Source organism: Corallococcus sp. CA053C, assembly GCF_003611675.1.
GTDB lineage: Bacteria > Myxococcota > Myxococcia > Myxococcales > Myxococcaceae > Corallococcus.
This window is the reverse complement of sequence record NZ_RAWA01000022.1, coordinates 1-52140: the sequence shown is the minus strand read 5'-3', so window position 1 is coordinate 52140 and position 52140 is coordinate 1. Positions and strand designations below refer to the sequence as shown.

The following is a 52140-nucleotide window of genomic DNA, read 5'->3' as shown; positions in this document are numbered from 1 at the left end:
CACCCCTCCCCGCCGCCACCCGCACTAGACACCGCGACGACCCGCGTCGCGTGAGTCCGCGCGTGGCCGGGGTGCGTCAATCCCTTCTGATTGGGCTGTTTCAGCTTCAGCGTGTTTCACGCTGCTCTCTGTCTTGACGGGGCCGTCTGGAATTACACAGGATGCGCCGCCAACCCACGAGGTCGGGGCGCGAGCCCCGGCACGGGACGTGGGTGGTTCTCACCGTGCAATCCAGGGAGTCAGCCAGGGCCCGACACCGGGCCTGGGGCGCACGGGCGGCGTTCACGCAGGGCGGGCCCGGGCCCGCGAATCGGAGCGGAACATGCGTTGGAAGAAGTTGGCCCCCGTCGTCCTGTCGTTGTGCTGCGTCACCGCCTCCGCGCAGGAAGCGCGCGAGCGCGAGGTCTACATCACCATCGGTTCGGAGGCGCTGGACTCGGTGCGCACGTCGTTCCGCGCGGCGGGCGGCACCGCGCCCACGCTGGTTCGCGAGGCGAACGGCGTGAGCGTGCTCAAGATGAATGAAGGGCAGCTGGGCACGGTGTCGCAGCTGATGCACGACAAGTACCACCGCTGCGCGGGCTTCATGACGCACGACACGCAGGAGGCGGCGCTGGCGGCGCTGGCCCCCGCGCAGCCGTCGCTGACGCAGACGCTGGTGAGCTACACGCTGGACAACGCGTCGGTGGTCAATTCGCTGTTCGCCGGCCTCCAGGAGCCCAGCCTGCGCAGCACCATCACGCAGCTGTCCAGCTACACGAACCGCTACTACAACGGCTCCACCAGCTCCGTGCAGGCGTCCAACTGGCTCCGGGACACGTGGCTGTCCTACGCGGCGGGCCGTCCCGACGTGACGGTGGCGCTCTACGCGCACAGCAGCTGGAGCCAGCCCTCCGTCATCGCCACCATCCAGGGCACGGTCAGCCCCAACGAGGTGGTGGTGATTGGCGGCCACCTGGACTCCATCAACCTCGACGTGCCCTCGTCGAGCCGTCCCTCGGCGACGGCGCCCGGCGCGGATGACGACGCCTCCGGCGTGGCCACGCTCTCCGAGGTGTTCCGCGTCGCGATGGCCCAGGGCTACAAGCCGGCGCGCACGGTGAAGTTCATGGCGTACGCGGCGGAGGAGGTGGGCCTCCTGGGCTCGCAGGCCATCGCGCAGGCGCACAAGGCGGATCCCGCGACGCTCGGCACCGTGGTGGGCGTGCTCCAACTGGACATGACCAACTACCGCGGCTCCACGGTGGAGGTGACGCTCGTCACCGACAACACCAACGCGGCGCAGAACGCGTTCCTGGGCTCCCTCATCGACACGTACACGGGCTACACGCGCTCCAACATCACCTGCGGCTACGGCTGCTCGGACCACGCGTCGTGGAACGCCCAGGGCTACCCGGCGTCCATCCCGTTCGAAGCCCTGCTGAGCCAGGACAACCCCAACATCCACACGGCCAACGACACGCTGGCCAACAGCACCGGCGGCAACGCGGCCAACGCGCTGAAGTTCGCGCGCATCGCGGCGGCGTACCTGGCGGAGCTGGGCAAGGGCACCCTGCCGGGCCTGCCCTCCGACACCACGGACCCCACCGTGTCGCTCACCTCGCCCGCCAGCGGCGCGACTGTGACGGGCACCGTGTCCATCGCCGCGACGGCCACCGACAACGTGGGCGTCAACAAGGTGGAGTTCCTGGTGGACGGCGCGGTGAAGGGCACGTCCTTCACCTCGCCCTACAGCTTCGCGTGGGACAGCCGCACGGTGGCCAACGGCAGCCACACCGTGGCGGCGAAGGCGTCCGACAGCGCGGGCAACTCCGCCACGACGACGGCCCGGACGGTGACGGTGACGAACGTGTCCACGGCCGGCACCTATGACAGCACGCTCAAGACGCTGCGCTGCAGCGCGGTGAACGCCACGTGCGACAGCGGCACGGCCTTCAATGGCCGCGGCACGCGCGGGCCGGAGCTGAACTACCCCAACACGCTGCGCGGCCTCTGCGCCGACGGCAGCGGCGGCACCTACCACAACGACGAGTCCCTGGACGGCGTCAAGGTGTCCACCGTGGACGGCACGCCCTTCGCTCCGGGCAAGCAGGTGAAGGTGGAGGCCACGGTGTGGGCCTACGCCAGCCCGTCGTCGGACCGGCTGGAGTTCTTCTACACGGCCAACGCCACCGCGACGACGCCCGTCTGGACGCAGATTGGCACCAGCATCACCCCGACGGCCGCGGGCACCGTGACGCTGTCGGCCACGTACACGCTGCCCGCTGGCGCCACCCAGGCCGTGCGCGCGCAGTTCCGCTACGGCAGCAGCAGCACCACCAGCGCGTGCGTCTCCAACGAGTACAACGACCGCGACGACCTGGTGTTCGCCGTCGGGCCGTGATGCACCCTCGTTGAGCTGAAGCACAGGCAGCACCTGAGGGGGTCCCGGGCCGCACGCCCCGGGGCCCCTTCTTCGTTCTGCGTCAGGCGGCCTTGAGCCCCTCCAGGGGCAGTTCCACCACGAAGGTCGCGCCCGCGCCCGGCGCGCTGTCCACGGAGATGCGGCCGCCGTGCGCCTCCACCACCTGCCGGGCGATCCACAGCCCCAGGCCCAGGCCTCCGTAGTTGCGGCCGGGCACCGCGCGCTCGAAGCGCTCGAAGATGCGCGCCCGGTCCTCCGGACTGATGCCAATGCCCTCGTCGCGCACGGTGACGCGCGCGGTGCCGTCTCCGGCGGCCACGCGCACCTCGATGGGGCGGCCCTGGCCGTACTTCGCCGCGTTCGCCAGCAGGTTCGTCACCACCTGGTCGATGCGCAGCCGGTCATACCGGCCGACGAGCGGCGCGGTCGCCTCCAGCGTCACCTTCACGCCCAGCCGCTCCACCTCGTCGCGCAGCCGCGCCACGGCGTCCCCCACCACGGAGGTGAGGTCCACGTCGTTGAGGTCCAACGCCAGCCGGCCCGTGGTGAGCTGCGACACGTCCAGCAGCGTCTCCATCAGCGCGTGCAGCCGCTGCACCTGCCGGCCCGCGGACGCGAGCGGGCTCTGCACGCGGTTGCGGGCCTCGTCGCCCAGGCCGCGCTCCAGCCGCTCCAGGTGGAGGCGGAAGGCGGCCAGCGGCGTCTTGAGCTCGTGGCTCGCCACCGCGAGGAAGTCGTCGCGGGCCTGGAGGCTCTCGCGCAGGGAGGCTGCGACCAGCTCCTGTCGCAGCGAGTCGCGCCGCATCCGCGCCAGCTCCAGCATGGAGCGCACGCGCGCCACCAGCTCCCGGGCGCTGAAGGGCTTCACCAGGTAGTCGTCCGCGCCCGCCTCCAGCCCCTCCACCGCGGCCTCTTCACCCGCGCGCGCGGACAACATCACCACCGGGATGGCGCGCGTGGCGGGCGTCTCGCGCAGCGCGCGCAGCAGGCCGAAGCCGCCCAGCCGGGGCATCATCACGTCGGTCAGCACCAGGTCCGGCGGGTTCGCGCGCGCGGCGTCCAGCGCGGACTGTCCGTCCGCCGCCAGCACCACGTCGAACGAGGGGGCCAGCACGCGCGCCATGTACTCGCGCATGTCCACGTTGTCGTCCGCGACGAGCACGCGCTGCCGGGGCGCCTCCACGCTCGGCGCCGCGCCCATGCCGGAGAGCGACACCGTCGTCACCGGGGCCTCCGGTACCACGTCCGCCCAGCGCTCGGCCTCCTGGACGAAGGGGCGCGCGCCCTGCGACAGGGATTCCTCTTCGCGCGGCGCGAGGATGCGCTCGGACGGCAGGTGCGCCATGCCCCGGGGGAGGCGGACCGTGAAGGTCGTGCCCTGTCCCTCCCGGCTCTCCACCCGCACGTCGCCGCCGTGCAGCGCCACCAGCTCACGCACCAACGCCAGCCCGATGCCGGTGCCCTCGTGGGTGCGGCTGCGCGCGTTGCGCACGCGGTGGAAACGCTCGAAGAGGTGCGGCAGCTCCGCGGCCGGGATGCCCGTGCCCGTGTCGGAGACGGTGAGGACGACGTCGCCGTCGCCGGCCGTCAGCCGCACGGCGATGAGGCCCGTGAAGGTGAACTTGAGCGCGTTGGAGAGCAGGTTGAAGACAACCTTCTCCCACATGCGCGGATCCACGTAGACGGGCTCCGGCAGCGGCGCGCAGTCCACCGTGAAGGCCAGCCCCGTGCGCTCCACCGCGGAGCGGAAGTTGCTCGCGAGATCCAGCGTGAGCGCGGCCAGGTCGATGGGCTCGAAGCGCGAATCGCTCCGGCCCGCCTCCAGCCGGCTGAAGTCCAGCAGCGTGTTCACCAGCCGCAGCAGGCGGCCCGCGTTGCGGTGGACGACCTCCAGGTCTCGCCGCGCCGCTTCCGTCACCTGGGCCTGCGCGAGCACGTCCTCCAGCGGGCCCATCATCAGCGTGAGCGGCGTGCGGAACTCGTGGGAGATGTTGTGGAAGAAGGCCGTCTTCGCCCGGTCCAGCTCCGCCAGCTGTTCAGCGCGCTGGCGCTCCTCCTCGTAGGCCCGCGCGTTGCGCAGCGCCACCGCCACCTGCGCGCCCAACAGCTCGAAGAAGGACGCGGAGCCCTCGTCGAAGGCCCGGTTCGGGGACAGGCCGGTGACGAGCACGCCCAGCGGCGCGGACGTGCCCGCGCCCGCGAGCGGCTGGAGCAGGAGCGAACCCACCGCGTCTCCGAAGGGGCCCCCGCGCAGTGACAGCAGGGCCTCCAGGCCGTCCCGTCGCACCGGCCCGCCTTCGAGCGCGCGCAGGAACGGCGCCGCCCCTGGCAGCGTGGAATCCAGCGCGACGGACTCCGGGCTCAGCGGCCCTCCGGGCGCCACGCCCACGGAGCCGCTCAACGTCAGCGTCCGGCCATCCGCCGAGCGCAGGTAGAGCAGCGCGAAGGGCACGTCCAGCGGGTGCTCGGCCACGGCGGACATCAGGTCGCGGCACGTCTTCGTCACGCTGCGCGTGTCCGACGCCCGGGCGGACAGGTCGCGCAACAGCCGCATGCGCCGACTGCTCAGCACCTGCTGCGTCACCTCGGCGCACACCGCGAGCATGCCGCCGATGGCGCCCGTGTCGTCGTAGGCGGGCGCGTGGCTGACGTCGAAGTAGGACTCCTCGCGGTAGCCGCTGCGCTCCAGGAGCAGCATCAGCGCGGGCACCCAGCTGGCGGCGCCCGTCGTCATGGCCTCCATCACGAGCGGCCCCAGCGCGTCCCACGCCTCCGCCAGCGTGCCCCGGATGTCCGTGCCCAGCGCGCCCGGGTGCTTGTCGCCAATCACCGCCGAATAGGCGTCGTTGTAGAACTGGCTCAGCTGCGGCCCCCACGTGAGGATCATGGGGTAGCGCGACCCGAGCAGCGTCTTCACCAGCACCTTGAGGCTCGTGGGCCAGGAGGCCACCGGGCCCACCGGAGTGGAGGCCCAGTCATGCGCTCGCACGAGCGCGTGCATCTGGCTGCCCCCCGTGAAGAGGGCTTCGGGTGCCAGCGGGGGCTCCTGACTCATCTCAGCGTGGCTCCTGGGTCACGGAAACAATTCCCTATGTCGCGGCGGGTCGGGTTCCCACTGGAAAAATGCCCGTGTGTCCGCGGAGGACCACACCACCCTCCGCCCCCATGCTCCCTCCCTTCGAGGGCTCGGCCGGCCGGCTGCTGGCGTGAGGTCGCCGGGCTGTCCATCCCTCCCCGCGCGCCTTACCTAGCAAAGGGATGATGCCCTCCACCCAGCCCGAAACGCGGGTGCTGCGCGAAAAGCACCCCTCCGAGGGAGCGGACGGCCGGGGCCGGCTGTCGCCCCGCCGTGAGGCCCTGCTCCAGGCGCGCATCAAGGACCTGTCCCTGCGCCTCTCAGGCACGCCGCTGGAGCGCTACATCGCGCAGCTCCACGCGGAGCTGGAGGCCAAGGGGCTGTCGTTCAAACCCCAGTGCTACCTGTCCGACGAGTGGGGCTGTCCGTCCGGGGTGCCCGTCATCGGCCTGCCCTTCTACCTGGCGGATCCGGACCTGCTGTCCATCGAGGCGGAGCTGGGGGGGAGCGCGGAGACCGAGGCGGAAATCCTGATGTACCTGCGCCACGAGGCCGGCCACGCCTTCAACTACGCGTGGCGCCTGTACGACACCGACGAGTGGCGCCGCGTGTTCGGCGACTACGGGCGGCCGTACCAGGACGACTACAAGCCCCGGCCCTTCTCGCGCCGGTACGTGTTCCACATCTCCGGCTGGTACGCGCAGAAGCACCCGGACGAGGACTTCGCGGAGACGTTCGCCGTGTGGCTCACGCCGGGCAGCGACTGGGAGAAGCGCTACCAGGGCTGGGGCGCGCTCAAGAAGCTCCAGTACGTGGAGGCGACGGCGAAGCGCGTGGGCCGCTCACCTCCTCTCGTGCAGCTGGCGCAGCCGGACCTCACCACCGAGGAGATGGAGGGCACCGTCCAGGAGCACTACCGCCAGCGCGAGCTGGACGAGAAGGTGGACCTGGAGCTGCGCAATTCCTTCGACCACGCGCTGGAGGACATCTTCTGGGGGCCCGGCGAGGCCCCGGTGAGCGCGGCGACGCTGGTGCAGGCGGAGCGCCAGCGCCTGCTGTCCACCGTGGGCCACTACTCCGGCGTGGGCCGGGGCGTGGTGCGCGCGCTCGTGGATCACCTGGCGGAGCGCACCGCCGCGCTGAACCTCACGCTGTACCCGGACGACAGCCGCGAGGCCGCGATGCAGTTGGCGTCGCTCGTCACGGTGCTGGCGATGAACTACCTCCACACCGACCGCTTCTTCGAGGACTGACATGCCCCAGAAGTCCCTTCGCATCGCCGTCCTTCACTACCAGCCCAAGGACGAACCGCCCGACGCCGTGGTGGCGCAGGTGAGCGCGGCCCTGCGCGCGGCCGGCCACGAGCCGGTGGACGTGCGCGTGGACGAGAGCGTCTCCGACCTGGTGCGGCTGGTGACGCGCGCCCGCGCGGACCTGGTCTTCAACCTCTGCGAGACGTTCGCCGAGGACTACCGCCTGGAGGTCAACGTCGCCGCCGTCCTGGAGCTGGCGCGCCTGCCCTTCACCGGCTCCGGCACGGCGGGGCTGCTGCTCGCGCAGGACAAGGTGCTGACGAAGCAGCTGCTCCAGTTCCACGGCGTGCTCACCCCGCGCTTCGCGACCTTCGACGGCACGTCGTTCCAGACGAATGGAGATTTGTCCTTCCCGCTGGTGGTGAAGCCCGCGCGCTCGGACGCGTCCATGGGCCTGGGCGTCGAGAAGGACATGGAGGGGCTGGCGCGGCGGGTGAAGAAGATCCGCGAGGAGTACGACGACGAGGCGCTGGCGGAGGAGTTCATCGAGGGCCGCGAGCTGTACGTGGGTGTCGTCGGGGACGCGGCGGATCCGGAGGTCCTCCCGGTGGTGGAGCTGGACTTCGGCTCGCGGTGGAACCGCAAGCGGATGAAGATCGCCAACCGCGAGGTGAAGTTCGCGCCGGAGTCGCCGGGCAGTCCCCATCTCGTCTTGCCCACGGACCTGTCGGATGAACTCCAGGGCCGCATTGGCCGCGCCGCGGTGACGGCGTTCCGCGCGCTCAAGCTGCGGGACTACGCGCGCATCGACTTCCGCGTCTCCAGCCGCACCAACGAGCCCTACCTGCTGGAGGTGAACCCCAACCCCTACCTGGAGACGCAGTGCGAGGTGGCCATGGGGGCGAAGGAGCGCGGCATGGGCTACGACGCGCTCGTGCAGCGCATCGTGGACACGGCCGCCCGACGGCACGGCCTGGGCGTGAGGCCCCGGGCCACGGCCGGTGCGCCCGTGCGGGACGCGACTCCCGCCGCGCACTGAACGTCCCCCGCGCCCCTGGCCCGGATTCCGGTGGCCCGACTGGTGCCGGTGCTCTATGGGAGACGGGTGATTCACCGTCAGCTCCTGGAGCATGCCAAGGCCGTGGCCCGCTTCGCGCCCGTGCGGCCCGCGGTGAAGGCGGGCCTGCGCGCCGCGCTCGCCACCTTCGTGCCCATGGCCGTGGGCACCGCGCTGCACCTGCCCGGAGGCCTGTGGCTCGCCGTGGGTGGCTTCAACACGTCCTTCGTCGACAAGGGCGGCTCCTACCACGCGCGGGCGCGGGCCATGGGCGGCACGGCGCTGGCGGCGGCGGTGGCCGCGGTGATGGGCGGGCTCGTGGGGATGCACCCCGCGCTGTCCATCCCGCTCACGCTCGTGTGGGTGACGGCGTGGAGCTTCGCGGGCGTGTACGGCGCCGCGGCGAACATCATGGGCAACATCGCCGCCACCACCTTCGTCATCGCCGTGGCGCTGCCCGTGGAGGGGCCCGGGGCCGCGCTGCTGTCGGGCGCGACGCTGCTGGCCGGCGCGGCGTGGGCGATGGTGCTGTCGCTCGTGCTCTGGCCCATCCGGCCCTACCGGCCCGCGCGCAAGGCGGTGGCGGAGTGCTTCGACGCGGTGGCCGACTACGCGGAGGCGCTGTCGCGCATGTGCCAGGGCGCGCGCGAGGACGCGTGGCAGGCGCTCATCCAGGAGCAGCACGGGCGCATCCGCGAGACGCTGGAGGTGGCGCGCACCACGCTCACCGCCACGCGCCAGGGCCGTGTGGAGCGCGGGCGCGGTGAGCGACTGCTGGTGTTGCTGGAGGCCGCGGACGCGATGTTCATGGGGCTCATCGCCCTGGCGGAAGACCTGGAGAGCCTGGGCCCCCCGGTAAGCGGACCCGCGGGAGATCCGCGCGCGGCGGCGGCGGTGGCCCTCCTGGACTGCGCGCACACGGCGCGCGACCTGGTGCGGCTCACGCAGCAGGAAGGCCGCAGCCGCAGGCCCCAGCCGGAGTGGGACGGCCGGGCGCTGAGCGACGCGCTCACGGACCTGGACGCGCGGGGCCTGCTGACGCGGCTGGAGCGGGCGCGCCTGCGGGACGTGGCGCGGCTGGTGACGGAGCTGCGCGAGCGCGCGGACGTGGCGCTGGACACCGCGTGCCGCCTGCCCGGCCCCGTGGAGCCGGGCATGCTGCCGCCCACCCGCGAGCTGGCGGAGGAGCCGAACCCGTCCCTCTGGGAGCCCGTGCGCGCGCACCTCACGCTGGAGTCGGAGGTGCTGCGGCACGCCCTGCGCGTGGGCCTCACCACCACGGCGGCGGTGTGGATCTCCAGCATCTTCCGGCCGAACCACAGCTACTGGGTCACCATCACCGTGCTGACCGTGATGCAGCCCTACACCGGGCCCACCGTCCTCAAGGCGCTGCAGCGCGTGCTGGGCACCGTGGTGGGCGGCATCCTCGCCATCGCCGTGGCGTCGTGGCTCCAGGATCCGCGCGCGATGATGGGGCTCCTGTTCTGCTCCGCGGCCCTGTGCGTGAGCCTCATCCCGCTCAACTACGGGCTGTTCACCGTCTTCGCCACGCTCACCTTCGTGCTGCTCGCGGAGGTGGGCAGCGGGGACTGGACGCTCGCGCCGGTGCGCATCGTCAACACGCTCATCGGCGGGGCGCTCGCGCTCGCGGGCACGTTCTTCCTGTGGCAGCGCTCGGAGGAGGAGCGCTTTCCGTCGCAGATGGCGGAGGCCCTGCGCGCGGACCGGGAGTTCTTCGACGTGCTGGCGTCCGCGTGGCAGCGGGGTGAGGCGCCCGCGCCGGTGGCGCTCGCGGAGGCGCGCCGCAAGCTGGGGCTCGCCACCATCAACGCGGAGACGTCCTTCCAGCGCCTGCTCAACGAGCCGCGCTGGAGCACCAAGGCCCTGGAGCCGCTGATGACGCTGCTCGCGTTCACGCGCCGCTTCGCCGCCGTCTGCACCCTGCTCGCGTCGCGGCGCTCCGTGCCCTCCACGCCCGCGGTGCAGGAGGCCCTGGCCCGCTTCAGCCGCGCCATGGACGGCGCGATGGAGGACCTGGCGGAGGCCGTCCTCCATGGCCGCCGCCCACGCCCCCTGCCCACCTTCGACGCGCTGATCGGCTGGAACGTACCGACGCCGGACACGGCCGGGCTCGCCCTGGGCACCGAGGCCCCCCTGCTCCAGTCCCAGCTGGAGCGGCTCGCGCGCCAGGCCTCCGTTCTCCACGGCGCCGCCACCCGCCGGCTGGAGGCCGCGGCACCCGCTCCGGCCGCATCCCAGTCTTCCACGACAAGCGAGACATAGCAGAACAGCTTGAATAGGTTGCGCGGCCTCCCCTCGTCGTTGGAGTCCCGCATGTCCTTCGTGTCGCTCCGTTCGTTCCGGTCCCGAGTCCCCACCCACCTGACGGGCCTGTTGCTGGCGGCCTCCGCGCTCGCGCCCCCCGCCGCGCTCGCGGCGAACGAGTCCGTGCGGGTGTGGCTGACGACGACGTCGGGCAGCACGCTCGCGAAGAAGCTCAATGCCGAAGCGAACAAGGCGTTCGGCCCGGAGAGCGGCTCGGCGACGGCCATCGACGTGAACGACGGCGTGACGTACCAGACGCTGGACGGGTTCGGCGGCGCGATGACGGATGCGTCCGCGTGGCTCATCTACAACTCGCCCCAGCGCACGGCCATCCTCAACGACTTGTTCAGCGTGGGCGCGGGCGCGGGCTACAGCGTCATCCGCCTGCCCATGGGCGCGTCGGACTTCTCGCGCAACAGCTACACCTACGACGACACCTGCTGCGACCTGAACGACTTCTCCGTGGGCCACGACACGGCGTACATCCTGCCGGTGCTCCAGCAGGCGCGCGCCATCAACCCGGAGGTGAAGGTGTTCGCGGTGCCGTGGAGCGCGCCCGCGTGGATGAAGTTCAACAACTCGCTCTCCGGCGGCGGCTACCTGCGCAATGACCTGTACGGCACCTACGCGAACTACTTCGTGCGCTTCGTGCAGGCGTACAACGCGAACGGCGTGCCCATCCACGCGCTGAGCATGCAGAACGAGCCGCACAACGCCAACGGCAGCTACCCGACGATGCAGATGGAGTCCAACGACCAGTCCGTCTTCGCGGCGCAGCACCTGCGCCCCGCGCTCAACGCCGCGGGCTTCGCCAGCGTGAAGTTGCACGCGTGGGACCACAACTGGCACGACGGCACGGGCCCCGCGGGCTTCCCGCATGAGGTGATGGCCTACAACGGCGGCCAGGCGCAGTCGGCGGTCGCGGGCGCGTCCTACCACTGCTACGAGAGCCCCGAGGGCAGCTACACCGTGCAGTCCGCCTTCCGGAACGCGTACCCCAACAAGGAGGTGCACTTCACCGAGTGCACCGGCGGGTTCTGGGCGACGAACGCCGCCGCGAATCTGGAGTGGGCGCTCCAGAACAACCTCTTCGGGCCGCTGCGCCACTGGGCGCGCACGTCGCTGTACTGGAACATCGCGTTGGATCCGAACCACGGGCCGCGCGTGGGCGGCTGCGCGGACTGCCGGGGCATGCTCACCGTGGACAACGGCAACGGCAGCTACACGCGCAACGAGGAGTACTACGCGTGGGCGCACCTGGCGAAGGTGGTGCGGCCGGGCGCGGTGCGCGTGGACGCCACGTCGCTGGGCAACAACAACATCGAGACGCTCGCCTTCCGCAACCCGGACGGCTCGCACGCGCTCGTCGCGCTCAACTCCAATGACGGCGCCACCCTCAGCTTCAAGGTCCGCTGGGCCGGGCAGGCGTTCGAGTACAGCCTGCCGCCGCGCTCGGTGGCGTCCTTCCAGTGGGGCGGGACGGGCGGCACGCAGGGCCCGTGGTACCGGCTGGTGAACAAGGCCACCGGCAAGTGCCTGGACCTCGTCGGCCCGTCCGCGGCGGACGGCACCGGGCTGCACCAGTGGACGTGCCACACGGGCGCAAGCCAGCAGTGGTCGCTCGTCGCCACCGACAGTGGCTACTCGCGGCTGGTGTCGCGCTACAGCGGCAAGGTGATGGACGTGACGGACGTGAGCGCGGCGGACGGCGCGCGCGTGCAGGAGTGGTCCTGGTCGGGCGGTGCCAACCAGCAGTTCAAGCCGGTGGCGACGTCCGCGGGCTACTCCCGCTTCGAGGCCCGCCACAGCGGCAAGGTGCTGGACGTGGCCAACTGCTGGAACACCGGCGACGGCGCCGTCGTCCAGCAGTGGGTCTGGGCCAACAACGACTGCCAGCAGTTCCGCCTGGAAGCCATGCCCTGAAGCCGGGCAGCGGACAGGCGCTCCGTCCAGAGCCCAACACCCCCCGGGCGGCCGTGCACACGGGTTGCGGACTTTTTGAAGGTGGATGGTTCCATCCGCCGCGCGGGCACCCACTTTGTCCCGGGCACCCAGGCACGTGAAAACCTCCGACCTCCCGTCAGATGCGAACACCCGTTCGAGGACCACGGTCCTCAACGTCAACGACGACCCGGCGACGCTGTACCTGCTCAGCCTCACGCTGCGGCAGGGCGGCTACCACGTCATCGAGGCCACCTGCGGCCAGGAGGCGCTGACGCTCGCGCAGGGGATGCCGGACCTGGTGCTGCTGGACGTGCACATGCCGGACGTGGACGGCTACGAGGTCTGCCGCCGCCTGCGCGCCGACGAGGCCACGCGCGACCTGCTCATCGCGCACCTGTCATCCGTGTCCGTGAGGCGCGAGGACCGCGTGAAGGGGCTCGCGCAGGGCGCGGATGCGTACTGGACCCGGCCCCTGGCGGAGGACGAGCTGCTGGCCAACATCGAAGCGCTCTTGCGCCTGCAGACCCGCGCCCGGGACGCGGTGCGCGCGCGCGACCGCTTCCTCAGCATCGCGGCGCATGAGCTCAAGACGCCCATGACGGTGCTGCGGCTCAACCTGGAGCGCGCCGTGCAGCTCGTCGTGAACGACGCGGACGGCCCCGTGTCCACCGGCCCCGTGGAGAAGCGGCTCACCCCCGCGGTGCGCCAGCTCACGCGCCTGCAGAACCTGGTGGACAGCCTGCTGGACGTGTCGCGCCTGTCCACCCGGGGCATGGAGTTGACCATGGAGACCGTGGACCTGTCCCGGCTCGTGCTCGAACAGGTGGAGCGGCTCCAGTCCCAGGCCCGCAGCGCGCGGGTGGACCTGGAGGCCACGGTGCCCCCGGAGCCCGTGCTCCTCTTCGGAGACCCGCTGCGGCTGGAGCAGGCCGTGGGGCACCTGCTGACGAACGCCATCAAGTTCGGCGAGGGCCGTCCCGCGCACGCGCGCCTGGAGACGCACGGCGACCAGGCGGTGCTGACGGTGCGGGACGAGGGCGTGGGCATCGCGCCGGAGGACCAGGCGCGCGTCTTCCGCCGCTTCGAGCGGGTGACGACCGGCGACCGCTTCGACGGGCTGGGCCTGGGCCTCTTCCTGGCCCTGGAGATCGCCACCGCGCACGAAGGCGCCCTCACCGTGAAGAGCGCCCTGGGCGAGGGCGCGACCTTCGAACTGCGGCTGCCCCTGCACCTCACCCGACGTTATTGAACATCCAAGGAGAGCAATTCGTGTCGAACACAGGAGACGGTGACGGCAGTGCCACAGCCGCGGAGGGCCGGAGGCCCACGAAGCGGCTCGTCACCAATGTGCCCCGGCTGGACTTCATCACCAAGGGCGGCCTCATCCAGGGCTCGTCCTACGCCATCATCGGGCCGCCGGGATCCGGCAAGACGGTCTTCGCCAACCAGATCGCCTTCGAGCACGTGCGCACCGGGGGCAAGGCCCTCTACGTGACGCTGCTGACCGAGTCGCACGGGCGCATGCTGGAGAACCTGTCGCAGATGACGTTCTTCGACGCCAGCGTCATCCCGGAGCGGCTGCAATACCTCAGCGCGTACCGCGAGCTGGAGAAGGAGGGCCTCCGGGGACTGCTGGATCTGGTGCGCAAGAACGCCCAGCAGCACGGCACCACGCTGCTCATCATCGACGGCATGGATGCGGCGAAGGAGTTCGCCCGCTCGGACCTGACCTTCAAGCGCTTCCTCCAGGACCTGCAGACCTTCTGCAGCATCCTGGGCTGCACCTCGCTGCTGCTGGCGCCGCACCACGCGGGGGAGATCCACCCGGAGAACACCGCGGTGGACGGCATCTTCGAACTGTCCCTGTGGCTGCACGGGCCGCGCGCGGTGCGCGAGCTCATCGCCGTGAAGTTCCGGGGCGGGCCGTCGCTGCTGGGTCGCCACGAGGTGGAGATCTCCGACCAGGGCATCGTCATCCACCCGCGCACGGAGGTGCAGTTCGCGCACCCCGCCGCGGCGGGACGCGAGGACCGCATCCGCATGCCCTTTGGCATCCCCCGCCTGGATGACGCGATGAAGGGGGGCCTGCTGTCCGGCTCCACCACGCTGCTGTTGGGCGCGCCCGGCACCGGCAAGACGCTGCTGGGCCTGCGCTTCCTCCTGGAAGGCGCGCGCGCGGGCCAGCCGGGGGTCTACTTCGGCTTCTACGAAACGCCCCCCCGCCTCATCGAGAAGGCCCTGGGCACGGGCATGAAGGACTTCAAGAAGTACGTGGACGAGGGGCTGATTGAAATCCAGTGGCAGCCGCCCCTGGAGCACAACCTGGACTCGCTCGCCGAGCGGCTCCTGGAGCGCATCGCGGAGCGCAAGGTGTCCCGGCTGCGGCTGTTCATCGACGGCGTGGCGGGCTTCCGCTCCGCGGCCGTGTACCCGGACCGCATGGGCCGCTTCTTCTCCGCGCTCACCCATCAGCTCCGGATGATGGACGTCACCACGCTGTATTCGGACGAGACGCCCCTGTTCAGCCCCGGCGTGGAGATGCCCCAGCCGGAGGCCGCGGCCACCGTGGAGAACGTCATCCTCGTGCGCTACGTGGAGCTGCGCTCGCAGCTCTACCGGCTGCTCTCCATCATGAAGATGCGCGAGAGCGCCTACGACAGCGGCATCCGCGAGTTCTCCATCTCCGAGGACGGCATCACCGTCGCGGACACCTTCGAGAGCGCGGAGAGCATCCTCACCGGTCACGCGCGCATGACGTCGGTGCCTCCGGCGAGGAGCCCGCGCAAGAGCGCCGTCAAGGCGCCGCTGGGCACGCGGGGAGGCGCGAAGAAGAAGGCCGCCAAGGGGGTGAAGAAGTCCCCGGCAGGCACCTCCCGCCGGAGTCGCGCATGAAGACCGTGCTCGTCGTGGACGACGAACTCGACATCGCGGAGGCCGTCCAGGCCATCCTGGAAGAGGAGCAGTTCCGGGTCGTCATCTGTGGCAACGGCCGCGAGGCCCTGGAGAAGCTGAAGGAGGTGGAGCCCTCCCTGGCCATCATCGACGTGATGATGCCGGTGATGAATGGCTACGAGACCATCGACGCCATCCACAAGGACGGGAAGCACTCCTTCCCCATCCTCGTGATGAGCGCCATCCAGCCGCCCAGGGCGAAGGCCGAGGAGCAGGGCTGGGCCGGCTTCCTCAAGAAGCCCTTCTCCCTGCGGGACCTGGTGAGCTCCGTCAACCGGCTCACCTCCTCGTAGACGCAGCCGGGTGTTTGCACCTCCAACCGGGCGCCGGAGTGCACCTTCCGGCGCCTGCCCGGCTGGTTGAAAACAGGGGGGCGCTCGCGCACAGTGGGCCCCGCCTCCATGAACACTGAAGTCGTCGCGAACTCCCGTCAGGAGCCCGGCCTGTTCCGGCTCACCTGGCCCATCTTCTTCGAGATCTTCCTCTTCATGCTGATGGGCACGGCGGACACGCTGATGCTCAGCGGTGTGTCCGACGCCGCCGTGTCCGCGGTGGGCGTCGTCAACCAGTACGTCTTCATCTGCATCCTCATCATGGAGGTGGTGAGCCACGGCGCGTCCATCGTCGTGTCCCAGTACCTGGGCGCGAAGCGGGGCGCGGAGGCGTCGCGCATCGCGGCGCAGGCCATCACGATGAACTTCCTGCTGGGGCTGACGGTGAGCGCCGGGCTGCTCTTGTCGGGCGACACCATCCTCGGGCGGATGAACCTGGAGGCGCAGACGCTGTCGTACGCGCGCACCTACTGGCACATCGCGGGCGGGTTCCTCTTCCTGCAGGCGCTCATCAACGTCTTCTCCAGCCTCATCCGCACGTACGGCTTCACGCGGCAGTCCATGTTCGTGGCCATGGGCATGAACGTGGTGCACGTGCTGGGCAATTGGGTGCTCATCTTCGGGCACCTCGGCGTGCCGGGACAGGGTGTGGCGGGCGCGGCGATGTCCACGGTGCTGAGCCGCGCGCTCGCGCTGGGCGTCTTCGGGTGGCTGCTCTACCGCGTGATGGACGTGCGCATGGCCCGCCGCGACTTCGTGGCGCTGACGCGCGAGTACGTGCGGAAGATATTGCGAGTGGGCGTGCCGTCGGCGGTGGAGCAGCTGACGTACCACGGGTGCCAGACCGTGTTCCTGTACTACGTGACGTTCCTGGGCCCGGCGGCGCTCGCGTCGCGGCAGTACGCCAACGCGATGTCGCAGTACGTGTTCCTGTGCAGCCTCGCCATCGGGATGGGCACGTCCATCATCGTCGGGCGGCTGGTGGGCGCGAACCGCTCCGCGGACGCGTACGCGCGCGTGCTGACGAGCCTCAAGTGGAGCGTGGCCATCACCGTGGGCGTGGACCTGACGGCCATCCTCTTCCGCGAGCCGCTCATCCACCTCTTCACGCACGACGGGGACATCCTGCGAATGACGTCGCAAGTGCTGGTGCTGAGCCTCGTCCTGGAGACGGGGCGCTCGTTCAACCTGGTGCTGGTGAACGCGCTGCGCGCCGCGGGCGACGCCACCTTCCCCGTCTACATGGGGGTGCTCTCCATGGTCTGCATGAGCGTGCCCCTGGGCTACTTCCTCGTCTTCCACCTGCAATTGGGGCTGGCCGGCGTGTGGCTCGCGGTGGCCGCGGACGAGTGGACGCGCGGCCTGGCCATGTGGCTGCGCTGGCGCAGCCGGGCGTGGGAGCGCCAGTCGCTGGTGACGCCGCTGGAGGCGCCGCCGGTGCTGGCACACTAGCGCCGGAGTGTCTGCCAGCCTCCTCTCCTGCCCACCCGTCGGGCCCCCGGCGTGCACCCGGGGGGCCCGGAGGTATAAGGTTCAGCGGTGGACGCCCTGGACCATCGGTCGACGTTGCTCGTCGTGGAAGGCTACGACGACCTGCGTGAGGCGCTGGTGGCCCTCCTGGTGTTGGAGGGCTACACGGTGCTGTCGGTGGCCACCGCCATGCAGGCCCTGGACGTGCTGACGCGGCTGCCCCGGCGTCCCGCACTCGTGCTGCTGAGCCTGATGCTGCGCAACCCGGAGGACCAGGCCTTCCTGTCGCGCCTGAAGGGGCTGGAGTCCGGGCCCCGGCTGCCGGTGCTGGCGCTGACGGCGGACCCGGACCTCCAGGCGCCCCTGCCCGGGACGGTGGGGCTCCTGGGCAAGCCGGTGCGCACGGAGGTGCTCCTGGCCGCCGTGGACCGCTACCGCGCCCGGCATTGAGCGGGCGGGACGTCCGGTTCCACGCAACTCGGGGCGCAACCGGGCGATAATCCTCCAACGGCCACCACCGTCACGACGGTGGTTCGAGGGGGAAGTCTTCATGTCCAGAATCGGCGAAGCGAGTGGCAGTGCATCCGCGCGTGTGCAGCAGGCCCGGACCCAGGAGGTCCGCCCTCCTCCGCCGCCCCCTGCCCCTCCTGGCACGAGCCGCACCTCCGACACCTTCGAGTCCGCCACGGCCGGACGCCGGGGCACGCCCGCGCTGGGCTCGCCCACGCCCGCGACCACGCCGCTGCCCGTGGGGACGGCCGGCACGCAGGTGGTGACGACCGACACGGTGGCCACCTACCAGGCAGGCCCGCCGCAGCGGCCGGACATCCACCACGACAACGGCTTCCTGCAGAACCCGAACGACCCCAACGACCGGACCCCCATCGCCACCCAGAGCCCGGGCGTGGGCGACTACGCGGCGCGGGCCGAGTGGGAGGGCCGGCTGGCCGCGGGGCGCGCCATCCAGGGCGTGCCGGGCGTGCCGCACAACAACATCCCGGACGGCCTGGACACGTACGACCACTTCCTGCACGGCAACGGCGCGGACCGGCACTTCAGCTACGAGCGCTTCGTGTCCACGGACCCCGCGGGCCAGGCGGTGCTCACCAACTCCACCCGCGACACGCAGCAGGGCGCGGAGGCCTACTACAACCAGCTCGTCGCGAATGATCCGTCGCTCGCCAACCGGCCGGTGACGTTCCAGATCACCGGCTCGCAGATTCCGGTGGGCTCCAGCGAGCAGTTCCCGTACCCGGAGACGGAGAACTGGCAGAAGGCCATTGGCGGCCACAACGTGTGGAACAGCGCCACCGTCACCGTCTACCCGCCGGAGCAGCCGGGTGGGCAGCCGCGCTTCTCCATGGACATGACGTTGCACGCGGAGGACCGCTACAACTTCAACCCGGGCCAGCACGACATCGCCACGGGCGCGCCGGACGCGGCCAACGGGCGGCTGGAGCGGACCGGCCTGGGGCACCAGTACACCAACTACGGCACGCTCCAGCGTCAGGTGACCTGGACCCAGGGGAGCCCTGAGAATGCGGTCTCGCGTCCCATCGGCGGCCGCTAGGCGCGCGCTCGCTTCCACCCTGCTGCTGGGGTGTGTTTCGCTGGCCTGTGACGACAAGCCTGCTGCCGGGAGTGCATCCATGACGACAGAGACGGCCGCTCCGGCCGCGAAGACGGGGACGGACCTGGAGACGCTGCAGAAGCTCGTGACGCTGCCGCGCCGCCCCCAGGCGGTGCAGTGGCGCAGCTCCGCGCGGGGCATCCCGGGCGGCCTGGGCCCCACGGACACGCAGCTGCTCGCCGTGCTGGAGTACCCGGCCGCGGACGTCCAGGCGCTGCTGTCCACGCTGAAGCCCACGCGGCTGACGGCGAAGGTGGATGACGGCGGCTGGCTGCCGGAGGCCACCCGCGAGGCGCTGAAGCAGGCCACCGCCTACGAGGCGGCGCCCTTCTTCAAGTCCCCCCTGAACCAGGGCACCGTGTTCCACCTGCCGAAGTCGAACACCTTCGTGCTGGTGCTCTTCACCACGTAGTCCGGGAAGGCACGCTCAGGGGGACGCCGCGCCCAGCGCCTGCAACACGAGGCGCGCGAGGGCGGCGTAGTCCCCGTCGAAGTGGTGCCCGCCCTTGAGCAGCGTGGCGCTCGCGCCGGGCACGTCGGAGAGGGAAGGACAGAGGCTGTCGGACCGCTCCTCGTCGCCGTAGAGGCAGAGCACGGGGAGGCCCTTCAGCCCCTGCACGTCCGGGAGCACGGGGTGCGTGGGGCGCCCCTTGCCTCCGAAGATGTCGGTGACGTGCACCTCGAGCTCCGCCTCCTTGCCGGGCGCGATCAGCACGAGGAGCCGCAGCCGGCTTCGCAGGTCCTCGGGCAGCCGCGAGGCGATGAGCGGTACCACGTCCGCGCCGCGCGAGTAGCCCAACAACACCACGCGCTGCTTGCCCCAGGCGGGAAGGAAGTGCCGCAGCACGCGGGCCACGTCCTCGGCCGTCTCCTCTGGCGTGCGGCGCTTCCAGAAGTAGCGCAGCGAGTTCAGGCCCACGACGGGGAGGCCCTGCGCGGCCAGCGCTTCGGCCACCGAATGATCCAGGCTGGCCCAGCCGCCGTCCCCGGTGACGACGAGTGCCAGGGTGTCCCCTTCCCCCTTCGACGGCACCTCGATCAGGGGCAGCCCGTCCACGGACGCATTCCCCACGAGGGCGCCCGGGCCCGCGTCCGGAGGGAGCGGCGTCGCGACGGGAGGCAGGTGTTCGGAGTCGAGCGGCACGGCGGCGGCGGCGTACGCGGCCCACAGGGCGTCCTGCCATGCGGACACGGGCATGCGGCGCAGGCCAGGGCCGGGCACCGTCAGCACGCGGCCGGGCTTCAGGGCACGGATGAAATCATGCGCGGCCTTCACGCGGTGGCCCGCGTCGTGTTCCGCGACGAGCAACACCCAGGGCTCTTGCAGCGTGCGCGCCGGGGCGAGCCGTTCGTGGGTGCCCTTCTCCGCGCGGGATCGCACGAGGCCCGCGCCCGGACAGAAGGCCGCGGACGTCATCAGGTCCGGCGTGAAGTCCACGCTCACCGCGCCCCGGAATGTCCCCGGCGGAGCCTGGGCGAGCGCCGCGGAGGCCAGCGCCGCGCCTACGCCGTCCCCCACGACGACGGGGTGCAGGTATTCGGGCAGCTTCGCGTGCTGCTGGTAGCCCTGGCTGAGCACCTCCAGGTCGCCGGCCGGATACGCGCACCGCGAGCCCTTCTCCAGCGCGCGCAGGTAGGCGTTCGCGTCCACCGCGAGCACCAGCGCGCCGCGCGATGCCAGGGACCGTGCCAGCTCCAGGCCCCGCCCCTGATCCGCGGGGCCGTCCGCCAGCAGGAGCGCCACCGTCGTGGGCGCCCGCGCGGGCGTCACCACCGTGACGTGGCCGAAGCGGCCTCCGGGGTGCAGCGTCTCGACGCGCGGCGCCGCGGGTTCCGGAACGGGGGCAGGCCGCGGAGCCGTCGGGGCCACCGGGGCGGTCGGCGCCGCGCAGGTCTGGGCTCCGGGGAGCAGGGCCACGGACAGCGCCACCACCGCCCCCACCACGAACCAGCCCGCGCGGGTCTTCATCGCGACACCACTCCTCCCAGCCCGCGCGACACCAGCGAGGCCACGCCCGCGAGCACTCCCGGCAGCGCGAGCCCGCCCGGCGACGCCAGGTAGCGCGGCGCCCACTCCGGACGGAACTTCTCCTTGTACTGGCGCAGCCCCTGGAAGTTGTAGAAGTGCTCGCCGTGCCGGAACACGAGCGCGCCCAGCCGGTTCCACGCGGGCGCGAGCGTGCGCTCCCCGAAGCCGCTGAAGGGCGCCATGCCCAGGTTGAAGCGGCGGAAGCCCTGCTGATGGCCCCACAGCATCAGCGACGTGAAGAGGTAGTCCATGGCGCCGTGCGGGCTGCCGGGCAGGTAGCGCATGAGGTCCACGCTCAGCTCCTCCTTCGTGTCCGGAGCCCACACGTTGGCGAAGCCCGTGAGGACGCCGTCCTTGCACACCACGGCCACCGGCCCCTGCTCCAGGTAGCGCGGGGAGAACCAGCCCAGGCTGAAGCCCTTCTCCCGCGTGTGCTTCTCCGCGAGCCACGCGTCGGAGATGGCCTGGAGCCGGGGCAGCAGCTCGGGCACGGACTCGCGCGGCTTCACCTCGAAGGTCCAGCCTTCGCGCTCCAGGCGGCGCAGGCCCTGGCGCAGCCCCCGGCGCTCCGGCCCTTCGAGGCAGAAGTCCGTGAGCGGCACCGTGGCCTCTTCGCCCAGCTTGAGCAGCGTCAGCCCCAGGTCCAGGTAGCGCGGCAGCGCGCCGGGGCCGACCTGGTAGAAGCACGCCCAGCCGTGGTGCCGGTCCGCCAGTTCGCGGAAGCGCCACGCCAGCTCCGTCGCCGCATCCGCGGGCCCCACGGGGTCCCCCATGGACACCCAGGCGCGGCCGGACACGCCATACATGAGGAACGCGGAGCCCGCGTCGTCGAGCAGGAGCGACTTGTCCCCCACCAGCGCCAGCGACGCCATGGACTCCGACGCGTTCGCCACCAGGGGCCGCACCCGCCGCAGCTCCTCCGTCGTGGGAGGGTGCGTGCGCGGGCTGGCCGGACGCAGGAGCGCGGCCACACCCGCCACCGCCGTGACGCCCAGCACGCCCACGCTCGCGCGCAGGAAGCGCGGCGCGTCGCCGGAGAAGGTGAACTGCCACCAGAGATCATGGCTGTAGCCGACGTGCCGGTACGAGAAGAACCCCAGCCACACCGACGCGCCCACCACCGCCACCGCCGCCAGGAGCCACCCCGGGCTGAAGGCCTCCGCGAAGAGCGACGTGTGCCGGTAGAACTGTTGATGGAACGGCGCCAGCGCCGCGGCCAGGAGGAGCAGCAGCGACGCCTCCTCGTAGTCCACGCCCTTCACCACCGAGAACACCGCCCCGGCCACCAGCAGCACCTGCGTCAGCACGTAGGCCGCGTCCAGCCGCCGCTGGAGCCCACGCGCGAGCAGCAGCAGCGACAGCCCCACCAGACTGCCCAGCAGGTGCGACACCTCCAGGAGCGGAAGCGGCACCCACCGACGCAGCACCGCCAGCCGCTCCGTCTCCGCCGGGGTGGCGCCGGAGAACAGCAGCACCGCGCCGGCCACGAACGCGACCGCCGACGCGGCCCAGGGCACCACCGGCGCGAACGAGCTGTGCACCACCTGCGCCAGCCGCGAGAGGTGGTGACGGCGCTGCCACACCTCATGGCCCGCGAGCAGGAGCGCCGCCACGGTGAAGGGCACCAGGTAGTAGACGAGCCGGTAGACGAGCAGCACGCCCACGACCTGTGGCGCGGGGACATGCGGCGTGAGCGCCGACAGCATCACCGTCTCGAAGACACCCAGGCCCGCGGGCACCTGGCTGACGATGCCGGCCAACTGCGCCAGCGCGAACAGCGCGGTGAGCGACGGCAGGGACACGCCACTGTCCGCGGGCAGGAGCACCCACAGCACGGACGCCGCCAGCAGCCAGTCGCCGCACGACACCACCAACTGCGCCAGCGCCCGCGCGGGCGTCGGAAGCGTCCACTCCAGCCCGCGCACGCGCAGCGGCTTGCGCACGACGGCGCAGGCCACGAAGTAGCCCGCGAGCACCCACCACAGCACCCCGCCCAGACCGCGCGCCAGGAGCGGAGGGAAGGACAGCACCCCGCCGCCGCCTTCCACGAGCAACGACGTGCCGGTGACGGCCGCGAGCCCCAGCCAGAACGTGAGCGCGTTGAAGGCGGACACCCGCGCGACGTCCAGCGCGGTGAGCCCCCAGGCGGAATACAGGCGGTAGCGCACCGAGCCGCCGCTCAGGAACGACGCGCCCAGGTTGTGGCCGAAGGCATAGCCCACGAAGGACGTGAACCCCACCCGGGGGTAGGGCAACCGGTGCCCCGCGTGGCCCAGTGCCAGCACGTCGTACAGCGTGAGGGCCACGTAGTTCACGGCCGTGACGAGCAGCGCCAGGAGGATGCGCGCCGTGGGAACTGCCGCGAGCCCCGCGGTCACATCCTCGCGCCGGAAATGGGACAGCTCGCGGTGCAGCACGTACGCCGCCACGCCCAGCAGCAGCAGCGGCAGCACGGTGATGAAGAAGCGTTGCACCTTCGGCATGCCCGGGTCTCCCGACGGGAGCCACAGCACTCCGCGTGCCACGCGCCATGGAGTGGAACACAGGGGCAAGGCCGTGCCCGAAATGCCCCACCCGGGGCATTCCGCCCCACCCTTCCGGGCAGGAATTGGCTCCGGGCGCCTGCGATTGAAGACGGACAGGGTTTCCGATGCAATCAGTTGCACCAGGGAGCCACATCGTTCCATGCGAACCCGATGTGACACATCCCTTCCCTGCACGTTGGCCGAGGGGCGCTTCCAACCTGGGACGACGGGCATTCACGCGCATCTGGCCAGCGGCGAGAACGATCCGGTAACATCCCGGATGCTTCCCAATCGCCGGCAATCCAGCAAGGGCATGGAACCCCCTCCACCCAGGCTTTCCGGCATCACATCGTGAGAGACAGCCCCCGTGTCATCTCCAGACAAACCTGTCTTCCCGGCTGAACCGGGAGCGGGTCATGCCGCCCGTTCCTCTCCCATGGAAGCCTCCTGGCTCACGGCCCTGGTCGAAGCCCGGGCCACGCGGACGCCCGACGCGCTGGCGGTGGTCACCGATGACCAGCGACTGACCTACGGGGCGCTGGATGCACGCGCGGAGGTGCTCGCGCTTCAGCTCCAGGCCCTGGGCGTGGGGCCCGAGGACCGGGTCGCCGTGTGTGCCCCCCGAGGGCCGGCGCTGATCATCGCGCTGCTGGGCACGCTCAAGGCCGGGGCGGTGTACGTGCCGCTGGACTCCGCCTGGCCGGCGGAGCGGCTCGCGACCGTGCTGGAGGACTCGGATGCCCGGGTGCTCGTCACCGACGGGCAGCCGCTGCCCGGGCAGGAGGGGCGGAGCACCGTCGTCGTCGACCCTTCGGCGCCACTGCCCTCGGGTCCCCGGATCCGGGTGACGCCCGGGGTCGCCCTCACGTCGGAGCGCCTCGCCTACGTCATCTACACGTCGGGGACCACGGGGCGCCCCAAGGGCGTGGCCGTCACCCACGGGGCCGTGCGGCACTTCACGGAGGCCTTCGTCCGCGAGTTCGCGCTCGCGCCCGGTGATCGCGTGTCGTTCCTCGCGTCGCCCGCGTTCGATGCCTCCGTGCTGGAGGTGTGGCCCGCGCTCGCCGCGGGGGCGAGTCTCCACGTGCCGGACGACACCGCGCGACTGGTGCCGGAGCGGCTCCAGCAGTGGCTGGTGCAGCGGGCCATCCACGTCTGCTTCCTGACCACCGCGCTGGGCGAACAGCTCGCCTCGCTGTCCTGGCCCGCGGCCCCGACCCTGCGCGCGGTGCTCACCGGCGGCGAGGCGCTGCGCGTCCGTCCGCACGCCTCCGCGCCGTTCGCCTTCGTCAACTGCTACGGCCCTACGGAGACGACCGTCTTCGTCACGCGGCAGCGCATCCTCGCGGAAGGCAGCGCACCGCTGGCCATCGGCAGGCCCTTCGACGGCGTGTCCGTCCACCTGCTCGATGCAGCGCTGCGACCCGTGGCCCCTGGCACGCCCGGAGCCCTCTTCATCGGAGGCGAGACGCTGGCGCGCGGCTACCAGGACGACCCCGCGCTCACGGCGCGCCAGTTCCTCCCGGATCCGTTCAGCCCGACCCCGGGCGCGCGGATGTATCGCACCGGAGACCTGGCACGCACGGGCGAGGAGGGCGCGCTGGAGTTCCTGGGCCGCGCGGATCAGCAGGTGAAGCTGCGCGGGCACCGGGTGGAGTTGGGAGAGATCGACGCCGCCCTGGCCCTGCTCCCGGAGGTTCGCGCGAGCGTGACCGTGCTGCGCGAGGACACCGGCACCGAGCGCCGGCTGGTCTCCTATGTGGTGCCGCGCGGAGCCGCCACGCCCGCGACGCTGCGCCAGGCCCTGCGCGCGAAGCTCCCCGAGCCCCTGATCCCCGCGACGTTCGTGCTCCTGGAGTCCCTGCCGCTCACCGTGGCAGGCAAGGTGGACCGGGCCGCCCTGCCCGTGCCGGAGGCCGAGCCGCGAGCGCCCACCCAGGACGTCGCCCTCACGCCCACCGAAGCGCTCCTGCTTCCCGTGTGGCGGCAGGTGCTGCGGTTGGAGTCCGTGCAAAAGGATGAGCACTTCATGGACCTGGGCGGGCACTCCCTGCTCGCCGCGAGGCTGGTGACGGAGCTGCGCCGGCACCTGGGACGCGACGTGTCCCCGCGCGTCGTCCTGGAGACCGGGACGCTGGCCGGGCTTGCGCGCTGGCTGGACGCCGCGCCCAGCTCCACGCTGCCGCCCGTCACCCGCGCGCCGGACACGGACGGTCCGCTGTCCTTCGCGCAGGAGCGGCTGTGGATCATCGACCAGCTCGTTGACGACGCCGCGCTCTACAACACGTCCGTGCGGCTCCAGTTCCAGGGGGCGCTCGACGTCGCCGTGCTGACGCAGGCGCTCACGGAGGTGCTGCGCCGCCACGAGGTGCTGCGGACGGGCTTCATCGCCCGTGACGGCCAGCCCCGCCTCCACGTCGTTCCTCCCGGGCCCTTCCCGTTGGAGGTCGTCGACTTGAAGGACCTCTCGGATCCGGGCGCGGAGGCCCACGCCCGCGAGCAGGCCCAGGCGCGCAAGCCCTTCGACCTGCGACAGCCGCTGCTCCTGCGCGGGCTGTTGCTGCGGTGGAATGACCAGCGCTCCCACCTGCTGCTGACCGCGCACCACGCCATCTTCGACGGCGCTTCGGTGGACCTGCTGCTGCGGGAGCTGGAAGCGCTCTACCCCGCCTTCGCGGAAGGCAGGCCCTCGCCGCTGGCGGACCTCCCCGTCCAGGCGCGCGACGTCGCCGCGTGGGAGCGCGCGCAGCTCCAGGGCCCCGAGCGCGAGCGGCTGTTGTCCTGGTGGACGGAGCACCTGGGCGGAGAGCTGCCGGTGCTGGCGCTCACGCCGGATCATCCCCGGCCGCCGGTCCAGACGTTCCACGGCGCCACGCTGACGCGCGCCGTGCCCCGAGGGCTGCTCGCGGACCTGGAGGCCCTGGGCCGACGGGAGCAGGCCACGCCGTTCATGGCGCTGCTCGCGGCGTACACCGCGTGGCTGTCGCGCTACTCGGGACAGCGGGACGTGGTGGTGGGCACGCCGTTCGCGGCGCGCGCGCCACCCGAAGCGAAGGGGCTGATGGGCTTCTTCGTCAACACGCTCGCGCTGCGGATCGATCTCCAGGGAACGCCCACGTTCCGCGAACTGCTCACGCGCGTGCGGAGGGTCGCGCTCGCCGGCTACGAGCACGGCGCGCTGCCCTTCAACGACGTGCTGGGCGCGTTCGGTGCGCGGCGCGAGCTGTCCCACTCACCGCTGTTCCAGGTGATGCTCGTGGTGCAGGACAGCCCCGCGCCGGCCCGACTCCAGCCAGGGTTGACGGTCGCCTCCGCGGGAGAGATCCACACCGACAAGGCCCGCTTCGACCTCACGCTCGTGGTCGACTTCCCGCCGGAGGGGCCCACCTTCTCGCTCGAATACAACATCGACCTGTTCGAGCCCGGCACCGCCGCGCGGATGTTCGACCACTTCGTGGCGCTCCTGGGCGCGGCCGTCGCCCGGCCTGATCAACCCTTCGACACCCTGCCCCTGCTCTCCGCCGGGGAGCGGCAGCGGATGCTGGAGTCCTGGAACGACACCGGCACCCAGGCACCCGTGGGGTGCAGCCACGTCCTCTTTGAAGCGCAGGCTCGCCGCGAGCCCCAGAAGATCGCGGTGCAGTCCGGCGACGTGCGCTGGACGTACGGCGAGCTGGAGGCCCGCGCCAACAAGGTCGCCTCGCACTTGCGCGGCCTGGGCGTGGGACCGGAGGTGCGCGTCGGGCTCTTGATGGAGCGGAGCCCGGAGCTGGTCTGCGCGGTGCTCGGCATCGTGAAGGCGGGCGGTGTGTACGTGCCGCTGGATCCCGCGCATCCGGACGACCGGCTCACGTTCATGATGACCGACTCGCGCATGCGCGCGGTGGTGTCCGGTTCGGGCCTGGGCGCACGGGCGAAGACGCTGGTCGCGAGCATCGCGGCCCAGGGTGCTCCGGCGCCAACGGTGGTGGACTGGACGGGCGACGCGGATGCCCTGGCGCGCGCGCCCTCCACTCCGGTGGACAGCGGCGTGGGACCGGAGCACCTGGCCTACGTCATCTACACCTCCGGCTCCACGGGCCGCCCCAAGGGCGTCGAGGTGGAGCACCGGGCCTTCTACAACCTGGTGCTCGCGAAGATTGAGGGCTTCGGCATCTTCCCGGACAGCACCGTGCTGCAGTTCGTGTCGTTCGGCTTCGACGTCTCCGTGTCGGACGTCTTCATGACGCTCGCGGTGGGCGCGAAGCTGCTGCTGCGTCCGCCGGACGTGGTGGGCGGTCCGGAGCTCGCGGACCTGCTGCGCAAGGAGGCCGTCACCGTCATCGTGCTGCCCGCGTCCGTGCTGGCCACCCTGCCCGCCACGGAGCTGCCCGCGCTGCGCTCCGTCATCGCGGGCGGCGAGGCGTGCTCCGCCGAGTTGGTGGACCGCTGGGCCAGGGACCGCCGGTTCATCAACGCCTACGGGCCCACGGAGACGACCATCTGCACCACGATGGCCCGCTGCCAGCCCGGCGGCGGCGCGCCTCCCATCGGCCGTCCCATCCCGCACGCGCGCGTGTACGTGCTCGATGCGCGCCACGAGCCCGTGCCTCCGGGCGTGACGGGCGAGCTGTACATCGCGGGCGCGGGGCTGGCGCGCGGCTACCTGGGCCGGCCGGACCTCACCGCGGACCGGTTCCTCCCGGATCCGTTCGCGCACACGCCGGGCGCGCGGCTGTACCGCACGGGCGACCTCGCGCGCTTCCTGCCGGACGGTTCGCTGATGTTCGTGGTCCGCGTGGATGATCAGGTGAAGATCCGCGGCTTCCGCATCGAGCTGGGCGAAATCGAAGCCACGCTGCGCCAGCATCCCGGCGTGCACGAGGCCCTGGTCGCCGTCCACGAACGGGGCCCGGGCGGCAAGCAGCTCATCGCCTACGTCCTCGGCACTCCAGGCACGACGCCCGCCCTGGACGTGCTCCCGCGCTTCCTGCGCGAACGGCTGCCTGAACACATGGTGCCCTCGGCCTTCATCGCGCTGGAGGCGTTCCCCCGCACGCCCAACGGCAAGGTGGATCGCCGCGCGCTGCCCGTCCCCGCGCACGACGCGCTCCAGCGGACCGCGCCGCCCGTCGCCCCGCGCACGCTCACCGAGGAGATCCTCGTGGAGATCTGGTGCGAGGTGCTGCGCCTGCCCACGGTGGGCGTGGAGGATGACTTCTTCGCGCTCGGGGGCCAGTCCATCCTCGCCACCCAGGTCATGGCCCGGGTGCGCGAGCGCTTCGAGCTGTCCCTCTCCGTGCGGGTGCTCTTCGAGGCCCCCGTCCTCGCCGCGCTCGCCGAACGCATCGAGCAGGCCCTCATCGACGACATCGGCGCCCTCAGCGACGCCGAGGTCGCCCAGGCACTCGACACCGCTCCGACCGCGCGCCCCCGCGCCTCCTGAGTTCCGCCGTCCCCCTCCGTCTTCCCCCAGAAGAGCCATCCCGATGAGCGACCCGAACCCGAGTGTGGAGGCCCGTAGGGCCTTGCTGGAGAAGCGCCTGCAGAAGGCCCGCGCGAAGGGAGGCGGTGCCCCCGCCATCCCCCGCCGACCGACGAACGAGGAGCCCCCCGTCTCCTCCGTGCAGCGGCGCCTGTGGTTCCTGGGCCAGTGGGAGGCGGACAGCCCCGCGTACAACATCCCGCTCGCCCTGCGCCTCACCGGGACGCTGCACGTCGATGCGCTGGAGGCCGCGCTCCAGGAGATCGCGCGCCGGCACGAGGTGCTGCGCACCACCTACGCCACCCGAGATGACGCCCCCGCGCTGGTGACGCACCCCGCGTCCCGGGTGACGCTCACGCGCCACGCGCTGGACGCATCGGGCCGCGAGCAGGTCCGGGCCGCCTTCGATGCCCAGGCCCGCCGTCCCTTCGCGCTGGAGCACGACCTTCCCCTGCGCGCGGACTTGTGGCGCGTCACCGACACCGAGCACGTCCTGCTGCTCACGCTGCACCACATCGCCGCGGACGGCTGGTCCATGGGCGTGTTGATGAAGGAGCTGGGCGCGCTCTACGCGGCGTTCGTGGCGGGCCAGCCCTCGCCGCTGCCGGAGCCCGTGCTCCAGTACGCGGACTTCGCGCACTGGCAGAACGCGCGCATGTCCGGTGAAGGCCTCGCGTCCCACCTGGAGGCGTACCGCGCGCGGCTCCAGGGAGCCCCCGCGCTGCTGGAGCTGCCCACGGACCGTCCCCGTCCGACGGTGCGCACGTCGAACGGCGCCATCGAGCCCTTCGACCTGACGCCCGCGGTGTCCCAGGCGGTGCGGGCCCTGGCGCAGCGCGAGCGCGTCACCCCGTTCGTGGTGCTGCTCTCCGGGTTGAGCGCCCTCTACCACCGCTACACCGGCCAGGAGGACCTCGTGCTGGGCACGACCGTGGCCGGCCGTGACGCCTCCGAGCTGGAGGCCCTGGTGGGCTGCTTCGTCAACACCCTGGCCCTGCGCACGCGGCCCGTGAGCACGAGCAGCACGCGCGAGCTGCTCCAGCGCGTGCGCGAGGAGTTCCTCGCCGTCGCGGATCATCAGGCGCTGCCGTTCGAGAAGCTGGTGGAGGCCACGGTCTCCGAGCGCAACCTGGCCCACGGGCCGATCTTCCAGGTGATGCTCTCCGTCAACAACATCCCGCGGAGCGCACTGACGATCGCGGACCTCGCGGTGGAGGATTTGCCGCTCGACACGCGCACGTCCAAGTTCGACTTGAGCTGGTCCGTGGATGACGTGGGCGAGAGCCTCACCGGCTCCGTCACGTACAACTCCGACCTCTTCGAGCGCGACACCATCGTGCGCATGGTGGGCCACCTGCGCGAGGTGCTCGCGGGCATGGCGGCCCGGCCGGAAGCGCCGCTGGCCACGCTCCCGCTGATGCCCCGGGACGAGTCCACGCGCATCGTCCAGGAGTGGAACGCGACGCGCACGGAGTACCCGCCCGCGCTGGACGTGGTGCAGCGCTTCGAGTCCCACGCGGACCGCACGCCGGACGCTCCGGCCGTGGCCTTCGAGGGCCGCCGCTACACCTACCGCGAGCTGGACGAGCGCACCTCCCGCCTGGCGCACCACCTGCGAAGCCTGGGTGCGGGGCCGGAGGTCCGCGTCGGGCTCTACCTGGAGCGCTCGCTGGACACCGTGGTGGGCGTGCTGGGCATTCTCAAATCAGGCGCGGCCTACGTGCCCATTGATCCGTCGTATCCGGCGGACCGCGTGCGCTTCATGTTGGAGGACGCGGGGGCCTTCCTCGTCGTCACCGAGGCGCACCTCGCGGATCCGCTCCAGGGCTCGCCGTCGCTGCGCCCCGTGTGCCTGGATCGCGACGCGGAAGTGCTCGCGCGCCACCCGGCCACGCGGCCCGAGCGGATCCATGGCCTGGAGCACCTGATGTACGTGCTCTTCACCTCCGGCTCCACGGGCAAGCCCAAGGGCGTGGCCGTGGAGCACCGCACCTACGGAAACTACCTGGAGGGCATCCTGCGCAGGCTGGACGCGCCCCCGGCCAGCCACTTCGCCATCGTCTCCACCTTCGCGGCGGACCTGGGCACCACCATGGTCTACGGCGCGTTGACCACGGGCGGCTGCCTGCACGTCCTCTCGCACGACCGCGCGGCGGACCCCACGGCCTTCGCGGACTACCTGCGGAAGAACCCCATCGACGTGCTGAAGCTGGTCCCCAGCCACTTCGAGACGCTGCGCTCGCTCTGCGCGCTCCCGGACCTCCTCCCCCGCGCGAGGCTCGTCTTCGCCGGCGAGGCCTGCCCCTGGGACACGGTCGCCGCCATCCGGGCCGTCGCCCCGGACCTCGTCATCCAGAACCACTACGGCCCCACCGAGACGTCGGTGGCGACGCTGACGTATGTGCCACCCAAGGCCCTGCCCCAGCACCGGGGACCGTCCCTGCCCCTGGGCCGACCGCTGGGCAACACGCGCGTGTACGTGCTGGACGCGCGAGGCCAACCGGTCCCCATCGGCGTCGCGGGCGAGCTGCACGTCGGTGGCGCGGGCGTCACCCGGGGCTACCTGGGACGCCCAGCCCTCACCGCCGAGCGCTTCATCCCGGATCCCTTCAGCGACACGCCGGGAGGCCGCCTTTACCGCACGGGCGACCTGGCGCGCCTCGCGGCGGACGGCACGGTGACGTTCCTGGGCCGCATCGACCACCAGGTGAAGATCCGCGGCTACCGCATCGAGACCGGCGAGATTGAAGCGCTGATCCAATCCCACGCCGGGGTGCGCGACGCGGTGGTGCTGCTGCGCGAGGACACGCCGGGTGACAAGCGGCTCGTCGCGTACCTGGTGCTCGCGGAAGGCGAAGCGACAACGCCAGACACGGTCATCGCGGGAGTGCGCGCGGGCTTGAGGGCCGCGCTGCCGGACTACATGGTGCCGGGCGCCTTCGTGGTCATCCCCACGTTGCCGCTCAACCCCAACGGCAAGCTGGATCGCTTCGCCCTGCCCGCGCCGAGCGCCGAGCGCGCGACCTCCTCCGAACCCCGTGTGGCCCCGCGCAACGACCTGGAGGCCAGCATCGCGGCCGTGTGGGCGAGCGTGCTCGGCGTCACGGAGGTCGGCATCGACGAGAACTTCTTCGAGCTGGGCGGCGAGTCCTTCAAGGCAGTGCGCGCGGTGCGAGGCATTGGCCGTGACGTGAGCGTGATGGACCTGTTCCGCTTCCCCACCGTGCGCAAGCTCGCGGAGCACCTGTCGCGCGGCAGCACGGAGAAACAGGGCCTGCTCCACCGGCTGACCCGGGCGGACGCGAAGGCGGACGGCGTCACCTGGGTGTGCGTGCCCTTCGGCGGCGGCAGCGCCATCTCCTACCTCAACCTCGCGGAGCAGATGCCGGCGGGAGACGCGCTCTACGCGGTGGAGCTGCCCGGGCACGACTACGCCCGCCGCGACGACGCGCTCCAGAAGTTCGACGTCGTCGCGCGAATGGTGGCGGAGGAGGCCGTCCAGCGCGTGAAGGGCCCCATCCTGCTCTACGGCCACTGCCTGGGCGCGGCGATGGCCGTGGCGGTGGCGCGACACCTGGAGGAGAAGGGCGCGCCGCTCCTGGGCATCATGGTGGGCGGCTCGTTCCCCATGCCCCGGCTGCCGGGCGCGTTGTTCGACATCATCAGCAAGGTGCTGCCCACGGACGGGCTGGTGTCCACGCGTTCCATCGTGGACGGCCTGCTGGTGACGGGCGGCGCCTCCGGCAACGAGGACCCGGTGGAGCTGGAGTTCCTCGCGCGCAACATGCGGCACGACGGCCGCGAGGCGGAGGACTTCTACACCCGCGCCTACCGGGGCGAGACGGGCCCACCGCTGCGCACGCCGCTGGTCTGCGTGGTGGGCGAGCGCGACCGCGCCACGGAGTTCTACCGGGAGGAGTTCCTCGAGTGGGGCCGCTTCAGCCAGTCCATCTCGCTGGAGGTCATCCCCCACGCCGGCCACTTCTTCCAGAAGCACCAGGCGAAGGAGCTGTCCTCCCTGGGCCACCGGCAGGCGCTGCGTTGGAAGCAGGGCGCCGCCGGTGAAGCGCCCCCGGTGACAGAGCGAACCGCCGCTCCGGAGGCCCCACCCGCGCGGACCGTCGCTCCCAGCCTGAGCACGTTCCTCACCGTGACGGTGGGCCAGCTCGTGTCAATGATTGGCACCGGCCTGTCCACGTTCGCGTTGGGTGTCTGGGCGTATCAGCAGACCGGCGCGGTGTCTGGCTTCGCGCTGATGTCCACGCTGGGCCTGTTGCCGGGCATCCTGGTGCTGCCCATCGCGGGCGCGCTCGCGGACCGCTGGGACCGGCGGAAGATCATGATCGCCTGCGACGCGCTGACCATGAGCGTGGCCGCGATCGCCGCCATGTTGTCGTGGTCGGGTTCGCTCCAGATGGGGCACCTGTACGTGCTGTCCGTGGTGAGCGCGATGACGGGTGCCTTCCGGCAGCCGGCGTACACGGCGGCCGTGGCCCAGCTCGCGCCCAAGCGCTACATCGGTCACGCGAACGGGCTCGCGCAGCTGGGCGGCGCGACGGGCGTGATGCTGTCGCAGATGCTGGGCGGGGCGCTGATGCTGGCGCTGGGGCTGCACCGCATCCTGCTGTTGGACGTGGTGACGTTCGGCATCGCGCTGGCGACGCTGCTCGCGGTGCGCTTCCCCTCCGCGCTGTTCCGCAAGCAGGAGGAGCCCTTCCTCCAGGAAGTGACGCAGGGCTGGCGCTACCTCCAGAAGCGCAAGGGGCTGCTGGCGCTGGCCGTGTTCTTCGCGCTGGGCAACTGCCTGGCGAGCGTCGCCAACGTGCTGGTGACGCCGCTGGTGCTGTCGTTCTCCACGGCGGCGGAGCTGGGCTCGGTGATGGCGATGAATGGCGTTGGCATGCTCCTGGGCAGCCTCGCGATGAGCCTCTGGGGCGGCACGCGGCGGCGCATGGACGGCATGATTGGCTTCATCGCGCTGTTCGGCGTCTCCGCGGTGGGCATGGGTTTGCGGCCGGCGCTCGGCTTCCCGATGGCGGGAATGCTGGGCATCGGCGTGTGCACGGCCTTCATCAACGCGCACTGGCTGTCATTGGTGCAGGTGAAGGTCGGGCTGGAGTTGCAGGGCCGGGTGCTGGCGGCGAACCAGATGCTGGCGCGCTCGCTGATGCCGCTGGGCGCGCTGCTCGCGGGACGGCTGGTGGACCGAGTCTTCACGCCGCTGCTCGCGGACGCGGGCGTGGCCACGAGCCTCGCGCCGGTGCTGGGCGAGGGGCCGGGGCGGGGCATCGCGCTCCTGGTGGTGCTGACGGGCGTGCTGTCCCTGGTACTCACCGTCCTGGGCTTCCTCTACGCGCCCCTGCGGCGGGTGGAGGACGCGCTCCCGGACGCCATTCCCGATCCCGTCATCCTGGACAAGGACGCGTTGCAACAGCAGGCCGACCTCCAGCTGTCGAAGGCCGCCTAGGCGCCGCCCTGCTTCGAGGACTCTCTCCATGCGCGTACATCCTGAAGACCCCTCTTCCTGGCTGTTCGACCTGTCCGACCTCACCGGCGCCGACGACGCGGCGCCCGGCACCGATCTGCACGTGGCCCGTCAGGCCGTGCACTGGGCAAGGACCTATCTCTCCGCGCCGCACCCGGAGCTGGGGCGGCCGGGGCTGGTATGCCCCTTCGTCCCCCGCTCCCTGGACACGTCGCTGTTCTTCCCCACCGTCCGCCGGGGCGCGGACCTGACGCCCGCGGACATCGAGGCGGCGGTGCTCCGGTACCGCGAGTGGTTCCTGAGGCTGGAGCCCCGGGAGGGTCGGGATGCCCAGTACAAATCCATCCTCATCCTCTTCCCGGACCTGCGCCCGGAGGACTACGCGCGCCTCATCGACGCGCCGCAGGATCGGCTCAAGCCCGTCTTCGTCGCGGAGGGATTGATGGTGGGCCAGTTCCACGGCCTGCCCCCCGCGAACCCCGGCCTGTGGAACCCGGACTTCCGGCCGCTGAAGAGCCCCGTGCCCATGCTGGTCATCCGGCACATGGTGCCCAGCGACCTGCCCTTCCTCACCGACGCGAGGCCCCTGGTGGAGTCCTACCTGTCGCGCTTCGGAGAAAAGCTGTCGGTGAAACAACAGGAGCTGATCACCCGGCTGCACCCGGGCCTGCTCGAACAACGCTGACGGCGGGCACGGCTGCCTTTCATTCTGGATCCAGGGCCCAGGTGCCGTCCGCCCAGCGCTTCAGGGCTTCCTGGGCCTCGAAGGGGATGAGCCCCTTTCCCTTCGCAGCCTCTTCAAGCACCGCCTTGGCCTCCTTCGTCTTGTAGCGAAGGAGGACCGCGGCAGCCGTTGTCCGGACATCCATTCTTGGATGACTCAGGAGCGTGGCGAGAGCATCGCGCCCGGCGTCCCCATGGGCGCGGAGCTTCTTGAGCGCAGCGATATACCGGTCCGCGTGCTTGTTGCCGGTCTTGGCGTCCCCCCGCCATATCGCCTCCGTCTGAGCCTCCACGTTCTGAGCGAACGCTTCAACAAGCTTCTCCATTTTCGTCACCAAATCCCATTCCTCGCATTTTCGATTGCCCACAGACCGAACTCGCGCTGAGCGGCATAGGGCTGCGTACCAAGCCATTGGCGCACAGTGAGCTGATAAGAGCCGGTGACCTGGAGCTTCTTCGCCGAGTATGCCGCGCTGATACGTGCATGAAGCTCCTTGTCGAGCGGAATGACGTTCTCGGTGTTGTGGATCGCCCTCGGTCCGAAGCGCGCCACATTGCCGTCGGTCTGCTCCACGATGTGATGCCACTCCTTGCCCTCTCCCGCCGGTCCCATCGCCCGTCTGAAGGACTTGTAGGACGAATAGGCCTTGGCTCCGCTCGATGTCGAAGCCTCCAGCGAGCCGTCACCCTGCGCGGCTTCCGAGCTCGCCGCATCATCCACCCGCTGGAGGATGATGGCTGCGCCCGGCCCACTGCTCAATATCGCCGCCGCCTGGCCCACCGGCACCGCGACGCTTTGCACCACCAGCACGCCCTCGGAGGACAGTGACAGCAGTGGCACCGTGGCCTCCGTGCTCGCCAGCGCCCTGGTCAGCGTGCGCGTCGTGGCGGACGCCGTGCCCCAGAGCGCGATGACGTTCGTCGTCAGCCGGGCCGTCTCGCGGATCTGCTCGCCTCGCGTCATCTGCTGGAAGCGCCCCCAATACTCGGGGGACGACCCGATGAGGGCCACCACGCCCGCCGGAAGGTTGCGCAGCCCCGCGAGGCTGTCCGTCGGACGGGAGAGGACCTGCCCCAGCGCGTGGTACAGCTCCGTGAAAGCATCCTCCGCGCCGTCCAGGGAACGATTGATGACATCCGCGTCGTCGTACACCTCGGCCAGGGGCGGCCCATCCACCGACCGGAGTTGCGCATCCGCATGGCGGAAGACACCGCTCCGTCCGCTGTAGAACCGGCCCAACTCGAAGCGGGATGCGCGAAACGCCCCATTCTTCCACTCCACGGGCGCCACCTTCTGCTGCGTCGTCCCATCGAGCGCCCACGCGAGGTACCCGTCCGGCCGCAGCACCGCCACCTGCTCCCGCGCGAACCGTGCCACCCGTCGCACCAATTCCTCGCGGGAGACTTCGCCGTGTTCCAGCACCTCTCGCAGCAGGAAGCCCGCCGCCATGCGAGGTGGGAAGGTGCCCAGCGTCACCGGCTTTTCCATCAGCCGCTCCAGCACCTCGCTCGCGTCCTCGGGCGTGAAGGGATTGCGGCGAACGGGCAATGCGTCCAGGTCCTCCAGTCCCGCACGCACCAGCAACTCCTCGAAGGTGTCCTCCTTCGAGAGGTCCAACTCCTCGGAATGCGCAACTTCCGCCCTACCGCGGTGTTGCCTGTCGCTTGAAACACCTGACGAGGAGGTCGCGCGCTGCCGGAGCGTTCGCGAGCCGCCGCCACGTCCTCCAGTCGTCTCAACCCCGGCGCAGCCCGCGATGAGGAGCGCCAGGCACACCACCACGACACTCTCGCGAGTCATCTACCCATCAAAGCATCTTCTCCCTTCGGAGGGCGGAAGACCCCAGGGGCGCGCTCCCGGGACAGGAACCCTGGCCATTGGCGTCCTCTGCATCCCCCACCTGTCCGCCCGCCCCCTGGGCTCCTCCTGATGTTCCTCCCGTGGGAACACCATGGACCCTGACGTTGCACCTGTTTGTCTCCTCAGGGGCCCTGCCTTCTCCTCGCGCCTGTCCCATCACATGCACGCGGAGTGCACCACGCCCAGGTACATCTTGGGGGTGTGTATGTCTTTGAAGTGGGCGGCGGGGGGCCTGGGTCTGCTGGAGCTGTACTCGCCCTACGGCGGGCCGGATGCCGTGTGGCCCAGGCTGGTGCTGTACTTCGACCGGCCCTGCCCTCCCTGATTGCAGGGCATGCCGCCAGCCGAGCACGGACTGTCCATTGTCCCCGGGACGGAGAGGCATGCAGCGGATCCGTCTCCACCTTCTGGCTGTGCACTGTCAGCCCGGACGTGGAGCCGTTGCGTGAAGGTAGACCTGTTCCAGCTCTTCGCGGTGTCGGCCGTGGTGATGGGCATGGCCCAGACCCTCACGCGAGAGCGCATCTTCGCCGGGCTGCGCGAGCGGCTGGGCGGAAAGGACACCTGGTGGGGCTACCTGGTGTCCTGCCCGTACTGCGCGTCGCACTACTTCGCGTTCGTGCTCGTCCCGCTCACGGGGACCTACGCCATCGACGTGAAGGTGGGCGGCTGGGTGGGCGGCGTGCTGCGCTGGTTCCTGTCGTCCCTGCTGATCACCGTCATCGCGGCCTTCTTCCGGGTCGTCTTCTGGTTCGTGGACGAGACCCAGGGCCTGGTGCGCCGGCGTCAGCGGACCGAAGAGGAGGAGACCGCCACCAGGCGCCTGATGCGCAAGAAGGTGGAGCAGACCCTGCCTCCCCCGCAGCGCAGCGAGCCTCCTGCGTCCCCGCACTGAGGCGAGGGTCGGGAGGCATGCGCCGCGTGCTACCGCTCGCCCGCCTGTGCGGCGGTGGCCGCCTGCCCTGAGGCCTCCGCGCTGTCGAGGTGCTCTCGCAGGAGCGCGTTGACCTGCTCCGCGAAGCGCAACGTGACGCCATGAGAGGCATTGGGAAGCTCCACGTAGCGGGCGCCCGGAATGCCAGCCGCCAGCGCCTGCCCGGCCGACGGCGGCGCGATGGGATCATGCGTGGCGCTCACGACCAGGGTGGGCACGCCCGCGAGCTCCCGGAGGTAGGGGGTCGAGTCCGCGCGCCGCATGGCCCCGAACTGTTTCATCGCCACCGGGGGCTGCTCCGCGAGGTCATGGCCAAACAGCTCCGCGAGCTGCTCCGCCAGCGCATCCCGGTCCGCGTGGGCCAGCTCGTCGGGCGCCAGCACCATCCGCAGGAAGGCATGGCGCCGCATGCGCCGCGTGCCCAGCTGCGTCCGGAGCCCCAGCGCGAGCATGCGCGGCGTGAGCCGGGTCGGCACCGCGCCCGACGCGAACGTGCACAACAGCGCGAGGCTTCGCACCCGCTCCCGCGCCTTGTGCGCGAGCGCCAGCGCCACGAGCCCTCCCAGCGAGTGCCCCATCACATGCGCGCTCGACCAGCCCTGCGCGTCCATCAGCGCGAGCACGTCATCGGCCATCAGCTCCACCGTCAGCGCTCCACCGAGCGGCTGACTGGAACCAAAGCCCCGGTTGTCGAGGCAGAGGCAGCGGAAGTGGGACGCCAATCCCTCCACCTGGGGACGCCACCCCGCCGCGCCAATGCCCACCCCGTGGATCATCACCACCGGAGGACCGTCTCCCTCCACGAACCAGCTCAGCGTGCAGCCCCGGTGCGGTGTGCTCTGGCGGAGGTACGAGAGGGTCAAGGGAGGCTCCTGGAGCCAGCGCGTGGGATGACGCATCCGGCGAAGCGCCACGCTACTCCACGAGCCGCCCCCCTGGCGGACTGAACACGGATTGGGCGAGGCTCCACGCCATGTCCATCCATTCCTTGCAACGTTCGAGACTCCTCAGCGCGGCGCTCTTCAGCGCGGGGCTCGCGCTCGGCTGGCCCTTGTTCGCGGGCGCGAAGCTCCAGGGCAATGTGTGTGATCCGCTGATCGACAAGGCCGAGTTCTTCCGCATCCAGCTCCTCTCCGCCACCGCGGATGGCGTGTCCCTCATCCCGGAGGGAGGCGTGGGCCCGGAGTCGGCCATCTACAGCGTGAGCGCCGTGCGCCCCGAGGCCGGGACGACCGGCGAGGCCCTGCGGGCCACGCTCTTCGAGTCGAAGCCGATCCGCGGCACCGGGGAGCTCTACCGGGAGCTCGTCCTCCAGAGGCAGCCATGAAGAAGCTCGGCATCGTCCTCGCGGGCCTGCTGACGAGCGGCCTCGGCTCCGCCTTCCTCACGGCCTGCTGCCCGGATCGCCCGCCCCGCCAGACCTTCACGCTCCCCGCCGGTGTCTACGTCATGCGGGACAACGCCAGCACGCCCGAGGGTGACACGGGGTATCGCCTCACCTTCTCCGAGGACGGCCGTAGCGTCGTCGAGGAGTTCCAGCGCGAGGGCAAGACCTACCGGCAGGAGTACCGGGTGACGAGCCAGGGAGAGAGCGACATCTCCCCTCCCTGACGTCACGCAGCGTCCGCTCGGAGCGGATCCGAGCGGAGTCGCGCCTCGCCGTCATCCACGAGCAGGCGAGCAACTCCACCGGGAACGCCCTCCGTGGCAACCCAACCCAGGGAGTCCCCCTCCCCGGGCGGCGTCACAGCATGAAGCTGACACCGTATCCATGTTTTACGTGCTATCGCTGGATGTATTCAGGTCCAGCGCTGACGTGGCTCCAGGTAGGGCAGCGGGCATGCGCTTCCTCCTCGGGCCCGGAGCGGCGTGAGACGTGCCAGCAGGCAGAGCGGAGAGGCATCGCGGACCCATTTTACAGGGGACCCCGATACGCCCGAACATCTGTGTCACATGGGTTTCTCCCGACTCTTCGCTCCCGACCCCTCCTGCAGAACCCTCCGCGGCAGGCAGTCCCCCCGGGCCCGTGTCCCGGGCCTCGCGTCCCTGGGCGCCGCGCTGCTCCTCGTGCTGGTGTTCGCACCCGCCGCGCACGCGCAGACGGATCCGGCGACCGTGCCCGCGCTCGAGGGCTGGGGCTTCCGCTGGGGCGACTCGCCGGTGGGCCCCGACGGGGTGCCCACGTGGGCGAAGGAGGCGGAAGCCACGGAGGGCTGGCAGGAGGTGGCCGCGCTCAGGGAGCCGCCGGGCCGCGGCGACAACACGCTGCTCTGGCTGCGGATCCCCGTGCCCGCGGGCACGTGGCTCGAACCCGCGCTCTTCTTCGGCAATGTCGCCAACGTCTTCGAGGCGTACGCCGACGGTCGGCGAATCTACGGCAGTGGGAAGCTGGACCCCACCGGTCGTGAGACGATGACGAACCTGGCCTGGCACCTGGTGCCCCTGCCACCCTCGATCGTGGGCCGGCACGTGCTGCTGCGCATCCAGGCCCATGGTCCCACCATCGGCGTGCAGCGCGACGCGCGGGTGGGCTCGCGCCATGCGTTGCTCGCGCAGGCGGCGCGCACGGGCCTTGCGCCCTTCGTCATGGGGATCCTGCTGCTCGCCATTGGCGTGGTGTCCCTGGGGGCCGCCATCCTGCGCCGCCAGCGGCGGCTGCTCGTCGCGCTGGGCTTCTTCTCCGTGGGCGCGGGCCTGATGAACATCGGTGCGAGCTGCCTGGCCAATGCGCTCTGGAACGCGGGGGCCGCGGGCGCCATCTTCACGATGCTGGGCTCGTATTGCGTCCTGCCCAGCCTCGCGTGGTTCATCTCCGATACCACCCCTGAAGGAACGCTGCGCTGGTTCCGCCGGGGCGCGGCGGTGGTCACCGTTCCGGCCGTCATCCAGGCCGTGGTGCTGTTCGTGGACCTGGCAACGGTCTGGAGCCTGCTCCCCGCCTTCATCCTCTATTCGCTGCCCGGACTGCTGGTGTGCGTGGGCGTCGCGGCCTGGCTGGCGTGGAAGGGCGACCGGGATGCCCGCATCTTCGTCGCCGGGCTCGGCCTGCTCTCCTTCACCCTCGTCCTCACCACGCTCCCCGCGCTTGGCCTCATGGAGGTGAGCGAGAGCCAGGTGCACTGGGGCTTCCTCGCGCTCACGCTGTCGCTCGTGGGCATCGTGGCGCGCCGCTCGTCCCTCGTCGTGCGCTCGCTGGCGGAGCACGCCCAGCAACTGGATGCGCGTCGCAAGGAGGTGCACAACCTGGCGGAGAGCATGGGCAGTGGCGCCGGGGAGCTGGCCGCCGTCGTGCAGCAGCTTCGCACCACCAGCGAGGAGCAGACCCTGGGCATCAGCCGCCAGGCGTCGGCGCTCCAGGAGCTGGAGCAGACCGTGCAGGAGATCCGCCAGGGCTCCCACATCACGGCGGACAAGGCCCGGCTGCTCGCGGCCTCGGCGGAGCGCGCCGAACAGGTGGGGCGCGAAGGTGGCGAGGCCATCGATCGCACGCTGACGGACCTCGCGGCCATCCGCACCGAGGTGTCCGAGATGGCCGCCCGCATCCTCGCGCTCGATGAGCGCACGCGCGAGGTGTCCGGCATCGTCAACGACGTGAAGACGCTGGCGGATCAGTCCAACATGCTGGCCATCAACGCCGCCATCGAAGCGGTGCGCAACGGCGACAGCGGCAAGGGCTTTGGCGTGGTGGCGCGAGAGATGCGCAGCCTGGCGGACCAGTCCATCCGGGCCACCCAGCGCATCCGCGACGTGCTCGACGGCGTGAGCGCGAGCATGCGCGAGGCCGCGAAGATGAGCGAACAGGGCGAAGCGCGCGTCCAGGTCAGCCTGAACGCGGTGCGCAACTCCGGCTCGCAGCTCCAGAAGCTCGCGAGCATCATCGGCGACACCAGCGGCAGCGTGCGGCAGATCACCGAGGCCGTGGCCCAGCAGGACACGGGCACCCATCAGATCGCCCAGGCCATCCAGGAGCTGTCCGGCCAGATGCGCAGCACGCTGAAGGTCGTCGAGGAGACGCAGACCGTCACCCGCTCCGTCCAGACGCTGGCGGAGAGCATGTCGGGCGTCGCCAGCCAGGCGCTGAAGTCCGGCACGCTCGACGACCAGAAGCCCCGGGCCGCGTAGTCAGACGTGACCTGCCCGCCAGGGATTGGCAACGGATGACAATTCGTTGTCAATCTCTTGCGGGGCCCTTGCCGTAAGTGATGACAGGCCTATATTGCTCGTCGACTCCTCCCTGACGAGCCTCGCTCGGGGTAACGGAGTCCTCCTTACGCACCGCCCTGGACTTGAAGCGTCCTGCTTCGTCCGCGGTCACCCCCAGAGCCCCCCAAATGCAATCCCTTATCGCAGGTCCCCGCCACCCGTCCGTCCGCGGGGGTCTCGCAGCGCGCCTTGGCGTCCTGCTGCTGGCCCTCGTCGTCACCGCCTGTGGCGCCGAGACAGATGAACCCGTGACGACGACGCCGCCGGAGCTCACGTCGACGTCTCCCATGGACGGACAGCCCGACGTGCCGCTCAACGCGACGCTGTCCGTGGCCTTCGACATGGCGATGGAGCCCTTCAGTGAGGCAACCTTCACGCTGAAGCAGGGGGACACGCGGGTTCCCGGCACGGTGGCGCTCAGCGCCGACGGCACGAGCGCGACCTTCTCTCCCTCCAGCGGCCTGGCCGCGAGCACCGTCTTCACCGCCACCATCACCTCCAGCGCGAAGTCCACGGCAGGCGCCAGCTTCGCGGCGGCCCGCTCCTGGACCTTCACGACGGGCGTGGCGGCGGACACCAGCCCTCCCAGGGTCGGTGAGACCACGCCTTCGGCGGACACCACCGACATGGCCGTCAACCGGAAGGTCTCCGTGACCTTCACCAAGGCGATGGATCCGCTCTCCCTCACCTCCGCCTCCTTCACCGTGCGGCAGGGCACCACGCAGGTGCCGGGCAGCGTGACGTACGGACCGGGCACCACCGCGACGTTCACTCCTGAAGCGGCGCTGGCCTCCAACACCCTCTTCACGGCCTCGCTCGGCTCCAGCATCAAGGACCTGAACGGCAACCTGCTGGCGGAGCCCTTCACCTGGAGCTTCCAGACGGGCGCCACGGCCGCGAAGGGCCCCATGCCGGTGTCGCTGGGCACGGCGGGCAACTTCGCCATCCTGGCCAAGAGCGGCGTCTCCTCGGTCCCTGCTTCGACGGTGACGGGGGACATGGGCGTCAGCCCCGCCGCCGCCAGCTACCTCACCGGCTTCTCGCTGGTCGCGGATGCCACGAATGTCTTCGCGACCTCCACCCAGCTTGTCGGCAAGGCGTACGCCGCCAACTCCGCGGTGCCGACGCCGTCCAACCTGACCACGGCGGTCAGCAACATGGAGGGCGCCTACAACAACGCGGCGGGCCGCCCGACGCCCAACTTCCTCAACCTGGGCTCCGGCAACATCGGCGGGAAGACGCTCGTCCCGGGGCTCTACAAGTGGACCAGCACGGTGACCGTGCCCACGGATGTGACGCTCTCCGGCGGCCCGAACGACGTGTGGATCTTCCAGACGACGGGAGACCTGACGGTGAGCGCCGCCAGGCGCGTCACCCTGGCGGGCGGTGCGCTGGCGAAGAACGTCTTCTGGCAGGTCGCCGGCCGGACGACGGTGGGGGCCAGCGCGCACTTCGCGGGAGTCCTCCTCTGCAAGACGGACGTCACCTTGCAGACAGGCGCGACCCTGAATGGTCGCATCCTGTCGCAGACGAACGTGGCCCTGCAGCAGGCCACCGTGACGCAGCCCGCGAGGTAGTACCTTCGCTTCGCTGAAGTCCGGGGGACAGGCGCACACCGCCTGTCCCCTTCTTGCGTCAGGCAGGTCCGTTCGGTGACGGAGCCGTGACCTGACAGGGGTACGAGCAGGACATGGATGAAGAGGTGAAGCCCAGGCTTCGAGGCATCTCGCACATGCTCGCGTTCGTGGCGGCGCTGGCCGCGTGCGTGCGGCTGGCCCAGGCCCCCGTCCAGGGCGACCAGTACGTGGCCAACCTGGTGTTCTGCGGCAGCATGATTTTGCTGTTCGGCGTGAGCGGCATCTACAACGGACTGACCTGGGGACCGGCCGCCTACAAGCGCCTCCAGCGGTTGGACCATGCGTCCATCTACATGCTCATCGCGGGCAGCTTCACGCCCATGGCCACGTTGGACACGACGGGCGGATGGGGCCGGCAGCTGCTCTGGGTGATGTGGAGCGCGGCCCTCACGGGCGCGACGCTCACGCTGCTGGGCGTCTCCACGTCACGGGGGCTCCGCTCCGCGCTCTACGTCGCGCTGGGGCTCGTGGCCGCGCCGGTGATGCTGCGGCTGCCGGGCATCATTGGCGCGGGCCGGGTCGCGTGGCTCGTCTCCGGAGGCGTCCTCTACGCCGTGGGGGCCGTGGTGTACGCGCGCAGGTGGCCGGATCCGCTGCCCACCGTCTTCGGCTACCACGAGGTGTTCCACCTGATGGTCATCGCCGCGGCGGGCGTGCACTTCGCCGTCCTGCTGGACCTGCTGCGCCCCTGAGCACGGTGCCCAGGGACGCGGAGCCTGGGCTACTTCTTCTTCTCTTCCTTCTTCTTCTTCTTCTCCTGCTTCTCCTTCGTCGACAGCTTCGGCTTGTTGTCCTTCTTCGCCTTCTCTTGACCCTTGGGCACGGTGGTTCTCCTGGAGTGGAACTGCGGAAGGCCCCCACCCTAACGCGCTCCGCGGCGTCGCGCAGCAGGCGTGGGTCCCGGCTCCGTCCGGGAGCCGGGACCCGCACCGCACGGCTTCAGGCGCTCAGACCTTGTAGCCGAGCGTGAACGACAGCACGTGCAGCGAGCCCGTGTACGTGCCGGGCGCGGAGGGCGCGGTGCTGCGCTTCTCCGTGAACAGCAGGAGCTGGTAGCCGCCGGACAGCGACAGGTGGCCGAAGCCGTAGGTCAGGCCCAGCGCGCCCTGGATGCGGTTGGAGTCCGGCAGCTCCGGCGTCAGCGTCTCGTCGGGGACCGGCGTCGGGTCATAGCCGGCACCCGCGCGCACCGTCAGGGCGGGCGTGACGGCGTACTCCCCGCCCAGGCTGAACTGCCAGCGGTTGTGCCAGTTCTTCGGCTGGCTGGTGCTGAAGGCCGTGTTCTCGAAGTCGAGGTCCAGCTTCTGCAGCCGCGACCAGTTCCACCACGTCGCATCCACGGCGAGCAGCAGCCGCGGCGTCGGCGTGTAGGACAGGCCCAGCCCGACGGACTGGGGCATCGGCATGCTCACCGTGACGCCCTGCTTCGCGAAGGCGGCCTGCAGGGGTTCGGGGACGTCGGTGAACTCCGCGTCGCCCTTGAAGCCCAGCGTGGTGGCGCTGCGGTACGTCAGGCCCGCGGAGAGCCGGTCCTTCACGAGGTCCGCCTGCACGCCGGCGTTGAACCCCAGGGCGACGTCCGTGCCGGTGATGGTGGCGCCCGCCTCGGCCTCCGCGGAGAGGGGGATGCTCTGGCGGATCTTCAGCATGCCGTAGAGGACATCCAGGCCCGCGCCGACGCGCAGCCACTCCGTGGGGGCGTACGCCAGCGTGGGGTTGATGTTGAAGGTGGCCATCTGCGAGTACGTCGCGACGAACCGGCCGGAGAAGGTCTCCGGCCACTCGAGCGCGGCGCCGTAGGGCGAGTAGACGCCCACGCCCGCCGTGAAGCCCTTCATGAAGGGGTAGGCGACGAACAGGTGCGGCGGCGGCGAGACGCCGAACTTGGTGGCCTCCGCGGTGGTGGAGCCCTGGGCCGTGAGGTTCGCCACCGGGACGACGGCGGCACCGCCCACGAGCAGCTCGAACGTGTCCAGACCCGCCAGGCCCGCGGGGTTGAACGCGACGGACGATGCGTCATGGACATGCGCCGTCATGGCGCTGGTCATTCCGGTGGCACGAGCGGTGTGGGTGTTGTTGGCAAAGCCCGCGGCCTGGCTCGCGCCAGCAGTGAGCAGCGTCGCAACGGTGACCAGCTTCTTCATGTGCGGATCCTTTTGTCCCGGGAGCACGTCCGGTCGGTGGATGGCACGGGAGTCCGATGACAAAGGACCGTGCGCGGGCCCGAGACAGCAAGAGCCTAGAACGGCGATGCACCGCGCGAAAAAGGGTCGGGACAGACCTGGATGGAGCGCACACGCCCCTCCTGATTCCATCCGCACGCCATCATTCCTTGCGTGAAAGGAATCAGAGACATACCAACCTGACCCAACATTCACGTTATCATGTTTTTCCCTGTTGATGTTTACCATTGGCCCCATTCGTTGCATGGTGTCTCGCGGGCGTGGGTGATGACTCACGCCTGAGTCGCTGGGGGGTGCGGCATGGGATGGACCTGGGGCGCCCGCCTGGCGGTGCATCACAACCGGAAGGCGGCACACGTGAAACCCAACAAGAGAACCGTGGCAGGGGCCTCCCTGCTGATGGCCCTGTGGCTGGGCGGCTGCAATGGCGAACAGGACGCGGCCCCGGCACCGACGACGCCCGGCTCCCCGGCCCAGCAGTCCCAGGCCGTCACGCCGCAGTCGCCGCTGGTGCGCGGCTACATCGCGGCCCGGGTGGGGGATGATCAGCGGATGGCCCGCCATGACGTGTACCTGCCGGGCGTGAAGGTCTACCTCCGCGACTCCACCACCGGCGCCACCACCGAGCCCCGTGAGACGGACCTGAGCGGGCGCTTCACCCTGGCCGCCGCCGCGCAGACCCGCTTCGAGGTGTGTTGGAGCGCGCCGGGCTTCGTCTCCGGCTGTGACACGAAGAACGCCTTCAGCGTCACCGCCCGGTTGAAGAACGTGGGCACGGTGCTCATCCCCATCGCCGCAACGGAGACCACGGCCAGCGTCTGGGGCAAGGTGTCGCTGGCGGACGGCTCCAAGCCGCGCAAGCTGTCGCCCCTCGACAGCGTCAACGCCTTTGCCCGCCTGGAGCTGCTGAACAGCGCTGGCGGCATCGTGTACCAGACGCAGATCAACAACTTCGGTGAGTACCTCCTGCCGCAGGTGGCGGAGGCGGCGTCCGTCACGCTGCGCGCCCGGTTCGAGCAGGCCGAGGTCACCCAGCCCATCCTCCCCGACGCCAACCTGGCCGGCATTCCCTGGCATCAGGTGGACCTGCGCTTCAGCAACTCCCCACCGCGGGTGAAGCCCCTGGTCGCCACCGATGCGAACGGCCGCTGGACGAAGTCCGTGGCGCCGGGCGCCGTGGTGAAGCTCTCCGCGAGCGCGAACGACCGGGACGGCCATCCCCTCCAGTACCTGTGGAGCCTGGACGCGGGCGCGGGCACGCTCAGCGCCACGTCCGGCGCGCAGGTGCAGTGGACGCTGCCCGCCGTGCGCGGCCTCTTCACCGCGCGCGTGCTGGTGTACGACGGCCACGGCGGCTACGACGAGCAGTCGCTGTCGCTGCGCACCGACGGGGCCTTCGTCCTCTACTCCGGCTTCGTCACCGACCTGGCCGGCACCGCGCTGTCCACCGTGCAGGTGGAGATCATCACCAGCGCGGGCACCACGACCACGACGACCAACGCCTCCGGTTTCTTCCGGGTCTTCGCGCGGGACGCGGACCGCTATGTCTTCAACCTGCGCAAGACGGGCTACGGCCCGGTGTCGCAGATCTACGACCGCGGCATCACCGGCGGCCGGTGGAAGATGCAGCGCGCCACCGTGACGGTGGTCAACCCCACCCTGGCCATCGACCTCACGCACCAGCGGAGCAGCTCGGAGTGTCCGGGCCGGCCCAGCGAGCAGCTGGACTGGACGGGCAAGTACGCCGCCGCACGCATCCCCCAGTGGCAGGACGGCCAGGGCAACGTCATCCCTGCGCCGCTGGAGCAGGTCTCCCTGCCGCTGCCGTCCCCGGAACGTCCCAAGCCCACCTGTGGCCCGGGCATCCGCGTGCAGATCCCCGCCAACGGCCTGGTGGACTCGCTGGGCCGCGCGCCCACGGGCAACGTCGACATCGCCCTCACCACCATCGACCTGAAGTCCGCGCAGATGCCGGGTGACTTCACCACCCGCGCGCTCAGCGGGCAGACGCTGGTGGCGCAGAGCTACGGCGCCGGCACGGTGTCCATCACCAGCGGCAACACGAAGTACAACCTCAAGCCCGGCGTCACGGCCACGGTGACGGTGGCGGTGGACCCCACGCAGCTGGCGACGGGCGCGGCGCTGCCGTCCACCATCCCCTTCCTCTACTTCGACGAGACGGCGGGCGTCTGGAACGAGGAGCTGAAGGCCACGCTCAACGCCGCGGGCACCGCGTACGTGGTGCAGGCGCCGCACTTCTCCAGCTTCAACATGGACCTGCTGAAGAGCAATCAGGCGTGCGTGCGCATTGACAGCACCGCGCTGGCGGATGCGCAGTACTCGCTGGAGATCGCCATCCCGATGCCGGCCGGCGCGGCGCCCGTCTACCGCACCGTCATCATCGACAACGCGTCGGCGAAGATCCACGCCCTCTACAACCTGCCCACGAACACCAACCTCGTCCTGGTGCCCATCCGCCAGGCGGGCAACGTCCCCATTGGCACGTTCGTGGTCAACACCGGCGGGGCGCAGAACCCCACCACGCCCAACGCGCCCGCCTTCCCCTACGCGGCGTGCTCCACGGAGGTGGTGTTCGAGGACCGCGTCATCCCGCCGCCCTCCATCGACTTCCTGCATGGCCTGGACTCGTTCGCGGCCATCGACCTGGACGAGCTGGACGTGTCGGACCCGGCGGACCTGCTGCTCAAGAACAGCCTCGAGCAGGCGTCGCAGAACTACTACGACCAGGCGGATCCGCGCACCAAGCGGCTCACCCTGGCCCAGTTCAAGAGCTACAACGGCTTCCCCACCGGAGAGGTCCGCGCCGTCTACGCCAACCACGTGGACCTGGGCTTCGGGCGCGACATGCACTGCACCAAGCGCCTGGACTTCTTCGGCCAGGACGAGGTGGCCTGCTACGTCTCCAACTACGGCAACATCGACACCGCCGACTCCGCGGACGTCGAGGAGGCGCGCCTGGCCGGCACGCCGGTGGCCACGGTGGCCATGGAGTTCTCACCCGTCGAGTCGCAGGTCGGCAACCCCGACGAGTTCGACGACGCCCAGCGGGTGGTGAAGTTCTACGTCTACGACGCGGCGGGCACGCGCGTGGGCAAGGCCAACCTGGACAACCTGGGCACGCGGCCCATCCCCCAGCTGTGCATGGTGTGTCACAACGGCGCGTATCCCGACGGTGACGTCCCGGCGCCCGGCTTCCCGGCGTTCCCGGACCGCGAGTCGGTGAAGCTCGGTTCGAGGTTCCTCCCGTTCGACCTGCAGTCGTACGAGTTCTCCACGGTGGCGGGCTTCACCAAGGCGGACATGCAGGACGAGATGAAGTCGCTCAACCTCAACTACGTGGTGCCCACCGCCCCGGGCGCGGCCACCACGGAGCTCATCAACGGCTGGTACCTGGGCGGAGCGCTGACGCAGAACGAGGCCTACGTGGTGCCGCTCTGGAACAACGTGCCGGCGGAGCCCCTGAGGGCGCAGACCTACAAGGACCTGGTGGGGCGCAGCTGCCGCACGTGCCACATCTCGCAGCTGGATCCGGACCTGGCGTTCAACGCGTCCACGCAGTTCATCAACCGGATGGGCAGCATCGAGGCGCGGGTGTGCGTGCAGCACGTCATGCCCCACTCGAAGAAGACGCACGACCTGTTCTGGGACAGCGTAGGGCCGCACCAGCCCGGGCTGCTCCAGATCTTCGGGGACACCTATGGCGCCAGCTCCGGGTGGAACGGGCAGTTGTGCGGGACGTACGTGAGCGGAGGCACCACGCCCGTGACGACCTACACGTCCATCATCCAGCCCATCTGGAATACCAATTGCACCATCTGTCATACGGGCGGTACGCCCCCGGCGGGCCTCAGCCTGGCCGCTGGCGTGTCCTACGTGCAGTTGTTCAACGGGAATGCCACGCAGAGCACGTTGGATCGCATCGAGCCGTTCAGCGTGAACAACAGCTACGTGTGGCACAAGCTCAACAACACGCACCTGGGAGCCCCGGCGAACGGATCGGGCAGTCAGATGCCGCTGGGCGGTGGGACGCTGCCAGGGGCGAACCTGACCAGCATCTCGAGCTGGATCAACGGTGGCGCGTTGCCGTGATGTCTTGAAGCATGCGAGGCGGGCCCCGGAGTGCCAGGGGCCCGCCGTCCGCGTGACGGCTCGTCTACGATGCCCGCGCCCGGCGGCGTCCGGGCGGGGGGAACACCATGGCCGACGAGACGCACACCACGCAGTGCTGCATCGCGGGCGGAGGCCCCGCGGGGATGATGCTGGGCCTGCTGCTCGCTCGGGCCGGCGTGGACGTCACCGTGCTGGAGAAGCACGCGGACTTCCTGCGCGACTTCCGTGGCGACACCATCCACCCCTCCACGCTGGAGCTGATGCACGAACTCGGATGGCTGGAGGAGCTGCTCGCCCTGCCCCACCAGAAGGCCCCGACGCTGCGATTCCAGAGCGGCTCCCACGACGTCGTCGTCGGCGACTTCACGCACCTGCCCACCCACGCGCGCTACATCGCGTTCATGCCGCAGTGGGACCTGCTCGACTTCCTCGCGCGCAAGGCCTCCGCGTACCCCGGCTTCCACCTGCGCCGCTGCGCGGAGGTCACGGACCTGCTGCGCGAACAGGGCCAGGTGGTCGGCCTCCAGGCCCGCACTCCCAACGGCACGCTGGAGGTGCGCGCACCGCTGGTGGTGGCGGCGGACGGCCGCACGTCCACGGTGCGTCAGCGCTCCGGCCTCGAAGTGGAGGAGCTGGGCGCCCCCATGGACGTGCTCTGGTTCCGCGTGTCGCGCAAGCCCTCGGATCCGGAGGGGCCCATGGGCCGCTTCGAAGGCGGGCAGATCTTCATCCTCATCAACCGGGGCGACCAATGGCAGTGCGGCCGCGTCATCCCCAAGGGAGCCTTCGAGCCCCTGCGCCAGCGCGGCCTCCCCTCCTTCCGGGACGACTTCGCGCGGCTGGCGCCCTTCCTCGCGGACCGCACCACCGAACTCTCAACGTGGGACGACGTGAAGCTGCTCACCGTGCGCGTGGACCGGCTGCACACCTGGTACCAGCCCGGACTGCTTTGCATTGGCGACGCGGCCCACGCGATGTCGCCCGTGGGCGGCGTGGGCATCAACCTCGCGGTGCAGGACGCCGTGGCCGCCGCGAACCTGCTCGCCGCCCCGCTGCTCCAGGGACGCGTCACCCCCGAACACCTGCGCCAGGTCCAGCAGCGCCGGGAGTGGCCCACGCGCCTCACCCAGCGGGCCCAGGTCCTCATCCAGGACCGCGTGCTGGGCCCCGCGCTGCGCGCCTCCTCGACCCGCGACGGCCGCCTGCCCCTGCCCCTGTGGCTCATGCAGCACGTGCCCGCGCTGCGCCGCATTCCCGCGCGCCTCATCGGCCTGGGCGTCCGGCCCGAACATGTGCGGACAGCCGCCGCCCCAGCCCTTCCCGCCTCGCGCTGAGACATGGCGGGCAGCCAGCCCTCCAACCTCCCAAAAGGTTCGCAGGAAGGTCCTGACGGACGCGCCCAAGGGCTGCGAGCTGTTCAAGAAGAAGGAGGACGGCGGCTTCTACGGCTGGCCCTTCGCCTGCTTCGGCGCGAACGAGGATCCGCGCCTCGCGGGCCAGCGGCCGGCCCGTGGGCATCACGCTGCTGCTCGACAAGTGCCCTGCTGGTCGCGGACGACACGAGCAATACCCTGGTGGAAGATGTCAGCGAAGCCCCGACCTTGAAGCCAGGCGGCGCCTGGAAGGGCCACCCAGGTGATGAATCCTCCCACCCGGTCCGCCGTGCGAGGAAGAATCCTGACCTGTGGCCGATTCGCTCACGGGGAGGTCTTCTGGGCAGGGTGGGTGAAACAGACGCGGTCACGGACCAGGTACGGCGTGCGACGCAAGGGGAGTCGGCTGCCTTCAGCGAGCTGTACAGGCGCACGCGGCCCCTGGTGGCCCGGCTGGTCGCGGGTTTCGGCACATTGGATGCCGATGAGGTGGAGGACGTGCTCCAGGAGTCCTACGTCCGGGCCTTTCGAGGGCTCCCCCGGCTGAAGGAAGCCGGTGCCTTCACCCCGTGGCTGCTGACCATCGCGCGCAACCGGGCGCGGACGCGGCTGGAGCGCCGCAACGCCTTGCAGCGGATGGAAGAGGACCTGGCGGATCCAGAGCCGGAGACGGTGCCGCCCCTGCCCTCGGCGCTCCAGGTGGAGCGCGACATCGCGGTGGTGCGGCAGCTCATCGCCGAGCTGCCTGAAGGCGAGGAGAAGAAGACCGTGCAGCTTTTCTACATCGAGGGACAGCTCACGGCGCGGGAGATCGCCGAGCAGCTCGGCGTGGGCAAGAGCACGGTCACCATGCGGTTGGAACGGTTTCGTGGGCGCATCAAGCGGGAGCTCCTCCAGCGGGTGCTCGCCGGACGGTGGGAATGATCTATGAAACACCTGGACGCCGCCGTGATGCGCGACCTCGCGGACCGCGAGCCTGAAGCCGTCGCCTGGTTCCGTCAGCACCTGGCCTCGCCCTGCGAAGCCTGTGAGACCTTCCTCGCCACGCACTCGGATCCGCTCGACGGACGGGCGGATGCCCTCCTGCTCCAGCTCGCCCCGGCGGAAGCCTCGGCCGAAGAGGACACCGCCCCCGTCATCCCCCTGCGC

The 52140-nt window shown here is 70.7% G+C and carries 31 protein-coding genes and 1 pseudogene; 25 read left to right on the top strand and 7 right to left on the bottom strand.

Annotated elements, in window-relative coordinates; all coding sequences use genetic code 11:
* Nucleotides 1-322: 322 nt before the first annotated feature.
* Nucleotides 323-2383, top strand: a complete 2061-nt coding sequence (locus tag D7V97_RS05035; protein WP_120609439.1) for a M20/M25/M40 family metallo-hydrolase — start codon at nucleotides 323-325, stop codon at nucleotides 2381-2383.
* An 82-nt stretch (nucleotides 2384-2465) separates the two neighbouring features.
* Here the strand turns inward: D7V97_RS05035 and D7V97_RS05030 are convergent, their stop codons facing one another.
* On the bottom strand, nucleotides 2466-5459 hold the full coding sequence (locus D7V97_RS05030) for an ATP-binding protein (protein WP_120609438.1): 2994 nt from the start codon (nucleotides 5457-5459) through the stop codon (nucleotides 2466-2468).
* 203 nt (nucleotides 5460-5662) lie between these two features.
* On the opposite strand from D7V97_RS05030, the gene D7V97_RS05025 reads away from it, so the two are divergent.
* The 11 genes from D7V97_RS05025 to D7V97_RS04975 all read left to right on the top strand — a co-directional run bounded on the left by D7V97_RS05025 (nucleotide 5663) and on the right by D7V97_RS04975 (nucleotide 18855).
* Nucleotides 5663-6733: a putative zinc-binding metallopeptidase gene (locus D7V97_RS05025; RefSeq protein ID WP_233582519.1), complete on the top strand. Its 1071-nt coding sequence runs from the start codon at nucleotides 5663-5665 to the stop codon at nucleotides 6731-6733.
* A 1-nt stretch (nucleotide 6734) separates the two neighbouring features.
* Entirely contained in the window at nucleotides 6735-7772 is a 1038-nt protein-coding gene (locus tag D7V97_RS05020; protein WP_120609437.1) for an ATP-grasp domain-containing protein, read from the top strand.
* A gap of 30 nt (nucleotides 7773-7802) precedes the next feature.
* Nucleotides 7803-10073 carry an FUSC family protein gene (locus D7V97_RS05015; protein ID WP_233582518.1) on the top strand — a complete coding sequence of 757 codons (2271 nt, stop codon included), beginning with the start codon at nucleotides 7803-7805 and terminating at the stop codon, nucleotides 10071-10073.
* A 51-nt stretch (nucleotides 10074-10124) separates the two neighbouring features.
* Nucleotides 10125-12038: an RICIN domain-containing protein gene (locus tag D7V97_RS05010; protein WP_120609445.1), complete on the top strand. Its 1914-nt coding sequence runs from the start codon at nucleotides 10125-10127 to the stop codon at nucleotides 12036-12038.
* 136 nt (nucleotides 12039-12174) lie between these two features.
* Nucleotides 12175-13308 (top strand): hybrid sensor histidine kinase/response regulator, encoded by a 1134-nt coding sequence (locus D7V97_RS05005; RefSeq protein ID WP_233582517.1) that lies wholly within the window; start codon nucleotides 12175-12177, stop codon nucleotides 13306-13308.
* Between the two features lie 20 nt (nucleotides 13309-13328).
* Nucleotides 13329-14951 carry an ATPase domain-containing protein gene (locus tag D7V97_RS05000; protein WP_120609444.1) on the top strand — a complete coding sequence of 541 codons (1623 nt, stop codon included), beginning with the start codon at nucleotides 13329-13331 and terminating at the stop codon, nucleotides 14949-14951.
* Nucleotides 14948-15304: a response regulator transcription factor gene (locus D7V97_RS04995; protein ID WP_120609435.1), complete on the top strand. Its 357-nt coding sequence runs from the start codon at nucleotides 14948-14950 to the stop codon at nucleotides 15302-15304. Before D7V97_RS05000 ends, D7V97_RS04995 begins: the two co-directional genes overlap by 4 nt.
* A gap of 108 nt (nucleotides 15305-15412) precedes the next feature.
* Entirely contained in the window at nucleotides 15413-16795 is a 1383-nt protein-coding gene (locus D7V97_RS04990; protein WP_120609443.1) for an MATE family efflux transporter, read from the top strand.
* Between the two features lie 87 nt (nucleotides 16796-16882).
* The gene (locus D7V97_RS04985) at nucleotides 16883-17263 is read left to right on the top strand and encodes a two-component system response regulator (RefSeq protein ID WP_120609434.1); all 381 of its coding nucleotides are present in this window, start codon (nucleotides 16883-16885) and stop codon (nucleotides 17261-17263) included.
* Nucleotides 17264-17363: 100 nt separating this feature from the next.
* Entirely contained in the window at nucleotides 17364-18383 is a 1020-nt protein-coding gene (locus D7V97_RS04980; RefSeq protein ID WP_120609433.1) for a hypothetical protein, read from the top strand.
* Between the two features lie 79 nt (nucleotides 18384-18462).
* Nucleotides 18463-18855, top strand: a complete 393-nt coding sequence (locus tag D7V97_RS04975) for a hypothetical protein (RefSeq protein WP_120609432.1) — start codon at nucleotides 18463-18465, stop codon at nucleotides 18853-18855.
* 15 nt (nucleotides 18856-18870) lie between these two features.
* On the opposite strand, the gene D7V97_RS04970 is transcribed toward D7V97_RS04975, so the two are convergent.
* Both D7V97_RS04970 and mprF read right to left on the bottom strand, forming a co-directional pair.
* On the bottom strand, nucleotides 18871-20412 hold the full coding sequence (locus D7V97_RS04970) for an AcvB/VirJ family lysyl-phosphatidylglycerol hydrolase (RefSeq protein ID WP_120609431.1): 1542 nt from the start codon (nucleotides 20410-20412) through the stop codon (nucleotides 18871-18873).
* Nucleotides 20409-22955, bottom strand: a complete 2547-nt coding sequence (gene mprF / locus D7V97_RS04965; RefSeq protein WP_120609430.1) for a bifunctional lysylphosphatidylglycerol flippase/synthetase MprF — start codon at nucleotides 22953-22955, stop codon at nucleotides 20409-20411. The genes D7V97_RS04970 and mprF overlap by 4 nt, the downstream gene beginning before the upstream one ends.
* 478 nt (nucleotides 22956-23433) lie before the next feature.
* Here mprF and D7V97_RS04960 point away from each other — a divergent pair, with 478 nt between their 5' ends.
* Genes D7V97_RS04960 through D7V97_RS04950 form a run of 3 tightly spaced genes read left to right on the top strand, consistent with a single transcriptional unit; the run spans nucleotide 23434 to nucleotide 34631 of the window.
* On the top strand, nucleotides 23434-28422 hold the full coding sequence (locus tag D7V97_RS04960; protein ID WP_120609429.1) for a non-ribosomal peptide synthetase: 4989 nt from the start codon (nucleotides 23434-23436) through the stop codon (nucleotides 28420-28422).
* A 43-nt stretch (nucleotides 28423-28465) separates the two neighbouring features.
* The gene (locus tag D7V97_RS04955) at nucleotides 28466-33928 is read left to right on the top strand and encodes a non-ribosomal peptide synthetase/MFS transporter (protein WP_120609428.1); all 5463 of its coding nucleotides are present in this window, start codon (nucleotides 28466-28468) and stop codon (nucleotides 33926-33928) included.
* A 28-nt stretch (nucleotides 33929-33956) separates the two neighbouring features.
* Nucleotides 33957-34631, top strand: coding sequence for a DUF6875 domain-containing protein (locus D7V97_RS04950; protein ID WP_120609427.1), 675 nt, complete (start codon nucleotides 33957-33959; stop codon nucleotides 34629-34631).
* A 19-nt stretch (nucleotides 34632-34650) separates the two neighbouring features.
* Here the strand turns inward: D7V97_RS04950 and D7V97_RS04945 are convergent, their stop codons facing one another.
* The gene (locus tag D7V97_RS04945) at nucleotides 34651-34995 is read right to left on the bottom strand and encodes a DUF2019 domain-containing protein (protein ID WP_199728710.1); all 345 of its coding nucleotides are present in this window, start codon (nucleotides 34993-34995) and stop codon (nucleotides 34651-34653) included.
* Between the two features lie 5 nt (nucleotides 34996-35000).
* Complete coding sequence (locus tag D7V97_RS04940; protein ID WP_120609425.1) at nucleotides 35001-36287, bottom strand: hypothetical protein; 1287 nt, start codon at nucleotides 36285-36287, stop codon at nucleotides 35001-35003.
* A 688-nt stretch (nucleotides 36288-36975) separates the two neighbouring features.
* Between D7V97_RS04940 and D7V97_RS04930 the strand changes: the two genes are divergently transcribed.
* Nucleotides 36976-37425 (top strand): hypothetical protein, encoded by a 450-nt coding sequence (locus D7V97_RS04930; protein ID WP_233582516.1) that lies wholly within the window; start codon nucleotides 36976-36978, stop codon nucleotides 37423-37425.
* Nucleotides 37426-37454: 29 nt separating this feature from the next.
* On the opposite strand, the gene D7V97_RS04925 is transcribed toward D7V97_RS04930, so the two are convergent.
* Nucleotides 37455-38327, bottom strand: a complete 873-nt coding sequence (locus tag D7V97_RS04925; RefSeq protein ID WP_120609441.1) for an alpha/beta fold hydrolase — start codon at nucleotides 38325-38327, stop codon at nucleotides 37455-37457.
* A 110-nt stretch (nucleotides 38328-38437) separates the two neighbouring features.
* Between D7V97_RS04925 and D7V97_RS04920 the strand changes: the two genes are divergently transcribed.
* From D7V97_RS04920 to D7V97_RS04900, 5 genes are all read left to right on the top strand, one after another.
* On the top strand, nucleotides 38438-38791 hold the full coding sequence (locus D7V97_RS04920; protein ID WP_120609423.1) for a hypothetical protein: 354 nt from the start codon (nucleotides 38438-38440) through the stop codon (nucleotides 38789-38791).
* Complete coding sequence (locus D7V97_RS04915; RefSeq protein ID WP_120609422.1) at nucleotides 38788-39075, top strand: hypothetical protein; 288 nt, start codon at nucleotides 38788-38790, stop codon at nucleotides 39073-39075. Before D7V97_RS04920 ends, D7V97_RS04915 begins: the two co-directional genes overlap by 4 nt.
* A 342-nt stretch (nucleotides 39076-39417) precedes the next feature.
* Nucleotides 39418-41586, top strand: coding sequence for a methyl-accepting chemotaxis protein (locus D7V97_RS04910; protein WP_120609421.1), 2169 nt, complete (start codon nucleotides 39418-39420; stop codon nucleotides 41584-41586).
* A gap of 329 nt (nucleotides 41587-41915) precedes the next feature.
* Complete coding sequence (locus D7V97_RS04905; RefSeq protein ID WP_158623274.1) at nucleotides 41916-43244, top strand: ice-binding family protein; 1329 nt, start codon at nucleotides 41916-41918, stop codon at nucleotides 43242-43244.
* A 113-nt stretch (nucleotides 43245-43357) separates the two neighbouring features.
* On the top strand, nucleotides 43358-43996 hold the full coding sequence (locus D7V97_RS04900; protein ID WP_120609419.1) for a hemolysin III family protein: 639 nt from the start codon (nucleotides 43358-43360) through the stop codon (nucleotides 43994-43996).
* 255 nt (nucleotides 43997-44251) lie between these two features.
* Here D7V97_RS04900 and D7V97_RS44520 read toward each other — a convergent pair whose 3' ends face one another.
* A complete protein-coding gene (locus D7V97_RS44520; protein WP_158623273.1) occupies nucleotides 44252-45448 on the bottom strand; it encodes an OmpP1/FadL family transporter in 1197 nt (398 codons plus the stop codon).
* Nucleotides 45449-45865: 417 nt separating this feature from the next.
* Between D7V97_RS44520 and D7V97_RS44515 the strand changes: the two genes are divergently transcribed.
* The 4 genes and pseudogenes from D7V97_RS44515 to D7V97_RS04875 form a co-directional block, all read left to right on the top strand.
* The gene (locus D7V97_RS44515; protein WP_158623272.1) at nucleotides 45866-49597 is read left to right on the top strand and encodes a hypothetical protein; all 3732 of its coding nucleotides are present in this window, start codon (nucleotides 45866-45868) and stop codon (nucleotides 49595-49597) included.
* Between the two features lie 107 nt (nucleotides 49598-49704).
* Nucleotides 49705-50952, top strand: a complete 1248-nt coding sequence (locus tag D7V97_RS04890; RefSeq protein WP_120609418.1) for an FAD-dependent oxidoreductase — start codon at nucleotides 49705-49707, stop codon at nucleotides 50950-50952.
* A 387-nt stretch (nucleotides 50953-51339) separates the two neighbouring features.
* Nucleotides 51340-51915, top strand: coding sequence for an RNA polymerase sigma factor (locus D7V97_RS04880; RefSeq protein WP_120609416.1), 576 nt, complete (start codon nucleotides 51340-51342; stop codon nucleotides 51913-51915).
* A gap of 3 nt (nucleotides 51916-51918) precedes the next feature.
* Nucleotides 51919-52140, top strand: a pseudogene (locus tag D7V97_RS04875) (hypothetical protein); the annotation flags it as partial.

Bases quoted from the DNA above. Each gene is read 5' to 3' on its own strand.
- D7V97_RS05035 (WP_120609439.1), top strand. From the start codon at position 323: ATGCGTTGGAAGAAGTTGGCCCCCGTCGTCCTGTCGTTGTGCTGCGTC.
- D7V97_RS05030 (WP_120609438.1), bottom strand. From the start codon at position 5,459: ATGAGTCAGGAGCCCCCGCTGGCACCCGAAGCCCTCTTCACGGGGGGC.
- D7V97_RS05025 (WP_233582519.1), top strand. From the start codon at position 5,663: ATGATGCCCTCCACCCAGCCCGAAACGCGGGTGCTGCGCGAAAAGCAC.
- D7V97_RS05020 (WP_120609437.1), top strand. From the start codon at position 6,735: ATGCCCCAGAAGTCCCTTCGCATCGCCGTCCTTCACTACCAGCCCAAG.
- D7V97_RS05010 (WP_120609445.1), top strand. From the start codon at position 10,125: ATGTCCTTCGTGTCGCTCCGTTCGTTCCGGTCCCGAGTCCCCACCCAC.
- D7V97_RS04995 (WP_120609435.1), top strand. From the start codon at position 14,948: ATGAAGACCGTGCTCGTCGTGGACGACGAACTCGACATCGCGGAGGCC.
- D7V97_RS04990 (WP_120609443.1), top strand. From the start codon at position 15,413: ATGAACACTGAAGTCGTCGCGAACTCCCGTCAGGAGCCCGGCCTGTTC.
- D7V97_RS04980 (WP_120609433.1), top strand. From the start codon at position 17,364: ATGTCCAGAATCGGCGAAGCGAGTGGCAGTGCATCCGCGCGTGTGCAG.
- D7V97_RS04975 (WP_120609432.1), top strand. From the start codon at position 18,463: ATGACGACAGAGACGGCCGCTCCGGCCGCGAAGACGGGGACGGACCTG.
- D7V97_RS04970 (WP_120609431.1), bottom strand. From the start codon at position 20,412: ATGAAGACCCGCGCGGGCTGGTTCGTGGTGGGGGCGGTGGTGGCGCTG.
- mprF (WP_120609430.1), bottom strand. From the start codon at position 22,955: ATGCCGAAGGTGCAACGCTTCTTCATCACCGTGCTGCCGCTGCTGCTG.
- D7V97_RS04960 (WP_120609429.1), top strand. From the start codon at position 23,434: ATGGAAGCCTCCTGGCTCACGGCCCTGGTCGAAGCCCGGGCCACGCGG.
- D7V97_RS04955 (WP_120609428.1), top strand. From the start codon at position 28,466: ATGAGCGACCCGAACCCGAGTGTGGAGGCCCGTAGGGCCTTGCTGGAG.
- D7V97_RS04950 (WP_120609427.1), top strand. From the start codon at position 33,957: ATGCGCGTACATCCTGAAGACCCCTCTTCCTGGCTGTTCGACCTGTCC.
- D7V97_RS04945 (WP_199728710.1), bottom strand. From the start codon at position 34,995: ATGGAGAAGCTTGTTGAAGCGTTCGCTCAGAACGTGGAGGCTCAGACG.
- D7V97_RS04920 (WP_120609423.1), top strand. From the start codon at position 38,438: ATGTCCATCCATTCCTTGCAACGTTCGAGACTCCTCAGCGCGGCGCTC.
- D7V97_RS04915 (WP_120609422.1), top strand. From the start codon at position 38,788: ATGAAGAAGCTCGGCATCGTCCTCGCGGGCCTGCTGACGAGCGGCCTC.
- D7V97_RS04910 (WP_120609421.1), top strand. From the start codon at position 39,418: ATGGGTTTCTCCCGACTCTTCGCTCCCGACCCCTCCTGCAGAACCCTC.
- D7V97_RS04900 (WP_120609419.1), top strand. From the start codon at position 43,358: ATGGATGAAGAGGTGAAGCCCAGGCTTCGAGGCATCTCGCACATGCTC.
- D7V97_RS44520 (WP_158623273.1), bottom strand. From the start codon at position 45,448: ATGAAGAAGCTGGTCACCGTTGCGACGCTGCTCACTGCTGGCGCGAGC.
- D7V97_RS04890 (WP_120609418.1), top strand. From the start codon at position 49,705: ATGGCCGACGAGACGCACACCACGCAGTGCTGCATCGCGGGCGGAGGC.